43 protein-coding genes and 1 pseudogene are annotated in these 46,090 nt (G+C 64.7%); 20 read left to right on the forward strand and 24 right to left on the reverse strand.

All coding sequences use genetic code 11. The annotated features are described in order from the left end of the window. On the forward strand, nucleotides 1-575 hold a 575-nt coding region (locus PF66_RS25665; protein ID WP_241494441.1), incomplete at its 5' end, for an Lrp/AsnC family transcriptional regulator. A 16-nt stretch (nucleotides 576-591) separates the two neighbouring features. Here PF66_RS25665 and PF66_RS25670 read toward each other — a convergent pair. Both PF66_RS25670 and PF66_RS25675 read right to left on the reverse strand, forming a co-directional pair. Next, nucleotides 592-1,818, reverse strand: a complete 1,227-nt coding sequence (locus tag PF66_RS25670; RefSeq protein ID WP_054064180.1) for an aminotransferase class V-fold PLP-dependent enzyme — start codon at nucleotides 1,816-1,818, stop codon at nucleotides 592-594. Nucleotides 1,819-2,125: 307 nt separating this feature from the next. After that, nucleotides 2,126-3,535 (reverse strand): hypothetical protein, encoded by a 1,410-nt coding sequence (locus PF66_RS25675; protein ID WP_152973083.1) that lies wholly within the window; start codon nucleotides 3,533-3,535, stop codon nucleotides 2,126-2,128. Between the two features lie 340 nt (nucleotides 3,536-3,875). On the opposite strand from PF66_RS25675, the gene PF66_RS25680 reads away from it, so the two are divergent. The 5 genes from PF66_RS25680 to PF66_RS25700 all read left to right on the forward strand — a co-directional run bounded on the left by PF66_RS25680 (nucleotide 3,876) and on the right by PF66_RS25700 (nucleotide 10,027). Next, complete coding sequence (locus tag PF66_RS25680) at nucleotides 3,876-4,817, forward strand: AraC family transcriptional regulator (RefSeq protein WP_054064182.1); 942 nt, start codon at nucleotides 3,876-3,878, stop codon at nucleotides 4,815-4,817. A 105-nt stretch (nucleotides 4,818-4,922) separates the two neighbouring features. Beyond that, nucleotides 4,923-5,381: a (2Fe-2S)-binding protein gene (locus PF66_RS25685; RefSeq protein WP_054057671.1), complete on the forward strand. Its 459-nt coding sequence runs from the start codon at nucleotides 4,923-4,925 to the stop codon at nucleotides 5,379-5,381. Continuing rightward, complete coding sequence (locus tag PF66_RS25690; protein WP_054064183.1) at nucleotides 5,381-7,627, forward strand: xanthine dehydrogenase family protein molybdopterin-binding subunit; 2,247 nt, start codon at nucleotides 5,381-5,383, stop codon at nucleotides 7,625-7,627. Before PF66_RS25685 ends, PF66_RS25690 begins: the two co-directional genes overlap by 1 nt. Nucleotides 7,628-7,643: 16 nt before the next feature. Next, the gene (locus PF66_RS25695) at nucleotides 7,644-8,996 is read left to right on the forward strand and encodes a c-type cytochrome (RefSeq protein WP_054064184.1); all 1,353 of its coding nucleotides are present in this window, start codon (nucleotides 7,644-7,646) and stop codon (nucleotides 8,994-8,996) included. Between the two features lie 11 nt (nucleotides 8,997-9,007). Next, nucleotides 9,008-10,027: an XdhC family protein gene (locus PF66_RS25700; RefSeq protein WP_054064185.1), complete on the forward strand. Its 1,020-nt coding sequence runs from the start codon at nucleotides 9,008-9,010 to the stop codon at nucleotides 10,025-10,027. A 209-nt stretch (nucleotides 10,028-10,236) separates the two neighbouring features. Here the strand turns inward: PF66_RS25700 and PF66_RS25705 are convergent, their stop codons facing one another. The 4 genes from PF66_RS25705 to PF66_RS25720 form a co-directional block, all read right to left on the reverse strand. After that, nucleotides 10,237-11,244, reverse strand: coding sequence for a transketolase family protein (locus tag PF66_RS25705; RefSeq protein WP_054064186.1), 1,008 nt, complete (start codon nucleotides 11,242-11,244; stop codon nucleotides 10,237-10,239). Beyond that, a complete protein-coding gene (locus tag PF66_RS25710) occupies nucleotides 11,241-12,089 on the reverse strand; it encodes a transketolase (protein WP_054064187.1) in 849 nt (282 codons plus the stop codon). The genes PF66_RS25705 and PF66_RS25710 overlap by 4 nt, the downstream gene beginning before the upstream one ends. An 18-nt stretch (nucleotides 12,090-12,107) precedes the next feature. Then, nucleotides 12,108-13,406 (reverse strand): MFS transporter, encoded by a 1,299-nt coding sequence (locus PF66_RS25715; RefSeq protein ID WP_054060733.1) that lies wholly within the window; start codon nucleotides 13,404-13,406, stop codon nucleotides 12,108-12,110. 86 nt (nucleotides 13,407-13,492) lie between these two features. Continuing rightward, nucleotides 13,493-14,242 (reverse strand): SDR family NAD(P)-dependent oxidoreductase, encoded by a 750-nt coding sequence (locus PF66_RS25720; protein WP_054064188.1) that lies wholly within the window; start codon nucleotides 14,240-14,242, stop codon nucleotides 13,493-13,495. A 181-nt stretch (nucleotides 14,243-14,423) separates the two neighbouring features. On the opposite strand from PF66_RS25720, the gene PF66_RS25725 reads away from it, so the two are divergent. Beyond that, nucleotides 14,424-15,341 (forward strand): LysR substrate-binding domain-containing protein, encoded by a 918-nt coding sequence (locus PF66_RS25725; protein WP_054060731.1) that lies wholly within the window; start codon nucleotides 14,424-14,426, stop codon nucleotides 15,339-15,341. A 28-nt stretch (nucleotides 15,342-15,369) separates the two neighbouring features. Here PF66_RS25725 and PF66_RS25730 read toward each other — a convergent pair whose 3' ends face one another. Next, a complete protein-coding gene (locus tag PF66_RS25730; RefSeq protein ID WP_054060730.1) occupies nucleotides 15,370-16,305 on the reverse strand; it encodes a GlxA family transcriptional regulator in 936 nt (311 codons plus the stop codon). A 140-nt stretch (nucleotides 16,306-16,445) separates the two neighbouring features. On the opposite strand from PF66_RS25730, the gene PF66_RS25735 reads away from it, so the two are divergent. After that, nucleotides 16,446-17,459: a zinc-binding alcohol dehydrogenase family protein gene (locus PF66_RS25735; RefSeq protein WP_054064189.1), complete on the forward strand. Its 1,014-nt coding sequence runs from the start codon at nucleotides 16,446-16,448 to the stop codon at nucleotides 17,457-17,459. 97 nt (nucleotides 17,460-17,556) lie between these two features. Here the strand turns inward: PF66_RS25735 and PF66_RS25740 are convergent, their stop codons facing one another. After that, the gene (locus tag PF66_RS25740; RefSeq protein WP_193394232.1) at nucleotides 17,557-18,744 is read right to left on the reverse strand and encodes an MFS transporter; all 1,188 of its coding nucleotides are present in this window, start codon (nucleotides 18,742-18,744) and stop codon (nucleotides 17,557-17,559) included. A gap of 782 nt (nucleotides 18,745-19,526) precedes the next feature. Between PF66_RS25740 and PF66_RS25745 the strand changes: the two genes are divergently transcribed. Then, entirely contained in the window at nucleotides 19,527-19,799 is a 273-nt protein-coding gene (locus PF66_RS25745) for a DUF3077 domain-containing protein (protein ID WP_054064227.1), read from the forward strand. A gap of 247 nt (nucleotides 19,800-20,046) precedes the next feature. Here the strand turns inward: PF66_RS25745 and hxsC are convergent, their stop codons facing one another. From hxsC to hxsA2, 4 genes are read right to left on the reverse strand one after another with little or no spacing between them, the layout of a single operon-like run. Further along, nucleotides 20,047-21,237 carry a His-Xaa-Ser system radical SAM maturase HxsC gene (gene hxsC, locus PF66_RS25750; RefSeq protein ID WP_054064190.1) on the reverse strand — a complete coding sequence of 397 codons (1,191 nt, stop codon included), beginning with the start codon at nucleotides 21,235-21,237 and terminating at the stop codon, nucleotides 20,047-20,049. Further along, the gene (gene hxsB, locus PF66_RS25755) at nucleotides 21,231-22,688 is read right to left on the reverse strand and encodes a His-Xaa-Ser system radical SAM maturase HxsB (protein ID WP_054064191.1); all 1,458 of its coding nucleotides are present in this window, start codon (nucleotides 22,686-22,688) and stop codon (nucleotides 21,231-21,233) included. The genes hxsC and hxsB overlap by 7 nt, the downstream gene beginning before the upstream one ends. Nucleotide 22,689: 1 nt before the next feature. Further along, a complete protein-coding gene (gene hxsD / locus PF66_RS25760) occupies nucleotides 22,690-22,986 on the reverse strand; it encodes a His-Xaa-Ser system protein HxsD (RefSeq protein WP_054064192.1) in 297 nt (98 codons plus the stop codon). Beyond that, on the reverse strand, nucleotides 22,986-23,291 hold the full coding sequence (gene hxsA2 / locus PF66_RS33125; protein WP_054064193.1) for a His-Xaa-Ser repeat protein HxsA2: 306 nt from the start codon (nucleotides 23,289-23,291) through the stop codon (nucleotides 22,986-22,988). Before hxsA2 ends, hxsD begins: the two co-directional genes overlap by 1 nt. Before the next feature lie 226 nt (nucleotides 23,292-23,517). Here hxsA2 and PF66_RS25770 point away from each other — a divergent pair, with 226 nt between their 5' ends. Genes PF66_RS25770 through PF66_RS25780 form a run of 3 tightly spaced genes read left to right on the forward strand, consistent with a single transcriptional unit; the run spans nucleotide 23,518 to nucleotide 26,663 of the window. After that, nucleotides 23,518-24,375 carry a LysR family transcriptional regulator gene (locus PF66_RS25770; protein WP_054064194.1) on the forward strand — a complete coding sequence of 286 codons (858 nt, stop codon included), beginning with the start codon at nucleotides 23,518-23,520 and terminating at the stop codon, nucleotides 24,373-24,375. A 14-nt stretch (nucleotides 24,376-24,389) separates the two neighbouring features. Next, nucleotides 24,390-25,559 carry a YbfB/YjiJ family MFS transporter gene (locus PF66_RS25775; protein WP_054060947.1) on the forward strand — a complete coding sequence of 390 codons (1,170 nt, stop codon included), beginning with the start codon at nucleotides 24,390-24,392 and terminating at the stop codon, nucleotides 25,557-25,559. 45 nt (nucleotides 25,560-25,604) lie between these two features. Then, complete coding sequence (locus PF66_RS25780; protein ID WP_054064195.1) at nucleotides 25,605-26,663, forward strand: NAD(P)H-dependent flavin oxidoreductase; 1,059 nt, start codon at nucleotides 25,605-25,607, stop codon at nucleotides 26,661-26,663. Nucleotides 26,664-26,738: 75 nt separating this feature from the next. On the opposite strand, the gene PF66_RS25785 is transcribed toward PF66_RS25780, so the two are convergent. Beyond that, nucleotides 26,739-27,590: a LysR family transcriptional regulator gene (locus PF66_RS25785; protein WP_054064196.1), complete on the reverse strand. Its 852-nt coding sequence runs from the start codon at nucleotides 27,588-27,590 to the stop codon at nucleotides 26,739-26,741. A 105-nt stretch (nucleotides 27,591-27,695) separates the two neighbouring features. On the opposite strand from PF66_RS25785, the gene PF66_RS33310 reads away from it, so the two are divergent. The 3 genes from PF66_RS33310 to PF66_RS25805 are packed head-to-tail and all read left to right on the forward strand — an operon-like array spanning nucleotide 27,696 to nucleotide 32,139. Next, nucleotides 27,696-29,762 carry an alpha/beta fold hydrolase gene (locus PF66_RS33310; protein WP_206542434.1) on the forward strand — a complete coding sequence of 689 codons (2,067 nt, stop codon included), beginning with the start codon at nucleotides 27,696-27,698 and terminating at the stop codon, nucleotides 29,760-29,762. After that, a complete protein-coding gene (locus PF66_RS25800) occupies nucleotides 29,671-30,810 on the forward strand; it encodes a mandelate racemase/muconate lactonizing enzyme family protein (protein ID WP_054064197.1) in 1,140 nt (379 codons plus the stop codon). Before PF66_RS33310 ends, PF66_RS25800 begins: the two co-directional genes overlap by 92 nt. A 45-nt stretch (nucleotides 30,811-30,855) precedes the next feature. After that, nucleotides 30,856-32,139: an MFS transporter gene (locus PF66_RS25805; protein WP_054064198.1), complete on the forward strand. Its 1,284-nt coding sequence runs from the start codon at nucleotides 30,856-30,858 to the stop codon at nucleotides 32,137-32,139. 432 nt (nucleotides 32,140-32,571) lie between these two features. Here PF66_RS25805 and PF66_RS25810 read toward each other — a convergent pair whose 3' ends face one another. The 4 genes from PF66_RS25810 to PF66_RS25825 all read right to left on the reverse strand — a co-directional run bounded on the left by PF66_RS25810 (nucleotide 32,572) and on the right by PF66_RS25825 (nucleotide 36,176). Further along, on the reverse strand, nucleotides 32,572-33,978 hold the full coding sequence (locus tag PF66_RS25810; RefSeq protein WP_054064199.1) for an alginate export family protein: 1,407 nt from the start codon (nucleotides 33,976-33,978) through the stop codon (nucleotides 32,572-32,574). A gap of 17 nt (nucleotides 33,979-33,995) precedes the next feature. Further along, complete coding sequence (locus PF66_RS25815) at nucleotides 33,996-34,892, reverse strand: hypothetical protein (RefSeq protein ID WP_054060825.1); 897 nt, start codon at nucleotides 34,890-34,892, stop codon at nucleotides 33,996-33,998. Nucleotides 34,893-35,048: 156 nt separating this feature from the next. Next, complete coding sequence (locus tag PF66_RS25820) at nucleotides 35,049-35,615, reverse strand: antibiotic biosynthesis monooxygenase (RefSeq protein ID WP_054064200.1); 567 nt, start codon at nucleotides 35,613-35,615, stop codon at nucleotides 35,049-35,051. Between the two features lie 93 nt (nucleotides 35,616-35,708). Beyond that, the gene (locus PF66_RS25825; protein WP_054060823.1) at nucleotides 35,709-36,176 is read right to left on the reverse strand and encodes an Lrp/AsnC family transcriptional regulator; all 468 of its coding nucleotides are present in this window, start codon (nucleotides 36,174-36,176) and stop codon (nucleotides 35,709-35,711) included. Between the two features lie 167 nt (nucleotides 36,177-36,343). Between PF66_RS25825 and PF66_RS25830 the strand changes: the two genes are divergently transcribed. From PF66_RS25830 to PF66_RS25845, 4 genes are all read left to right on the forward strand, one after another. Further along, on the forward strand, nucleotides 36,344-37,594 hold the full coding sequence (locus tag PF66_RS25830) for a Zn-dependent hydrolase (RefSeq protein WP_054064201.1): 1,251 nt from the start codon (nucleotides 36,344-36,346) through the stop codon (nucleotides 37,592-37,594). Nucleotides 37,595-37,673: 79 nt separating this feature from the next. Further along, nucleotides 37,674-38,906: a diaminopropionate ammonia-lyase gene (locus PF66_RS25835; protein ID WP_054064202.1), complete on the forward strand. Its 1,233-nt coding sequence runs from the start codon at nucleotides 37,674-37,676 to the stop codon at nucleotides 38,904-38,906. A 127-nt stretch (nucleotides 38,907-39,033) separates the two neighbouring features. Then, entirely contained in the window at nucleotides 39,034-40,374 is a 1,341-nt protein-coding gene (locus PF66_RS25840; RefSeq protein ID WP_241494443.1) for an ArnT family glycosyltransferase, read from the forward strand. 129 nt (nucleotides 40,375-40,503) lie between these two features. Then, nucleotides 40,504-40,770 (forward strand): hypothetical protein, encoded by a 267-nt coding sequence (locus PF66_RS25845; RefSeq protein WP_054060819.1) that lies wholly within the window; start codon nucleotides 40,504-40,506, stop codon nucleotides 40,768-40,770. Nucleotides 40,771-40,888: 118 nt separating this feature from the next. Here the strand turns inward: PF66_RS25845 and PF66_RS25850 are convergent, their stop codons facing one another. The 5 genes from PF66_RS25850 to PF66_RS25870 all read right to left on the reverse strand — a co-directional run bounded on the left by PF66_RS25850 (nucleotide 40,889) and on the right by PF66_RS25870 (nucleotide 43,076). Next, on the reverse strand, nucleotides 40,889-41,098 hold the full coding sequence (locus tag PF66_RS25850) for a YXWGXW repeat-containing protein (RefSeq protein ID WP_054060818.1): 210 nt from the start codon (nucleotides 41,096-41,098) through the stop codon (nucleotides 40,889-40,891). Nucleotides 41,099-41,188: 90 nt separating this feature from the next. Further along, a complete protein-coding gene (locus PF66_RS25855; protein ID WP_054064204.1) occupies nucleotides 41,189-41,662 on the reverse strand; it encodes a periplasmic heavy metal sensor in 474 nt (157 codons plus the stop codon). Then, complete coding sequence (locus PF66_RS25860) at nucleotides 41,659-42,096, reverse strand: hypothetical protein (RefSeq protein WP_054064205.1); 438 nt, start codon at nucleotides 42,094-42,096, stop codon at nucleotides 41,659-41,661. Before PF66_RS25860 ends, PF66_RS25855 begins: the two co-directional genes overlap by 4 nt. Then, the gene (locus PF66_RS25865; protein WP_054064206.1) at nucleotides 42,093-42,674 is read right to left on the reverse strand and encodes an RNA polymerase sigma factor; all 582 of its coding nucleotides are present in this window, start codon (nucleotides 42,672-42,674) and stop codon (nucleotides 42,093-42,095) included. The genes PF66_RS25860 and PF66_RS25865 overlap by 4 nt, the downstream gene beginning before the upstream one ends. A gap of 81 nt (nucleotides 42,675-42,755) precedes the next feature. Continuing rightward, nucleotides 42,756-43,076, reverse strand: coding sequence for a YXWGXW repeat-containing protein (locus tag PF66_RS25870; protein ID WP_054064207.1), 321 nt, complete (start codon nucleotides 43,074-43,076; stop codon nucleotides 42,756-42,758). A gap of 633 nt (nucleotides 43,077-43,709) precedes the next feature. On the opposite strand from PF66_RS25870, the gene PF66_RS25875 reads away from it, so the two are divergent. Continuing rightward, nucleotides 43,710-44,582: an undecaprenyl-diphosphate phosphatase gene (locus PF66_RS25875; RefSeq protein ID WP_054059101.1), complete on the forward strand. Its 873-nt coding sequence runs from the start codon at nucleotides 43,710-43,712 to the stop codon at nucleotides 44,580-44,582. A gap of 378 nt (nucleotides 44,583-44,960) precedes the next feature. Here PF66_RS25875 and PF66_RS25880 read toward each other — a convergent pair whose 3' ends face one another. Continuing rightward, a complete protein-coding gene (locus PF66_RS25880; protein ID WP_054059102.1) occupies nucleotides 44,961-45,296 on the reverse strand; it encodes a lysozyme inhibitor LprI family protein in 336 nt (111 codons plus the stop codon). 65 nt (nucleotides 45,297-45,361) lie between these two features. Continuing rightward, a pseudogene (locus PF66_RS25885) lies at nucleotides 45,362-45,940 on the reverse strand (GNAT family N-acetyltransferase). Between the last annotated feature and the right edge of the window lie 150 nt (nucleotides 45,941-46,090).

Below are 46,090 nucleotides of genomic sequence, written 5' to 3' on the forward strand. Positions count from 1 at the left end.
TTTTAACGCCGCATAACCAAGTTTCAAACTATTTCGTACATAGCCTAGTGCCGGAATCTTATGCGGGCGCCAACATGAATGACCTGAAGCTGGATCGAATGGACACGAAGATTCTGGGCGTCTTGCGCAAGAACGGCCGGATTTCCCATCAGGAGCTGTCGCTGAAAGTGGGCCTTTCGCCTTCCCAATGCCTGCGCCGGGTGAAACGGCTGGAAGCGGAGGGCGTGATCCTGGGCTATTCGGCGGTCATCGATGAAAACAGGCTCGGCAACGACATCAATGCCTGGGTGATCGTCAAACTGCAGCGCAACAGTCCTGGCGCCCGGGAGCGGGTGGCCCTGCTGCTGAAAAACCGCCCTTGGGTGCGGCTGGCCACCGGCGTCACCGGCGATGTGGATTTCATGATCCGCGTCGTCGCCCCGCGGATGGCCGACTTCTCGAAAATCCTCATCGACGAGCTGAACAACCACCCGGACATCAGCAGCACGCAGTCGTTCATCTGCCTGGATGACCTGGTGGGCGGGCTGACCAGCATGGCTGGCCCGGGCGCCGTGGTGGACAGCACCCAGGCCTGACGGCGAGGGTCGCTGGTCAGAGCGACGCGTCCAGGGCCTGGATCAACTGCTGCATCTCTTCGGCGGCGGTGTAGTGCACGAAGGACAGGCGCAGCACGCCTTCCTGCGGGTCGACATCCAGCGCCTGCAACAGGCGCACCGCGTAGAAGTGGCCCGCGCCGGCAATGATGCCTCGCGTTGCCAGCCGGGCGGCGATCTCGCGCGGGCTGGCGTTCAGGGTTTGCAGGGAGACGGTGGCGGCCTTGTTCCGTACGTCGCTTGGGCCGAGCAGGCGCACGCGGCAATCCCCGGCGCAGAACTCCAGCAAGGGCGGCAGCAGCGCCGCCTCGGCGCAGCGCAACAGCTGGCGCACGTTGGCGGCGCGCTCGCGGCGGTCGGCGCCGGGGAAGTGATGGGCATGCACCTGGTCGAAGTAGGTGGTGACGCCGCTGGCGGCAGCGACCTGGGCATGGTCGGGGCCGGCGGGGACGAACCACTTTGCCAGGTAGGCCTCGTTGAAGTAGTGCGCCTGGTTGCCGAGCCAGTCCATCAACGGGCGGCGAATGACCATGGCCCCCAGGTGCGGGCCGAAGGTCTTGTACAGCGAAAAGAGATAGATGTCGGCGCCGAGCGCGTCCACGTCCGGGAAACCATGGCCGGCGTAGGAAACCCCATCGACCACCGCCTGGGCACCTGCGGCATGGACGATCTCGCAGATTTCCCGCACCGGGTTGATCTCACCCAGGATATTAGAGCAGTGGGTGAAGGCGACCACCCGGGTGCGCGGGCTCAGCAGCTTCTGCAGTTCGCTCGGGTCGAGGGAGCCGGTGGTGGCGTCGACCTGCCATTCCCGAATGACCATTCCGCGTTTGGCCAGCCGCCGCCAGACGCCGTTGTTGGCTTCGTGGTCCTGGTTGGTGACGATGATTTCGTCTCCCGCCTCGAGCCGATTGGCAAAGGCCTCGGCCAGCACATAGGTGTTCTGCGAGGAGGAGGGGCCCAGGTGCACCTCTTCCGGCGACACGCCGAGATAGGCGGCGATTTCGGCGTGCGAGCGATCCATCTGCTCGCCACCCAGGCGCGAGGCCGGGTGGGCGCCGTAGGGCTGCATCTTGTGCCGACGATAGAAGCGGTCGAGGTGGTCGATCACGGGTTGGCAGGCGTAGGAGCCGCCAGCGTTGTCGAAGAACGCCTGGCCTTGCAGGGAGGGTTCGGAAAAGGCCGGGAACTGGCGGCGGATGAACGAAAGATCCAGGGCGGGCATTGGCAAGACTCCTGTTGTGCGCGGGGATTCGATAGGGCATAGCCTAAGGCTTGAGCCGCGCACGAAGTCGGCAAAAGCGGGCGAAAGAACTGGCTCCATGCAGGAATCCTGCATATTCAGCGGTTTGAATGCTGCATTTGATTCGTCCGGCTCAACGGATGTGCTGCTATCCGTCTGGCCCAGGCCGCCGAGGCTGATATCTCGGCATCTGACGGGCTCATGGCGTGAGGCGCCCCGGTGGGTCTGGGCAAGCCGGTTCCAATCGGGGCGCCGGGATGGCCTCGTGCCTTTTGGCGGCTGAAAGGTCTCAAGCCCTGAGGGGCATTGCCGTCAGCGCGCTGACCCCGGGCTGGCGTGGCGCCGGAGGATGGGAAACGAAGCGGGGCGGTTCGAACGACCGGCGAAAATCCCGTGCCGAATGACCGACGATCCCGTCGAACTCGTCCAGGCTCACCCCGCGTTTGCCCGCCTGTTCCAGCCGATAGCGGGTGTCGCGCTCCAGCTTGTCGAGCTGCTGGCGGACACTGTGCGCGAAGATACGGGTGTCGGAAGGGATCGGTTCGAGCGCGTTGAATTCATGGCGTGTGCCATCCGGCAAGCGTGCCTGCACCTCCTCGGGCAGGAATTTCGACAGTGCCGGTGAGGCGGCGACAGACGCCATCAGTTCCTGTCGGGATCCGAACTCCTTGAGTCCCCATCCCGGCAGGCACAGCACGAAGAGACTGCCCTCGTCGCCACTCCCTGGCTGCTCCATCACGAACGGCCCCGGCAACGTCAGGGGAGGGAAGACGTGGTTGCCGCTGCTGGCGCGGACTGAAAGGCCGTGGACCCTGGGCCGCGAGTGCTCGTCGGGGTAGGCCCGTGCAAGGTCGGCCGCGGACGGGTGGTTCGCGATCGCTGCGACCAGCGCCTTGCTCGCCTTGCCGAGGATGCTGTCGTTGTCCTGCTGCCGCGCCTCCAGTGTTATCTGCTGCTTGCGGATGTCTCCCAGGACCTCGTGTGGCGTCCTGCCGTTTTTGTCGGGAGTGATGAAGGCCTGGGTCTGCTGCCTGGCCAGGTCCGTGGCCTGGTTCGATGGCAGTTGCCGGATGAAATGAAGGATATCCTGTGTGCTGGTGAAGCCGGGCAGCAGTGGCTTCCCGTCACTCGCGGCCGTTGCCTCGCCGCGTCGGTAGCTGTTTCCAGGGTTGTAGTACAAGGTGCCGGGAGCGAACGGGTACCGGCCATGCAGGTCGTCGATATCCCGGCCGCTGTAGTGCGCGACGATCAGCTCGGCAACGCTGGGCGAGGCGACCAGCTTGTCTTCCGCTTGCGCGGTATCGGCCAACTGATGAACCTTCAGGTGGATATGGTTGAGGTCCACCGGCCGTGGTGCGTGCGGGAAGTGCTTTTCGAATGCCTGCCGTGCGTCCTGCAGCGGGCTGGGACGTGATATCTGCGCGAACACCGCATTGGCCTGCTTCAGCGGTTCGATCAGGACGTCGATCTTCTCCTGCTGTATCAGCGCCGAGGCGGCTGCGGGTGTCGACAGCAGGGCACGGAACGCCGACTGCCCGGCTTGCCCTGGGGGCGACGCCCTCTCGGCGGATCCGGCCCCACCCGGGCCATCGTCCGCCTGCGTCCGATCCGGCTCGCGCACCGAGGGTATGTGCCCTGCCCGTGATTCACTGTTCTGCACCAGCCGGGGGGCCGATGAAATGATGCTACCTACGCTCACATGTCACGCCTGTACGGATTGATCTGAAGAGCATGTCCGTTCGCCGCCGGGGCGGCGTCGTCATGCCGGTCGCTACAGTAGTGGTAGATAGATAGCACCCGCTATCGGACGGGGCCGACGCGGGAAGGAGGACCAGGGGGCCAGGTCGTGTGGGGCAGAACAGGGCCTGTGGCCATCAGTGCCCGGGTGGAACCCTTGCATCAGGCCCTATTTCTTGGCCGACACCCCGCCGTCGTCGCTCAATCCAATCGAATCCTTGCCTAATCCTCTGGAGTTGCAGGGTGATGCATAGGAAAGCCCCTGCCTGCGGTCTAGAGTTTGACCGAAGGAGTCCGTTGCCATGAACCAGCCCCAACACTGCCCGGTATCGCCGTTGGCACCGAGTATCGATCGACACATCAGCCAACAAGGGGATTGCCCGACCGCGATCCCCGGCCTCGTGCTGTTTCGACGTGACCAGCCGATACCCCCCTCGGTGTGCATGGTCGAGCCGAGCCTGATCCTGGTCGCACGCGGACAGAAGAGCCTGTGGATCGGCGGCGAGGGCTACGCTTATGACCCATCGCGGTTTCTGGTCACCTCACTGGACCTGCCGGCCAACTCCGAGGTGGTCATGGCCAGCCCGGCACAGCCCTGCGTCGGCGTGCTGCTGAAACTGGACGTGTCCATCCTCGCCGAACTGATCGCCAAGGGCGGCCTGCCGCCGCCGACCCGTGATCGTGGCGCGGGCAAGGGCGTGGGCATCGCGAACATGACCCCGACCCTGGAAATGGCCGTGGGGCGCCTGCTGGCGCTGCTCGATGAGCCGGAGGCGATCCCGGTGCTGGCGCCGCTGGTGCTGCGCGAAATTCACTATCGCCTGCTGCACGGCGAGCAGTCGGCGCGGTTACGACAGATCACCGCCGTCGACGGCCAGGGCTATCGGATCGCCAAGGCCATCGACTGGCTCAAGTTGAACTTCGCCATGCCCCTGCGTATCGATGAACTGGCGGCCCGGGTGCAGATGAGCGCGCCGACCTTTCATCACCATTTCCGCCAGCTCACCAGCATGAGCCCGCTGCAGTTCCAGAAGTGGCTGCGCCTCAACGAAGCGCGGCGGCTGATGCTCAATGAACGCCTGGACGTGTCGCGGGCGGCGTTCGCGGTGGGCTACGAGAGTCCTTCGCAATTCAGTCGTGAATACGCTCGGCTCTTCGGTGCCGCGCCCAGTCACGACATTGCGGCATTGCGAGGCCAGGCCTCCGAAATCTCGCCCACCGGCGAGGCGGTCCCGGCCTATTGAACGCTTCAGGGTACGCGGCCGTTGGGCGTACCGATCGGTGGGGCGCCGGCCGGCGCCTCACCGCCTATAACGAAGAAACATCAACCGATGATGAGCGGGTGAGCCATGGAACTACGAATCAACCAGAAGACCTATCAGGTCGATGCCGACGCCGACACGCCGCTGCTGTGGGTGATCCGCGATGACCTGGGCATGACCGGCACCAAGTACGGCTGTGGCCTGGCCCAGTGCGGCGCCTGCTCTGTGCTGGTGGACGGCAATGTGGTGCGGGCCTGCGTCACCCCGGTGGCCGGCGTGGTCGGCCGGGAGGTGACCACCATTGAGGCGATCGAGGCCGATGAGGTGGGCAAGCGCGTGGTGGCCGCCTGGGTCGAGCACCAGGTCGCCCAGTGTGGCTACTGCCAGTCCGGACAGGTCATGGCCGCCACCGCGTTGCTCAAGCAGAACCCCAAGCCCAGCGATGCGCAGATCGAGGCCGCGATGGTCAACCTGTGCCGTTGCGGCACCTACAACGCCATCCATAGCGCCGTGCACGAGTTGGCTACGCAGAAGGGAGAAGCCTGATGAACAGTCGTATCGAGGGGGCCGAAGAGGTCCTCAGCCAACTGTCGGCCGACCCGGTCAACCTGTCCCGGCGCCGCTTCCTGATTGGCACGGCGGTGGGCTCCCTGGTCCTCGGTTTCGGCCTGCCACTGGGCTCGGCGCGGGTGCAGGCCGCTACGGCGGCGGTCGAGCGCGGCACCCAGGTGCCGGCGTTCCTGGAGATTCGTCCGGACAACAGCGTGCGCCTGCTGTGCCCCTTCATGGAAGGCGGGCAGGGCACCTACACCGCCATGGCGCAGATCGTCGGCGAGGAACTGGACGCCGATCCGGCGACCTTCGTGGTCGACAGCGCGCCGCCCGGCGAAGCCTATGTGGTCATGGACAACGGCATGCGTATCACCGGCGGCAGCATGTCGGTGCGCATGAGCTACCCGACCATGCGCCGTCTCGGCGCCCTGGCCCGGGCGATGTTGCTGCAGGCCGCTGCGCAGCAGCTCGGCGTGCCGGTGACGGAACTGTCGACCGAGCCGGGCAAGGTGCTGCATGCAGCCTCCGGGCGTTCGCTCGCCTATGGCGAACTGGCGGAACGCGCCATGGACCTGCCGGTACCGGACCCGGGCAGCGTCAAGCTGCGTGATCCCAGCCAGTTCCGCTGGATCGGCAAGCCGGTCAAGCGCGTCGATGCCTACGACAAGTCCACCGGCCGTGCGCTCTACAGCATCGATCTTAAGGTCGACGGCATGCTCCACGCCGCGGTGCAGCACGCGCCGCGCCTGGGCATGAGCGTCGGCAGCCTGCGCAACGAAGAACAGGTCAAGGCCATGAAGGGCGTGCATTCGGTGCATCAGTTGCCGGGCGCGGTGGCGGTGGTCGCCGAGCGCTGGTGGCACGCCAAGCGTGCGGTGGAAGCCCTCCAGGTCGACTGGAAGGAGGCGGCCGCCGATTCACCGCTGCGGGTGATGCCGGCGGACTTTTCCAGCGAAGCCTACGTGCAGCGCCTGGCCAACGAACAGGGGCCAGCCCGTGATGCCGAGAACGAAGGCGATGTCGCCAAGGTATTGGCTGGCGCCAAGCATGTCGTCGAGGCCAGCTACCACAACCAGTACCTCAACCATGCCCAGCTGGAGCCGCCTTCGGCCCTGGCGCGGTTCAATGCCGACGGTTCGCTGGAGGTCTGGTTGCCCAACCAGGCCCCGGACATGTTCCGCAACGACATCGCCAAGCTCACCGGGCTCGAAGCTTCGCGCATCACCCTGCATTCGCCACTGCTGGGCGGTTTCTTCGGCCGGCATTTCCTCTATGGCTCGGCCAACCCCTATCCCCAGGCGATTGCCCTGGCGAAGGCGGTCGGGCGGCCGATCAAGCTGATCTGGAGCCGCGAGGAGGAGTTCCTGCGCGATGTGCTGCGGCCTATCGCGGCGGTGCGGTTCCGCGGTGCGCTGGATGACAACGGCTTCCCCGTCGCTATCGAGGCGATCAGCGCGACTGAAGGGCCGACCGAGGCCCTGGCCGGCAAGCAGGGCGACAAGATCGACCCCACCGCCGTCGAAGGGCTGGCGGGCAAGTCCTATGCGATCGCCAACAAGCGCATTGCGCAGATCTACGTCAAGGGCCCGGCCATGCTCGGCTACTGGCGCTCGGTGGGCAACTCGCTCAACGACTTCTTCTACGAGGCGTTCCTCGACGAGCTGGCGGACAAGGGCGGCAAGGACCCCTTCGAACTGCGTCTGCACCTGCTGCGCGACAACCCGCGGCTGACCACGCTGCTCAACGCGGTGGGCGAGTTGTCCGGCGGCTGGAAGCGTGGCCCGTTCACCGCCGAGGATGGCAGCAGGCGCGCCCGCGGAGTCGCCATGGCCTCGCCGTTCGGCACCCAGACGGCGGTGATCGCCGAGGTCTCGATCGACAACGGGCAGGTCAAGGTGCATGACATCTGGCAGGCCATCGACCCGGGCAACATCGTCAACCCGGCCATCGTCGAGGCGCAGGTCAACGGCGCCGTGGCGCTGGGGCTGTCTCAGACGCTGGTCGAGGAAGCGGTGTGGCTCGACGGCAAGCCCAAGGCACGCAACTACGACCTGTACCCGATCCTGCCGCCTTCGCGCATGGCCCGGGTGCACGTCCGGGTGGTCGAGAGCGGGGAGAAGATGGGCGGCATTGGCGAGCCGCCATTGCCGGCGGTGGCGCCCGCCGTGGCCAACGCGGTGGCCAGGTTGACGGGGCAGCGCATCCGTAGCCTGCCGTTGAGCCGCTACACCTTCACCTGACCTGCGCGGAGCCTTCATGAACAACAGTCGATTCGCAAGAACCGCTGCCTGGCTGGCTGTGCCGTGCCTGGTCGCGGCAGGCCTGCTGGCCTGGTACGTCACCCGCGAGCCCGCCTCGCCCCTGGAACACCAGCCACTGGCTGTGGCCGACATCGACCCGGCGCTGGTCAGCCGCGGCGAGTATGTCGCCCGCCTTGGCGACTGCGTGGCCTGCCACAGCGTGCCGGGTGGTGCGCCGTTCGCCGGCGGCCTGGAAATGGCCACGCCGCTGGGGGCGATCCATGCCACCAACGTCACCCCGGACCGGGACACCGGCATCGGCAACTACAGCCTGGCGGACTTCGACCGCGCCGTACGCCACGGTGTCGCGCCCGGCGGCCGGCGCCTGTACCCGGCGATGCCCTATCCGTCCTACGCCAAGCTCAGCGATGACGATGTCCGTGCGCTGTACGCGTTCTTCATGAAGGGCGTGGCGCCGGTGCAGCAGGCCAATGCCGAGAGCTCGATTCCCTGGCCTTTGAACCTGCGCTGGCCGATCGCCCTGTGGAACGCGGTGTTTACCGACTCAGTCCCCTACAGCGACAAACCGGCCCAGGACCCGCTGTGGAACCGCGGTGCCTACATTGTCCAGGGGGCCGGCCACTGCGGCAGTTGCCACACGCCACGGGGCCTGGCCTTCAACGAGAAGGCCCTGGACGAGTCCGGCGCGCCGTTCCTCGCCGGCGCCTTGCTCGATGGCTGGTACGCGCCGAGCCTGCGTGCCGATCGCAACACCGGCCTGGGCCGCTGGAGCGAACCGGAGATCGTGCAGTTCCTCAAGACCGGTCGCAACCGGCACGCGGTGGTGTTCGGCTCGATGACCGAGGCGTTCAACAACTCCACGCAGTTCATGAGCGATGACGACCTGGCGGCGATCGCCCGTTACCTCCACTCGCTGCCCGGCGACCGCCAGCGCGATGGCGAGCCCTGGCAGTACCAGGCGACCTCGGCGGCGGCGTCCCCACAGAAACCGGGGGCCCAGACCTACGTGACCCGCTGCGCGTCCTGCCACGGCCTGGACGGCAAGGGCCAGCCCGAGTCGATGCCGCCGCTGGCCGGCGCGACATCCGTGTTGGCCGCCGAGAGTGCCTCGGCGATCAACATCACCCTCAACGGTTCGCAACGGGTGGTCGCCGCCGGGGTGCCGGACGCCTACCGCATGCCGGCGTTCCGCGAGCAACTGTCGGACCAGCAGATCGCCGAGGTGCTGAGCTTCGTGCGCAGCACCTGGGGCAACCAGGCCGGGGCGGTGGATGCGCAGGCGGTGGGCAAGCTGCGCGGGCACACCGATCCGGCCAGCAGCAGCCCGATCATTCTGCACATGCGCTGAAGGAGGCCCGGATGGAAAGCATCGACCTGCTGGTCCTGCGCACGGCGCGGGACTGGCTTGCCGCCGGCGAGCGCGTGTTGCTCGCCACCGTGGCGCGCACCTGGGGTTCGTCGCCACGGCCGGTGGGCTCGATGATGGCGCTGCGCAACGATGGGCGGGTGGTGGGCAGCGTGTCCGGTGGCTGTATCGAGGACGACCTGATCCACCGCTACACCACGGCCCATGGCGGCAGTGGTATGGGCGAGGGGCCGGTCGAGGTGGTGCGCTATGGCGTCACGGCCGATGAGGCCCATCGCTTCGGCCTGCCCTGTGGCGGTACGCTGGAGCTGGTCCTGGAATTCAGGCCGGACCTGCAGTCGCTGGACGAGTTGTTGACGCAGCTCGACGCCGGTCGCCTGGTGCGCCGCTGCCTGGCGGTGGCCTCCAACGCGGTGACCCTTGCCGCCACCGCGACGCCGGAGCAGTTCAGCTTCGATGGTCAACGGATGCTCAATACCCTTGGCCCCGGTTATCGGCTGCTGATGATCGGGGCCGGTGCGCTGGCCGAGTACCTGGCGACCATGGCGCTGTTCAACGGCTTCAAGGTCGCGGTCTGCGACCCGCGCCCGGAATACATCGAGACCTGGGCCGTGCCGGGTGTGGAACACCTCGTCGGCATGCCGGACGATGTCGTTCGCGATTTTGCCGTGGACCTGCGCACCGGCATCGTCGCCCTCAGCCATGACCCCAAGCTCGATGACCTGGCCTTGCTCGAAGCCTTGCACAGCCCGGCGTTCTACATCGGCGCCATCGGTTCGCGGCGCAACAGCCAGTTGCGCCGCGAGCGCCTGATCGAGCATTTCGGCGAGACCGAGGCCAGCCTCCAACGCCTGCACGGGCCTATCGGCCTGTACATCGGCAGCAAGACGCCGGCGGAGATCGCGGTGAGCGTGATGGCTGAGATTCTAGCGGCCAAGAATGGCATCGAGCTGCCCGACACCGTCACCGTCGCCCGGGCCAAGCAGGTGCACGAGCGCCTGTCCTCGGCGTAGCGCCGCAGCGCGCATCAGCGCATGCGCAACCGCTCCAGCACCACAACTGACCCAGGTGTTGGCCGAGTGCGTCGGCGTCGAGGCCGGTGCGAGAGCAAGGGACGCGCTGGCGCAGGTGAGTCGGCGCTGAACAGGCCGTGACGCTGGCGGGGAGGATGGTTTGCCGCCCAAGGCCGCCGGTTCAGGCAGCCTTGGGCAAGCCTTCACGACTACAGCCAGGCCTTGATCTGGGCACTCACCGCGTCAGTGGAAATACCATAGCGATCATGCAGCGTCGGCAACGCCCCGGCATCGAGGAAGGCATCCGGCAGGGCGATCTGCCGGAAGGTCGGGGTGACGCCATTGCGCAGTAGCAGGCCGGCCACGGCCTCGCCCAGCCCGCCGATGATCGAATGGTTCTCCGCCGTCACCACCAGCCGCCCCGGCTTGCGCGCTTCGGCGAGAATGGTCTGCTCGTCGAGAGGCTTGATGGTCGGCACGTGCAGTACGGCCACGTCGACACCGTCGGCCTGCAGTTTCTGCGCCGCTTCCAGCGAGCGCATGGTCATCAGCCCGGTGGAAATGATCAGCACATCGTTGCCGGTGCGCAGGGTCTTGGCCTTGCCGATCTCGAACCGGTAGCCGTACTCGTCCAGCACCAGCGGTACGTTGCCGCGCAACAGACGCATGTACACCGGGCCCTGGTGGGCGGCGATGGCCGGTACCGCCTGTTCGATTTCCAGGGCGTCGCAGGGGTCGATGATCATCAGGTTCGGCATGGCCCGGAAAATCGCCAGATCGTCCGTAGCCTGGTGGCTTGGCCCGTAGCCGGTGGTCAGCCCCGGCAGGCCGCAGACGATCTTGACGTTGAGGTTTTCCTCGGCGATCGCCATGCAGATGAAGTCATAGGCCCGGCGCGAGGCGAACACCGCATAGGTGGTCGCGAACGGTATGCAGCCTTCGCGGGCCATGCCGGCGGCGGCGCTCATCAGCAGCTGTTCGGCCATGCCCATCTGGTAGAAACGCTCCGGGTGGGCCTTGGCGAAAATGTGCAGGTCGGTGTACTTGGACAGGTCCGCCGACAGGCCGACGATCTCCGGGCGCTGCTCGGCCAGGGCCGCCAGCGCGTGACCGAACGGCGCCGAGCGGGTGGCCTGGCCTTCGGCGGCGATGGACGCGATCATCGCCGAGGTGGTCAGGCGCTTCTTGGCGGTTTGAGGGGTGTTTGCGGTGCTCATGCGGTTCTCCCGACCTGAAGGTTTTGCAGTGCCAGATCCCATTCGTTTTCGTCGACGCGGATGAAGTGGGTTTTCTCCCGGGATTCGAGGAAGTCCACGCCCTTGCCCATGCGCGTATCGCAGATGATCACCCGTGGCTGTGGCCCGGCGTGCTGGCGGGCGGCATCGAAGGCGGCGACCAGCGCCGGGATATCGTTGCCGTCGACCCGCTGGGTGAACCAGCCGAAGGCCTGCCAGCGATCGACGATGGGTTCGAAGGCCAGCACTTCGCTGGAGTGCCCATCGGCCTGCTGGTTGTTGACGTCGATGATCGCGATCAGGTTGTCCAGCTTCCAGTGCGAGGCCGACATGGCCGCTTCCCAGGTCGAACCTTCGTTCAGCTCGCCGTCGGACAGCAGGTTGTAGACGAACGCGTCGGACCCTTTGCGCTTGAGGCCCAGGCAGGCACCGACCGCGATGCCCAGGCCGTGACCGAGGGAACCGCCGGTGATTTCCATACCCGGCGTGTAGGCCGCCATGCCCGACATCGGCAGGCGGCTGTCGTCCGAACCGTAGGTTTCCAGCTCGTCCAGGGGAATCACCTCGGCCTCGATCAGCGCCGCGTAGAGGGCGATGGCGTAATGGCCGATCGACAGGTAGAAACGGTCGCGCTGCTCCCACTCGGGGTCGTGCGGCTGATAGCGCAGGGCATGGAAGTAGGACACGGCCAGCAGGTCGGCAGCGCCCAGGGCCTGGCCGACATAACCCTGGCCCTGGACCTGGCCCATGCGCAGGGCATGGCGACGGATGTTGTAGGCGCGTTCGGCAAGCGAGGGCGCCGTGGTAGAGGATGAATGCACACTCATGGTGATGACTCCGGGAACTTAACGGTTGACCTGGGCGGCCGGGATGCGCAGGACCAGCGTGGCGCCGAACAGCAGCACACCGGTGATCAGGTACATGCCAAGGGCGCTGGACCCGGTCGAGGTGGTGATCCAGCCGATCAGATAGGGTGAGCAGAAGCCCGCGAGGTTGGCGAAGCTATTGATGCCGGCGATACCGGCGGCGGCCGAGACCCCGCCCAGCAGCGTGGTGGGCAGCATCCAGAACAGCGAGGACGCCGACAGCACGCCCGCGGCGGCCAGGCACAGGCTGAGCATCGAGAGCGGCAGGTTGCCGCCCAGCAGGGCCGCGAGGGTCAGCCCGAGGGCGCCGGCAATCATCGGCAGCACCAGGTGCCAGCGACGTTCCTGGTGACGGTCGCCGCTACGCCCCATCAGCAGCATCGCGACAATGGCGCAGAGGTACGGCAGGCTGGTCAGCAGGCCGATGTGCAGGGGATCGGAAACCCCGGCGTTGCGCACCAGCGTCGGCAGCCAGAAGGTAATCGCGTACTGGCCCATGACCACGCAGAAGTAGATGCCCGCGAGCAGCCACAGGCGGCGGTCGCGAACGAACTCCCGGGCCGAGGCGTGGGTGACCTTGCGGCTGTTGTCCTCGGCCAGTTCGCGGTTGACCAGGGCCTTTTCCTCGTCGGTGAGCCAGGTCGCCTGGTGCACGCCGTCCTTGAGATAGCTCAGCACCAGCAGGCCGACGATCACGGTCGGCAGCGCCTCGATGACGAACATCCATTGCCATCCGGCCCAGCCGTGCACGCCGGCGAAGTGGTTCATGATCCAGCCCGACAGCGGGCCACCGATCATGCCCGACAGGGGGATGGCGACGAACCACAGCACGGTCATTCTGGCCCGGCGGTAGGAGGGGAACCAATAGGTCAGGTACAGCAGCAGACCGGGGGCAAGGCCGGCTTCGGCGACACCCAGGAGAAAGCGCAGGGCGTAGAACTGCCAGGCGGTTTCGACGAAGGCGAACAGGGCGGAAATGAGGCCCCAGGAGATCATGATCCGGGCGATCCAGCGGCGGGCGCCGACACGGTGCAGGATCAGGTTGCTGGGCACTTCGCAGAGAAAATAACCGAGGAAGAAGATGCCGGCACCGAGGCCGTAGACCGTTTCGCTCAGGGCCAGGTCGTTCATCATCTGCAGCTTGGCGAAACCGACGTTGACGCGGTCGAGGTAGGCGCACAGGTAGCACAGCATGAGAAACGGCATGAGCCGCCAGGCGGTCTTGCGATAGGCAGTGGAGCGGACGGACACGGCCGCCTCCAGGGAGAGGGTACTCATGAGGGTCTGATCTCTTGTTGTTATGGGCCGCGCGGGGCTGCCCTGGATTCAGAACAACGCCAGCCGCCGGGCCGGCGTGAGGCTCATCAGTGAATCAACATGCCGCCGTTCACATCCAGCGTAATACCGGTCAGGTAGGACGACAGGTCGCTGACCAGGAAGAGGGCGGCATTGGCCACGTCCCCGGCTTCGCCGAGGCGGCCCAGCGGAATGCCTTCGATGATCGCGTGGCGGCGCTCGTCCTGCATCAGGCCGCCGGTGATGTCGGTGTGAATCAGCCCGGGGGCGATCGAATTGACGCGCACGTTGTGCGGCCCCAGTTCGCGGGCCATGGCCTTGGCCAGGCCGAGCACGCCGGCTTTCGCGGCACTGTAGTGCGGGCCGCCGAAGATGCCGCCGCCACGCTGCGCCGACACCGACGACATGCAGACGATGCTGCCGAACCTCTGTTCGCGCATCAGCGGAATGACCGCCTGGGACATCAGCAGGGTGCCGCGCAGGCTGACGTCGAGCACCTTGTCGTAGTCGCTGTGGCGGATGTCCATGATTTTCAGCGGCTGGGTGATGCCGGCGTTGTTGACCAGGCCATCGATGCGGCCGTAGTGCTCGATGACCCGGCCCACGGCCTTGTTCACCTGGGCTTCGTCGGCCACGTTGGCGGCCAGGCCGAGATGGCCTTCGCCCAGCTCCGCGGCGGCTTGGCGGGCGGCGGCTTCGTCCAGGTCGAGGATGACGACACGGGCGCCGTGGGCGGCGAAGGTGCTGGCGGTGGCCCGGCCGATACCGCGGGCAGAGGCGGCACCGGTGATGAGGATGACTTTGTCTTGCAGCAGCATGAGGAGAACCCCTGATTGTTTTTATGGAGTCGATCCGGCAGATCGATGGGCGCAGCTTGGTCCTCGGCCGAAACGTGAGCAATAACGCAAAAATCATTGAGTGCTGAAGAAAATTCAGCACTCGTCAGCCGATCGGCTTGGTGGTTGAATGGAAAGCCACAAAACATGCGGACCCCTTGCCATGCGCTCTCTCGACGATACGGCGCCGCCCCTTCCACCGCTGAGGGCTATTCAGGCCTTCGAGCAGGCTGCGCGCTTCGGCAACGTCGCCCGCGCGGCCGAGGTGCTGGACCTCACGCCCTCGGCGGTCAGCCATCAACTGGCCAAACTGGAAGCCATGATCGGCCGCCAGCTGTTCGTGCGCGGGGCACGCGGCGTGACCCTGACGCCGGTGGGCGAACAGTACCTGAAGGAGGTGTCCGGCCTGCTGCACAGCCTGGCCGTGGCGACCGAACGGGCCAGCAGCGATGTCAGCCTGGACTGCCTGCGCCTGCATTCCGCGCCGAGCTTCGGCCTGCTCTGGTTGATGCCGCGTCTGGAGGCGTTCCGGGATGAACACCCGGACATCCAGATCAACCTGTCGTGCTCCTACGAGTCCCTGCATTTCAGCCGCGACAAGATCGACGTGGACATCCGCCATGGCGAGCCCAACTGGCCCAGCTACGAAGTGCGCACCGTGCGCAACGAAACCTTCGAGGTGCTGGCGGCGCCGAAACTGCTGGCGCGACACCCGGTGAGCAGCGCCATGGACCTGCTGGACCGCGAGCTGATTCTCTCCGAGGCCACCTTGCTCAGATGGCCGGCCTGGTTTGCCCAGCACGGCCTGGCCCGTCCGGAGAAACCCTACACGTTGAGTTTCGACCGTTCCTACATGACCCTGGAAGCGGCCAGCCATGGTCTGGGTTTTGCGTTGGAGAGCGCTTTGCTGGCGCGCAAGTACCTCGACTCCGGCGAACTGGTGAAGGTGTCACCCGAATCGCTGAGCGCCCCGGTGGCGGCTCATCATCTGGTGTTCCCCAAAGCCCATTCGAACTTCTCCCGGGTGCGGCGTTTCCTGCAGTGGATGGAGAAGGAGCTGGGACACGGCTTCGATTTCTGACGCGGGGCCGCGGTCGCCGCAACCCTGTTCAGGCCTTCTCGCGCCGCAGCGACAGGGGTGAAACGCCCAGCGTGCGCACGAACACCTCGCGCAGGTGTCGGCGGTCACGGAAACCATTCTCCCGGGCAATGACCTCCAGTGAATGCCGGCCCCGCTCGATCATGTGGCGGGCCGACTCCACCCGCAGTTGTTCCACCGCCTTGGCCGGGGACAGCCCGGTTTCGGCGAGGAACACCCGGCTGAACTGGCGCGGGCTCAGGTGCACGGTAGCGGCCAGGGTTTCGAGGGTCAGGTCGCCGGCCAGGTTGGCGCGGGCGTGCTCCAGGGCCGCCTGCACGCGGTCGGACTTGGGCGCCAGCGCCAGCATGCGCGAATGCTGCGACTGGCCGCCGCTGCGCCGGTGATACATCACCAGCACCCGCGCCACCTGGGTGGCCAGCTCCGGGCCCAGGTCGTTTTCGACGATGCCCAGCGCCAGGTCCATGGCCGCGGTGAGGCCGGCCGAGGTCCAGACACCCTTGTCCTCGATGAAGATCCGGTCGACTTCCACCCGTGCCGCCGGGTAGCGCTGGCGCAGCGCATCGGCATACGCCCAGTGGGTGGTGACCCGCCGACCATCGAGCAGCCCGGCTTCGGCCAGCACGAACGAACCCGTGCAGAGCCCCACGGTGCGTCGGCAGTGTTCGGCGGACTCGCGCACGAATTGCAGCTGGGCCTGGCTGACCTCATGCGCCAGCGGGTCGACCACCCCGGAGACCATCCACGTATCGGCGGCCTGGCCGTCAGCGCGTTCGGTGTCGACGACGGCGCCGATCGAGGAGCGGACCTGGCCGCCCTCCATCGAGTAATTGGTCAGTTGGTAGATGGGCTCCTGGGCCACCACGTTGGCGAACTCGAACACCGTCTGGGTGCCCAGCGCCATCACCTGAAAACCCTCGCTCAGCAGGTAGCCTATTCGATGCATGTCCGTAATCGCCTGATGTCTAGAATCATGACCCTATATGTCATTTGTTTTCGGGTCAACGGACGGCACGATGATGGCCAGGAATCAGCCAACAGCCGCCTGCGGCTCATGAGCCGCGAGCCCAACGCAGGAGTACGTCAATGAAAGCCTTTGTCTACGATCAGGCCGGGTTGCCCCTGGCCGATCCCCGGGCGCTGTACGAAATCGAACTGGAAAAGCCCGTGCCCGGGCCGCGGGACCTGCTGGTGAAAATCCAGGCGATTGCCGTCAACCCGGTGGACAGCAAGTTGCGTCTGGGCGTGCAGCCCGCTGCGCCGCGCATCCTCGGCTGGGACGCCGTCGGCGTGGTGGAGGGCGTGGGTGCCGAGGTCAGCGGTTTCGTGGTCGGTGACCCGGTCTGGTATGCGGGCGACATCACCCGGCCGGGCTGCTATGCCGACTACGGGCTGGTCGACGAGCGCATCGCTGCCCGGCGTCCGTTATCCATCAGCGCGACCGAGGCCGCGGCACTGCCGTTGACCGCGATCACCGCCTGGGAACTGCTCTTCGATCGCCTGCGGGTGGCGGAAGGGGGCGGGCTGGGCCAGTCGCTGCTGGTGATCGGCGCAGGCGGTGGCGTCGGCTCGATTCTCGTGCAGTTGGCGCGCCGGCTGACCCGGCTCACCGTCATCGGCACGGCCTCGCGCCCGCAGACCCGCGACTGGGTGAGCGAGCTGGGGGCCCATCATGTGATCGATCATGGTCAGCCCTTGCAGGCCCAACTGAAGGAGTTGGGCGTGGCCCAGGTCGACTACGTGATCAGCCTGACCCATACCGAGCACTACTACCCGCAGTTGGTCGAAGTGCTGAAGCCCCAGGGCAAGCTGGCGCTGATCGATGACCCGGCGTCGCTGGATGCCATGCCGCTCAAGCGCAAGTCGATCTCGCTGCACTGGGAGTTCATGTTCACCCGCTCGATGTACCGCACCGAGGACCAGGCCCTGCAACAGGCGCTGCTGACACGGGTGGCCCTGCTGGTGGATGACGGCATCCTGCGCACCACGGTGGGCGAGCACTTCGGCCCGCTGAACGCCGACAACCTGCGTCGGGCTCACGCCCTCATCGAGAGTGGCCGAGCCCAGGGCAAGCTCGTACTGGAAGTGAACCCGGACTGAGCGGCGCGCCTGGAGGCGCCGCGAGACCCCGACGGGCCGCACCGTGGCGGCTCGTCGGTGGTTGTCGGCAGCGCCCGGAGGAGGGCGCCGTCCGGGCTCAGTGCCCGCCCTTCATCCGCCGGGCCACCCCGTAGAGGCCCAGGCCGATCAGCGCCGTGGCGGCGCCGATGTAGCCGGTGCTGGTCCAGCCCAGGCCGGCGGTGATCGCCATCCCGCCCAGCCATGGGCCCAGGGCGTTGGCCAGGTTGAACGCGGCATGGTTCGAGGCGGCGGCCAGGCTCGGCGCTTCGTGGGCGATGTCCATCAGGCGGATCTGCAACGGCGCGGCCAGGGCGACCATGGTGCCGACCAGGCCGATGCCCAGCAGAAGCGACCACAGCGAGCTGGCGGCGAAGGGGAAGAACAGCAGCACCCCGATCGACCAAAGCAGCACCAGCCCGACAGCGCGGAACTGCAGGCGGTCGAACAGCTTGCCGCCGGCGATGTTGCCGATGATGCCGCCCACCCCGAAGGCCGCCAGGCCGAACGGAATCCACTGCGGCGAGACTTGGGTCACCTCCAGCATGGTCGGCGCCAGGTAACTGAACACGCAGAACATCCCGGCAAAGCCGATGGACGCGATGCCCAGGGCCATCCACACCTGTGGCAGGCGAAAGGCCTGGAGTTCCTTGCGCGGATCGCTACGGGGCTCGTCGTGCGGCTGCGGCACGAAGCGCCAGACCAGCGCGATGGTGCACAGCGCAATCGCCCCTACCAGCACGAACGCCGAGCGCCAGCCGAAGAACTGTCCGAGGAAGGTGGCAATCGGGTTGCCCAGCAGCATCGCCAGGGTGAGGCCCATCATCACCCGGGCCACGGCTCCGGCGCGCTGATTGCTCGCCACCATGCTCGACGCGATGACCGCGGCGATACCGAAGTAGGCGCCATGGGGCAGGCCACTGATGAACCGGAAGGCCACCAGGCTGCTGAACGACGGCGCGAACGCGGTCGCCAGGTTGCCCAGCGCATACAGCGCCATCAGCAGGAGCAGCATGTGCTTGCGCAGCAGCTTGGCGCCGAGGATCGCCAGGGTCGGCGCGCCGACCATCACGCCCAGGGCATAGGCGCTGATCGCATGGCCGACCTGGGGTTCGGTCAATTGGAGGTTGTGGGCGATGTCCGGCATCAGCCCCATGATGGCGAATTCGCCGGTACCAATGGCAAAGCTTCCCAGCGCCATGGCCGCCTCCATCTTGGCGACGGTGCTTTTCGAGTAGGTGGCGGGTGGCGCCTCATGAACAGACATCGGGATCCTTGTTGAAATACGCTGAAACGTTAAAGGTCCGATCTTAGACAATGGGGGGTGGGGGCGTCGAGGATTGATGTGGGTCAATGGAAGGTGGTTTGCGGAAGGCATTCGGGGCAGGGGGCAATTCGGCTTGTTGCAGACCCCACGCCCTCCGATCGTTCCCACGCTCCGCGTGGGAATGCCTCTCAGGACGCTCGGCGTCTGCTTTTGTGACGCAGATCGGCAATAGCCGCGTACCCCGCACTGGCCGGAACGCTCAGCGATGTGAAGATCTTGCGACCATTTAGTTGTCGGTGGGCATTGAGCCTTCATGAACGGCTAGGTAGGGCAGGCTGGTTAAGAAAAAATTGAGGAAACCAGTGATTCTGAAGATTTTCTTGGTGTGCTTAAGAAAAAGTGGGCGATTTCCTCAGAAATCAGGATTTATCGAGCGAACTACCAAGAACCGTGCAGAAACGGTAGCTCTCTCCTTGACGATACTTACTTGCAGGTTTCCCTGGTTTATCAATTACGTCCCTACGATGGTTGAAATCTCTCGACTCAAATACGTCGGGCCAGTTGCATTGCAGCGACTGATGGTGCGCGTTACCTTTTCCCCGTCGCTGCCAATTCAGCGACCGGGCTTGGAAACTCGATTGGGTACAGGAGAAATCAGACCTCATTTGATAGGGACGTTTATCCATGCACGCTTTCAGTACACGCAACAATCCCGCTTTTCTCTCGATCTCCAATACCTCTCAGCCCTACAGCTTTCTCATGACTGGCATGGGAGGTGTGCAATGAGCGAACACTTGAAAACCCTCGGTGTCACCACTTTTTCCCAGTGCGGCTCACAGGGCCGTGAGTTATTTCGGGTGAACCCGGATGTGCCTATGCTGGAAGCCATGGAACATGCCTCTGTCCTGCTCCATTGCGCCAAAGCGCTCGCTCTTGATGCCGCTCTGGAAAACGATGGGGATCGCTATGCCTGGGCTGCGCATTACTTGAGTGAGATGGGGAAGGCGATCATCGATGATTTGACGCAGGGTATGCTGGTCAGGGTTGCAGGGTAGAGAAAGGAGACGGATTCATTTTCTCCCGATGCTCAGTGTAGAAAATAAATTCGTCCCCTTTTCGCTCATCATGGTGCGGATCGCTAACAATGGCCGCCATCCCGATCAACAATGTTATCAATGTGCTTAAACCGCTCAATCAGAAAGTCAATCAAGCTTCGTCAAAATAGATCCGTCCCGGTTTTCGTCCGGTTTTCAGGTTTTCACGCGTCCCGGTTTTCACGGTTTTCGTTTTTTCGCTTTTTCATTAAAGGATTAGTCTGTCGCCAAGTGACGTTACTGCAAAAGGGGTGATCGCCTTGCTGTACCCATTCCTCACCCCTGAGGAAAAGAAACCGCCACACTGATGCTTTCGTATACAGCCTTTGCACTCTGGCACGTACTCGTTCTTCCAATCGCTAATTGACTTGCGGTAGTAGGGGAACACGTCTTCATTCACAAGACATAACTGGTGGTTGTAAACGGAAACATTCATGCGATACGCTGCCAGAATACCTACAGCTTCACTTAGAGTGTCCCGATAGTCCGCAGGGTCAATCCACAGGGCAGCCAGATTGGCACGCGTGAAACCTGTCATTTCCAGTCCCATCAACGTTACGTGATCGACAAACAGGAGATTCCGCGCAATGTATTCGCACAGTTGAGGCAGTCGACTGATCGATTGCTTGTGCAACACGATCCGAATCTCAACCTTTTGACCAAGGCGCTTAAGGTTCAGAATCCCCTGGACAGTCTCCTGAAAAGCTCCCGGAGCTTGGACAATATAGTCGTGTAAGCTGGGATCATCGGAGTAAAGGGGAATCCCGACCATGATATCGGGATGCTCGATCTTAGCGTACTGACGGGCAAAACCCTCATCAGCAAAACCCCGCCCGTTTGAAAGCACGTGAACGACAGTTCTCGGCAGATACGACTTCATCATCCGGATGAGATTGATGAATCGCTCCCCGGCAAGCGTAGGTTCTCCACCCGAGAAACCCACCTCAGGGGTGTCCCTAGGGATCAGGGGGATCAGCGCTTCGAGTTCATTGAGGATCCAACTGTCATCAATGTTCTTGGGGGGTTGAGAGCACATCAGGCAGTAGTGGTTGCATTGCTCGGTTACCAGCAGTGAGTTGTGACCAGAGTTAGCCCTGAACAGCACTCGTATTGCCTGGCCGTCCAAGCGAATGATGTCGTCGTGCCCCAGATAGTGGTAATCCTTGGGCAGCAAGGTGAATGACCTTATTCCTTCCAGCTCTTTCGCACGCGACTCAAGGGACTCTGGGATCAGATAATGCTGGTAGCCTTCGGGTATCTCATTGTTAGAAACCAAGAAGGCCCGAGTCGTCCGCAGTACATTTGGCAGCGCCGGATTCGTACTGACCTGAAGTAGCAACGGACGGTTCTGAACCTCGATCAGTTGAACACGTCCGACCTTTCCGGATAGTTTCAGCATGCGTTAGCCCACTGCATGAACAGACGGCGAATAGATACGTCCGACTGCATCAGGCCGATCAGGTGTTTGAAGATCGACATGTTTCTCTTGCAGAATGAGGATTCGGCCTTTCTGCCCAAGACATCATTGAACATGGCGTGATGGAACACGGGTTCGGCGCCGCAGTAGGGTTCAAAAGCGCAGTCGGAGCACATTGGCGCACTTAACGTGAATGATTGCTCCAAAGCATCGAGTAGGGCATCGGAGAGCATGATGTCTTCGTAGCTATCGGTCAGGATGTTGCCCAACCGGAAAGACTGGTCTCCCATCTCTGCAAGCATTCGGCTTTCGTCCGAGGCGTATACAGAACCGTCATAGTTAAAGACGATCGCCGCAATACCGGCGCCAGCGGGATTCATCAGGTCGACATAGCCTGGATCATTACTAGTTAGCATCTTCTTGAGAATCAAGGATGCATAGTGCTCAACGAAAGGGATCCCGGCCTTGTTAAGCTCAAGTATGTAGGCAAGTCCTTCCTTGTAAAACTCTAGCCAACGCTCCGTATCGTAGGTCATGAATTTGCGTGTCTTTATCGCAAAGCCATACGGAGAAAGTGCCCTCAAGAAAATGCCATTGAAGCCCAGTCGGACATATTCATCGATGATCTCACGGGCGCGGGGCAGGCTCTTGTCCGTGGTTGTCATCAGTGCGCTGACGCCGTCCACACCTAGGATATTGCGGGCTTTGGCTAGGCCTGCTTCCAAGCGTTCGAAGCTGTCGCGGCCGACGCGTGGGCGATTCGCGTTGTGCAGATCGGCAGGACCATCGAGTGACGTCGAAAGGATTATGTCGTTCTCGTGACAGAACTCGAGGACTTCGTCGGTGAGTAACGACAATGTGGTGGCGATGACGAACTCTAAATCCCGCTTCTCTTCTATATTCCTCCGCTTCGCGGCCTCCACTACGAAACGCACCATCTCAAAGTTCAATAGTGGCTCACCGCCCTGGAATTCGATCTTGATCGCAGGGTTGGGAGAACGGAAGACGAAATCCAGAGCCTTTTCCGCCATGTCTTGTGTCATGTCGAAGGATGTCTCGCCGTCCATCTGTCGCGAAACCTGACAATAGGGGCAGCTGTGGTCGCAGCGCAGTGTCACGACGAAGATGTGCAGGCTAGTGAACCCGCTCAGTCGTGAGAGCTTTGTACGCAGTTTCAGCGCGAGTAAATCTAGTGGCGCCTGCTCATCGGCATGACGGATGAAATGCTTGGAGCGGAGGGATGCGTAAAGCGGGTGATCCGCTACAAGATCTTTTTTGAGGACCGCAAGTAGATCCACCATCGGCATGACCAAGTGTTCGCCGACCATGTTGGTGATGACGTAATCATCACCCGCAAGCCGGTCGAACTTGAAAGGCAGTAGCTCATATCCATCTTGTCGTGTGTAGCTATCCAGTCCTTGGAATTTACTCACTTCAGTTCAACCTAGCGTTGGAAAATGCCAATCCCATGATGAGGTTGCGGATGGGGGCAGTTTCAGCCTGAAGCTGCGCACGCAACTGATAGTCGAGCACGTCCTTGCGAAACTCCTCAACAGCACGCTCGAAGGCTTCTTGTTCGGTGGTGATGTTGCCCACCAACCTGCAGAGAATGCTCTCGCCATCGACCGTCAAATCGAGAGTAAAGGCGTGCATAGCGCGGTATGCCGCCTTTTGGACTGCTTCTGCTCCGTACAGCTTGCTGTCGAAGGTCAGTTCAGCGAGGCCAGCCATTAGCGGCCCGAGTAGTGCGAGCTGTGGGAGCTATGGGACGCATGTGAACTGTGCGAGTGGTGGGCTGCGACCATCTGGCCGTTTTCACCACGTTTGAGGACAAAGCTGAAGAGATTGTCACCTTGACGTCCGGTGACCATTTGCTCACCCACTTGAATGATAGGTAGAGCCGCACCTTTAGCCTCGATGGCGTGATTTTCATCTGCCTTTCCGGCGTCGAGCGTCGCAACAGTGGCCGATGCTTGGGTGGCGGTTACGGCGGCTGTCAGAGTGGCAAGGGGTAGCAGGAACTCACGCTTTTTCATCTCAACATCCCTGTGTTTGGTGTGGTTATGTGGAAACTATATAGAGGTTTCCGAGTAAGTCAAAGTGCCAGTAGTCGGCCTGTTAAGGAAGAGGGGGGGTTATTTTTACTTAGGTATTTTGCGCTCGAGAGATCAAAGCAGGAGCAGGGCTGGTAGACGATTGGCACTTCATTTAATCTTTATTTGAGAATATATTATTTTTAATAATCTCTTTTAGAGAATTGAAATGGACCTGAGCTCCCTCGAAATCTTCCAGACCGTAGCCGCCGAACTGAGCGTGACCAAGGCCGCCGTCGTCCTGGGCCGTGCGCAATCGAACGTCACCACCCGTATCCAGGCACTGGAGCAGCAACTGGGCGTCGACCTGTTCGTTCGCGAAGGCCGGCGCTTGTCGTTGACCGACCAGGGCAAGCTGTTCCTGGACTACAGCCAGCGCCTGCTGGCCTTGGCGGAGGAGGCGGTGCAGGTGTTGCATCCCGCGCAGCCGCAAGGCACGTTGCGCATCGGCAGCATGGAGAGCACGGCGGCCGCCCGCTTGCCCGGGGTGCTGACAGCCTTCCAGCAACGCTGGCCGAATGTGCGTCTGGCGGTGAGGACCGGTACCAGCCAGGCGCTGTTGGACTTGCTCGGTGATGGCCTGGTCGATTGCGCCCTGGTGGCGCTGACGGGCGAGGAGGGCACCCCCATCGAGGAGGATCTGGCCCATCGCGGTTTGGCCGGTGTGCCGGTCTTCGAGGAACAGTTGGTGGCCGTCATGCCGGTGGGGCAGGGCAAGGCGCCGTTGACGCTGGCGGCCTTCGCCGCAGGTTGCACCTATCGTCGTGTCGGTCAGCAGTGGCTGGCCGAGCAGGGCGAACTGGCCGTATCCATGACCCATGAAGTGGCCTCCTATCACGCCATGTTCGCCTGCGTGGTGGCCGGGCAGAGCCTGTGCATCGCGCCGACCAGCCTGCTGGCCCTGCAGCCGCCGTCGCCGGCGGTCACCACCCGGCCGATCGCCAACGTGGCGACCTGGCTGGTGTACCGCAAGGGCAGCCGGACGGCCGCTATCGGCGCCTTCACGGATCTCGCCCTGGCCTCGTAGATAAAGGGGGCGCCATGCTCGCTTCGCCGCTCGACACGTCTGCTTCGCTGAATCGCCCTTTCACCTCCGCCCTGGCTGCCGCCGCGGTGATCGCGGTGGGCATGGGCTTCGGTCGTTTTGCCTTTACCGGCGTGTATCCGGTCATGGTCGGGGAGGGCGTGCTTTCGGTCAGTGATGGCACGCTCGCCGCCTCGGCCAATTACCTGGGCTACCTGATCGGCGCCTTGCTGGCGGCCCGGCTGCAGGCGCCGAGTGCCCGTCACTGGGGACTGGTGTCGGTGGTGGCGACGGTGATATCGCTAGGGTTGCTGGGTGGGGTTTCCAGTCCCTGGGCAATCATCCTGATCCGAGGCGCGGCGGGGGTGTTCAGTGCCTTGTCGATGATTGCCGCCTCGCTCTGGCTGTTGCAGCACCGGGCTCATCCGGAGGGCGCGCCGATTCTGTATGCGGGGGTGGGCGTCGGGATTGCCTTGTCCGCCGAGCTGCTGGCGGTCGGCGAGCGGTTTGCCCTCGATGCCTACCAGTTGTGGGGCGTGCTAGCGGTCGCGTCGCTGATCCTGGGCGGCGGCGGGGCGCTCCTGCTCGACGGGCGACCGCTGGCGTCGCGACCGACGCAGGCAGCGACGTTGCGACTCGATCACCTGCCCCTGGCCGCCTGGCGCCTGATCGGCCTCTATGGCCTGTCGGGGCTCGGCTACATCATCACCGCGACCTACCTGCCGTTGCTGGTCAAGGATGCATTGGGTTCGGTCAACCCGGTGCACCTGTGGGCGGTGTTCGGGCTCGGCGCGGCGCCGTCCTGTTACCTCTGGCATCGGGCTCACGGGCGTTTCGGGACGCGCGCGGCGTTGCGCGGCAACCTGTCGTTGCAGGGCATCGGTGTGCTGCTTCCGGCCATCAGCCAGACGCCCGCGGCCTATATCGCCAGTGCCCTGGTGGTGGGGGCGACGTTCATGGGCACGGTGACCATCGCGATGCCGGCGGCCAAGCGGGTCTCGGCCGACTTCCGGATGAACATCATGGCGGTGATGACCGCCGCGCACGGCATCGGCCAGATCCTCGGACCGCTGATCGCTGGCGCCCTCTATGCGCGGACCCATTCCTTCAACCCCTCCCTGTGGACCGCGACCCTGGCGCTCTGGCTGGCGGCGGCCTTGACCGTCGGCCCGGTCACGCGCGAGTGAGGCGCGTCATGCAGGTTCTTTTCATCCAGTCATTCAGGTGATGCCATGTCGAATACGCTGCTGTCCTTGCTGAATGTGCACCTTCCCCTCATCCAGGCGCCCATGGCCGGTGTTTCGACGCCGCAGTTGGCGGCGGCGGTGTCCAATGCCGGAGGGCTGGGCTCCCTGGGAATCGGCGCCTCCAGTGTCGAGCAGGCGCGCCAGGCGATCCGCGAGACGGCGGCGCTCACGGACAAGCCGTTCAACGTCAATGTGTTCTGTCACCAGCCCGCGTTGCCCGACCCGGCCAGGGACACGGGCTGGTTGCAGGTCATGGGCCCGCTGTTTCGTGAGTTTGGCGCCGAGCCACCCACGGCGCTGCGCGAGATCTATCGCTCGTTCCTGGACGATGCGCCGATGTTGCAGATGCTGCTGGAGGAGAAGCCGGCCGTGGTCAGCTTTCATTTCGGGCTGCCGCCCCAGGCCACTATCGCGGCATTGAAGGGCATCGGCGCGACGCTGCTCTGCTCGGTGACCAGCCTGGCCGAAGCGAGGCTGGCCGAGCAGGCGGGCGTCGATGCGCTGGTGGCACAAGGTTACGAGGCCGGCGGTCATCGCGGCCTCTTCGACCCCGGCGAGGATACGAAGATGGGCACCCTGGCGCTGACGAGGCTGCTGGTGGCCCGTTGCACATTGCCGGTGATCGCCGCTGGCGGGATCATGGACGGGGCCGGTATCCGTGCCGCATTGACCTTGGGCGCGTCGGCCGTCCAATTGGGCACGGCCTTCATTCTTTGCCCGGAGTCGTCGGCCAATGCGGCCTACCGTGCTGCCTTGAAGGGCAGCGCGGCCGAGCGTACCGAAGTCACCCACGTGATTTCCGGGCGGCCGGCCAGGGGACTGGTCAACCGCAATTTCACCCTGTTGGAAGGACGGGAGGTGGCGGTGGCCGCCTATCCCTATGCCTATGATGCGAACAAGCAACTGAACGCCGCCGCCACCGCGAAAGGCTGTCACGACTTCGCGGCGCAATGGGCGGGGCAGGCGGCACCGCTGGCCCGGGAGCTGCCCGCTGCCGCGCTGGTCCAGGTGCTCATGGCCGAACTGGCGGCGCTCCAGCCCTGAAGCACGGCTGGGGGCTTTTGCAACGGCGCCGCGAACACCGGCGGTGTGGTACGCGATGGCCTATCAGCGGCCGTGTCAGTCGTCGCCGAGCCGCTCCACGGCCAGGTCGGCGAGAGCACGCAGTCGGTCCATCTGGCGCATGTCCCGGTGGTAGCCCATCCAGATATCGCGGGTGGGCGGCTCTTCGTCGATATCCAGGCGCCTGAGCAACGGCGACTGGTCGCCGAGCGCCCGCGGCAGCACCGCCAGGCCCAGCCCCATGGCGCACATCCGTGCCTGCACGGTGCGGCTGCTGCTGGTGAAGACGGTTTTCGCCCTGGGATAGCGGCTCTGTAGCCAGAGCACGTCGGGGTAATGCGCCTGCGCGGTGTTCATCAGGATCAGGCCGGGCTGCTCGCCCTGCGCGGCAGTGGGAGCGGGCAGGTGGGCGCTGTAGAGCCCGTAGCGCAGGGTCGTCAGGCGCCGTTGCACGATGTCGGGTTCGGTGAATGGCACGATCCGAAAGGCCAGGTCGGCGTCCCGCCGGGCCAGGTCGAACAGGCGGTGGCCGGCGATCACTTCGGCGACGATCAGCGGGTAGCGCTGTTGCAGCTCGGCCAGGACCGGCGCCAGGACATAGCCGGCGAACCAGTCCGCGCAGGAGATCCGCAGCAGGCCTTCGGGCTGGTCGCTGTCGCCGGCGATGCGTCGCTCGATGGCCAGGGCGCTGCGCTCCATCTCTTCGGCCAGGTGCAGGATGCTCTCACCGGCGGCGGTCAGCACCAGCCCCTGGCCGGTACGGCGGAAGAACACCTGGCCGTTGGCCTGCTCCAGCACCTGCAGGCGCCGGCCGACGGTCGGGTGGCTGACGCCCAGTTGCCGGGCGGCCGCGCCCAGCGAGCCGCTGCGGGCAATCGCCAGAAAAACGCGCAAGTCGTTCCAGTCCACGGCGCACCTCGTACAAAAATGAACGGCGAAGATGCAGCAATGGCAGTCCCGTCGCAACCCCGCGCTTCGCACAATAGGCCCAGGCACCTAATCGAGAGCACTGCGATGAACATTGGCTTTATTGGCGTGGGCAGCATGGGGCGGGCGATCATCCCGCGGCTGGTTCGGGCGGGGCATCGGGTGGCGGCCTGGAACCGCAGCCCCCAGACCCTGGAGGGGCTGGAAGGGGTGGTGGAATTGGCTTCGCCAGCGGCGGCGTTCCAGGTGGACGTGGTGATCAGCCTGCTGGCAGATGACCGGGCGGTGGAGGACGTGCTGCTGGCCGCCGGGGTATTGGAGGCGGCCGATGGACGCTGCACGCATGTGCTGATGTCGACCCTGTCGCCTCGGCTCGTGGAGCGCTTGCAGGCCCGCCATGCCGAGTTGGGCCTGGCGCTGGTGGCCGCGCCGGTGTTCGGCGTGCCGGCCGTGGCGGCCAGGGGGGAGTTGAACATCCTGGCGGCAGGGGCCGAGGCGGCGATCGCACGGGTACAGCCGCTGTTCGATGTGCTCGGGAAGAAAACCTGGAGGCTCGGCGAACAGCCGGTGCAGGCCTGTATCGCGAAAATCGCCGGCAACCTGATGATCACCCAGGCCATCGAGTCCCTGGCCGAAGCCAGCGCGTTGGCCCGTTGCCATGGGCTGGAGGCCGCTGCCTTCATCGAACTCATGACCCAGACGCTGTTTGCCTGCCCCAGCTATCAACGCTACGGGCAGAACATCGTCCACGAGCAGTACGAGCCGGGTTTCAAGCTGGCCCTGGGCCTCAAGGATGTCAATCTGGCGTTGGCGGCCGCTGCCGACCAGGGCCTGTCGTTACCGGCGGCGAGCGTCGTGCGTTCGAGGATGTCGGCGGCCATGGCCGGGGGGCTGGGCGATCGGGACTGGTCAGCCTTCGCCAGTGTGCCCCTGCAACCCGGCGCCGCCGATCCGCGCCGGGCCCCCTGGTACAGCGCCGCGCCCACCACTTCACGGCGTGGGCATTTCTGGGTCACCGGGCCGCGGGTGGCTCAGGCGGGCAGGCACTTCCAGAAGGGCCCGATGTTCGTTGCCTGGGAAGCACCCGAGCACATCACCCAGCCATACCCGGTGGTGCTGGTGCACGGCGGTACATTGCAGGGCACCGAATGGCTCGATACCCCTGATGGGCGCCCGGGTTGGGCCCAGCGTTTCGTCGAGGCCGGCCATGTGGTGTTCTGCGTCGACCGGCCGGGCCATGGGCGCTCGCCCTATCATTCGCAGATCATGGGGCCGATGGGCCCGGCGTTTTCCTACGAGCGGGCCCGGGAGGTGTACTTTCCCGAGGGCGGGCAGGAAACCCAGTGGCCGTTCGCGGCCGATGACGAAGCCGCCTTCGATGCCTTCATCGCCGCCTACGGCCCCATGCCGGCGGACCTGGCGGCGTCACAGACCCTCGACGCGGATCGCCTGGCGCAACTGCTGGACCGCATCGGCAAGGCCATTATCGTCACCCATTCCGCCTCGGGCCCTGATGGCTGGTTGCTGGCGGATCGACGGCCGGAACGGGTGGCGGCCATCGTCACGGTCGAGCCGATGGGCCCGGTGTTTGGCGAAACGCCAGGTATCGGCGCCCTGGACTGGGGGCTGACCGCGGCGCCGATCACCTTCGACCCGCCCCGGGCGACGGCTGACGAGGTGCGTGCAGCCGACCCGGCGACGTTGCGGGTCCCGGCATTCGAGGGGCTGCCGGTGGCGCTGCTGACTGGCGAAACGTCGGTGTTCGCCTCTTTCGCCAGCAGCATCGTGCCGTTCCTGCGTACCGCCGGCGCGCGGGTCGATCATCTGGATCTGCCCGCACTGGGCATCCATGGCAACGGCCACGGCCTGATCTACGAGCGCAATTGCGACGACATTTTCAAGGTAGTGTCGCGATGGCTCGATGAGGTTCTGGTGGGCGGGAGAATGGGGCAGGTGCGTTGGAATGCCGCATTCGGGACTGGCTCTTGCTTGGGTTGTACGATAACGTACCTCAAAGCCGAGCCAATAAATCCCCCAATAAGTGCTACCGGAGCGTGTGTTTGTGAAAGTCCGCCGTATCGAGATCATCCGCCTGAGCATTCCCTTCAGCGCCGGGACGGTCGAACGCCAGTCCCAGGGCCAGGCCAAGGATGACGATGCCTTCAATGCCGCCTCGCCCCGCCATCGGCGCATGGAATGCCTGGCGATCAAGGTCACCACCGACGATGGCCGGGTAGGCTGGGGCGAAGCCTTCGGCCACGGCTCGAACCCTGCCACTTTCAAGGCGCTGACCGATGTGGTCGCCCCGCAGTTCATCGGCAGTGCGGTGGCCGACCACCGGGCGCAGATGGAGAAGGCCCGCCGTGCCCTGCATGGTTTCGGCAGCACCGGCCCGATCTTCTACGCCCTCTCGGGTATCGATATCGCCCTCTGGGACCTGGCCGCCCAGGCCGCCGGAAAGCCGCTCTACGACTACCTGGGCGGCACGCCCCGCGAGCTGGAGCTGTACGCCAGCCTGGTCAGCTACGGGGGCGACCCTGAGGAAGTCTTTCGCCAGGTCCGTCGCGCCCGCGACCTGGGCTTTCGCAAGATCAAGCTGCACGAGACCACCTACGCCTCCATCGCGGCCGCCCGTGAGGCGCTGCCGGCTGCGGAGGGCGAGCTGATGGTCGACGTCAATTGCCCGTGGACGGTGGAGGAGGCCGGGGCCATGGCTGACCGCCTGCGCGAGCTGGATCTGACCTGGCTGGAAGAGCCGGTGTGGCCGCCCGATGATGCCCGTGGCCTGGCGACCGTGCGCGCCAGGGGCGTGCCGCTGTCGGCGGGCGAGAACGCCGCCGGCGTCAACGGCGTGCGCGCCTTGCTCGACCAGGATGCGATCGATGTGGTGCAGCCGAGTGTCGCCAAGATCGGTGGCATCGGCGCCATGCTCGAGGTCTTCGAGCTGGCCCAGCAATACGGCGTGAAAGCCGTGCCGCATTGTTTCTACTACGGGCCCGGACTGCTGGCGGTGGCCCACCTGTGCACGCTGCTGCCGGAAGAGGTGGCGGTGGAAGTGCCCTTCATCGAGTTCGAACGCCTGTTGTTCCCTGCCTTGGCGTTCCAACCGCGTCTGCGCCTGGGCACCACCCCGGGCTTGGGCTTCAAACCTGACCTCGAGGTACTGGAAACCTACTGCATCGATAGGGCCGTCATCGACTGAGCCACCGCATCACCTGTCCGAATAACTATAAAAGGCACTACAACCATGATGGGCAATTACCGCTGGAAGATCGCCGGGCTGCTGTTTTTCGCCGGCATCCTCAACTACCTGGACCGAGCCGCGCTGTCGGTGGTCGCGCCGCTGCTCAAGACCGAGTTGCACATTGACGACGCCCAGATGGGCTTCATCTTCAGCAGTTTCTTCATCGGCTACTGTGCCTTCTGCTTCATCGGCGGCTGGGCGGCTGACCGGTTCGGGCCCAAGCGGGTTTTTGCGCTGGCGGCCGGCACCTGGTCGGCGTTCTGTGGCGCCACTGCGCTGATCACCGGCTACTTCCAGTTGCTGGTGTTCCGGGTGCTGTTCGGCATGGGCGAGGGGCCGATGGGCACCACGACCAACAAGGCGATTTCCAACTGGTTCCCACGGGAAGAGGCGGGACGCGCGCTGGGCCTGACCAACTGCGGCCAGCCGCTGGGGGCGGCGCTGGCTGGTCCGATTGTCGGGATCGTGGCGCTGAACTTCGGCTGGCGCATTTCGTTCGTGGTGATTGCCCTGCTGGGCATGGTCTGGCTGGCGGCCTGGCTGATGTTCTTCAAGGACACGCCGGACCAGCATCCGAAGGTGTCAGCAGCCGAGCGCGAGCTGATTCGCAGCAGCCGCGCCACTTCCGCCGTCGAAGGTGTGCAGGAGCAGCGCAGCCTGGTCTCGTGCATCTTCTCGGCACCGGTACTGGCGGTGGCCACCGCGTTCTTCTGCTTCAACTATGTGCTGTATTTCTTCCTGACCTGGTTGCCCAGCTATCTGATGGACTATCAGCACCTGGACATCAAGAGCATGAGTATCGTCAGCGTCATTCCCTGGCTGGGGGCGGCGGTGGGTTTCCTCGGCGGTGGCGTGTTGACTGACGTCTTGAGCAAGAAGCTCGGCAGCGTCATTCGTGCCCGCAAGATCATGCTGGTGGTGGGGCTGGGGGTGGCGGCGGCTTGCGTGCTGCTGACCACCCGTGTGACTTCGCTGCACATGGCGGTGGCCTGCATCACCGTGTCCAGTGTGTTCCTGTTCGTCACCCCGCAGATCTGCTGGGCGCTGATCCAGGACATCGTGCCGAGCAATCGCGTCGGTGGTACCGGTGGCTTCGTGCACCTGCTGGCGAATATCGCGGGGATCATCGCGCCTTCGCTGACCGGGCTGCTGGTGCAGTATGGCGGGGGGTACAGCGGGGCGTTCGGTGTCGCGGCGGTGGTCTGTGCGGTCGGTGGGCTGGTGGTTGTGGTTGCCGTGAAGGGGCGTGACGCCGGAGGCGGTGTGTATATCCGTTTGCGCGTTTAGCTGATGTTACGGTTTCGCCCCTTACGGGCGAGTCACTTTTGCCAGTCGCGGCAAAAGTAACCAAAAACGCTTGCCCCTCCATTGGCCCTCGCTGCGCGAGGGTTCCTTCGCTCCGGTCCTGTTTCGAGAGCACGCCGTGACGGGCCATCCATGGCCCAACACGGCTCGCCCGGCATCCCTGCCGGGCGACTCTCGAAACAGAACCTCCACTCAGCCCGCTGGGAACGGGGCGGGTAGATCAAAAGCAAGAGCAAAAGCAAAAGCAAGAGCTTCGCGGTGGTGTGGCGGTGCGGCGTTCCGACAAGCCCTGCTCCTGGGGACGTGTGTCGTATGCAGCTTCTGTGTGCGACGCAGACCTGTAGGAGCAGGGCTTGCCCGCGAAGAGGCCCCCGGCTTCACCAGAAGACTTGCGGATACCCGAGCATGCCCGGCCTACCACATGAACTTCAGCTCGACCCCCAGGTAGTTGCTGTCATCCCCACCGGCATCGCGCAGTGCCTGGCCGACTTCGTAATGCACTGCCTCGATGGCCCCACTCAGATTGCGGTTGAACGCGTAGTCCAGCCGTAGCTGGTCGTAGTAACCGGTCCAGCGTCCACCCTGTCCGGCGGTGCCGGCCACCGGCAGGTTGGGCTGGGTGTAGACGGCATCCTCGGTGGTCTGGCGCCACAGCAGGCCGACCGCCGCCTGGACCGACAGGTCGGTGACCGGCTTGACGGTGATCGACGGCTTGACGTGGATCAGGTTGCTGTAGCCGGTGTAGCCCGCCAGGGAGAAGTAGTAGCCGTTGGGGAACAGCGGGTTGAAGGTGTTCAGCGTGCCGTCGCCGGGGTGCCGGTCACCCGAGGCCGCATCCAGTTGCAGGCCCAGGCGCGGCTTCCACGGGGTCGATTGCCAGGTGTAGCCCAGGCGGCTGCCGCCACCCCAGGCACGGATGTCCTTGGAACCGACCGAGCCGCTCTGGACCATCGCTTCCACGTCCCAGTCGTAAGGGCCCGAAGCGCCACCCAGGCGCACGTCGAAAATGTTGCGGTGCTCGTCGCCCTGGGCATCAAGGTAGCGCGCGTCGCGTTCTTCATAGAGGCCGTAGTAGGCGGACAGCTCGTTCTTGCCGCCGATCAGCCGCTCGACCCGCAGCATGTGGAAGGCCACGTCCGCGTTGGACTTGTCGTCGAAGTGGCGGCCGTCCAGGTACTGCACCGGGTGGCTGGCCAGGCCGATGAAACGCCAGTTCTCGGTCTCCCAGTCGCCCCATACCGCATCGAACGACTGGCGCACGTTCGGGCCGTCGCGCGAGGAAATGAAACGCTGCAGGTCGAAGGCGAAATCCTGGCGGCCGACCCGCGCCTTGAAGGTGTGGTCGGCCGTCTGGTCGACGTACTCGGCAAACGCCAGGCGCAGGTCGAGGTGGTTCTGGTCGGCGCCGCCGATGGCGTCCTTGCCGAAGGCACGAGCGTCTTCCAGTTGGGTGAACACGCGCCAGTGTTCGTTTAGGTGCAGATCCGCATGCGCCTGCAGGCGCTGGATCAGCCAGGAGTCGCGCGAGCGCCCGCCAATGCCGAAACCGGCGGCATCGTTGAGTTCGAAACGCTCGCGCAGGGTGGCGCCGAACGACAGGTAACTGTCCGGATTGTCCGCGGACAAGGGGATGTACTTGAGATCGTCCAGCGGCGCGGTCTTGAGGGCCGGGTTCTGCAGCACCGACCAGTCTTCCTGCCAGCGGTTGGTTTTCAGCACGGGGCGTTCGGCGGGTTCGGCGGCATGGCCGCTGGAAACTCCCAGCGGCCACAGCACGGCCAGAGCCCAGGCATAACGACTATGCGAAGGGCGTCGGCTCATGGTTCACCTCTCTTCAATCACTTGGCCGCGACGGGCTGGTGGATCTCGGCGACGTAGCCGCCCGGGAACTCGATGATGGCCGACTGGCGGCCCGGCTCGGCCTTGGGTTCGACCACCAGATGGGCGCCCGAGCTTTCGGCCTTGGCCAGGGTCGCGGCCAGGTCGCTCACCTCGTAACCGGTGGTTTCCCGACCGTACGGGTAGGGCAGGTGGCCGTCGGTGACGAATACCACCATCTTGCCGAAGTCGGACTCCAGCCTGACCCGGCGGATCGGCTTGCCCGGCTCGCCGACCACGGCGCCGTCCAGGCGTTTTTCATCGGCCACGACCTTGCCGTGGGAGAAACCGACGAAGCCCTTGATGAAGGCGTCGGCGCGCTGCTCGGAGAGGTACACGCGGTTCTCCGGCACGGTCTGGAACGGCGCGTAGTCCGGGGTCTTGGTGTGCCAGTAGAGCTGCATGTTCACGCCGCCCGGCCATTGCACCACGGCATCGCGGCCGATCGGATCGGGGAAGTCGTGGACGATGACGTCGGCGCCATGCTTCTTGGCTTCGGCCAGGGCGACGTCGAGGTCCTTGACCAGGTAGCCGTTACGCTCGGCGCCGAACGGGTACGGCACCGGCGTGGTGAAACCGAACAGCGACACGGTGCCGACCGGCGTCTGCAGCAACTGCGAGGTGGTGCTGCTCGGCACCGGCAGCACGTTGACCACCACCTGCGGGGTGCTCTTGCCGCCGAAGGTGGCGAGGAAGCTCTTGACGAAGGCATCGACGTCGCCCGGGGCGACATACACGTGGCTGGTGTCGTATTGCGGCGCGACGGCCACGCTGGCGGAGGTGGCGGCGTGGGCCGGGAGCGAGGCGGTGAGGCCCAGCGCCAGGGCCAGGGAGAGCGGCTTGAATGAATGTTTCATTGAATACCCTTTCAATTGGAGGTGAACAGTAAGGGCGCCCTCATCGGGTAGCGGGCGCCACGACGTTTCGGATGGCTTGAGAGTCAGGGCTATCGGGTTGCGGTAGTTCGGGACGGGGACGGAGCGCGCAGCGCTCCGTCCGTCGAGGGGGATCGCTTATTTGGCGGCCAGCCACGGCGCCAGCCAGCGGGTCACCTTGGGCATGATCAGGTAGGTGACCAGGCCGACGATGCAGGCGGTGATGATCAGGTTGCTGGGCACGATCCCGCCCAGCACGGGATTGGCCTGGAACACCGGGCCCCACAGCTGCGGAATGACCATGGACAGCGGTGCGATCACCCCGTAGCTGAGCAGCGCCTGTTTCCACTTGGGCGGCTGTTTGGAATCGGCGTGGTTGGGGGTGAACCAGAACTCGGCCTGGGTCTCGATTTCCGGGCGGTCTTCCTCTTCCAGCAGCGGCGCGACTTCGCGGATCAGTTGCTCGCGCAGTTGCGAGTTGATCCAGGCCTGCAGGCGGGCAGCGTCGATGAAGCGGACGATGGTGGTGAAGGTGTTGTCGGCTTCGCCGGGGCGGATGACGTTGACGCCCAGGTGGCCGTCCTGGGACATGGCCGCGCGGACCGAGGTCTTGAGCCAGGCCTCGTACTCGGTGAGGTACTGCGCACGCACGCGGTGCCGGACCACGAGTGTCACGATGTCATGGGGGGCGGTCTGGGTCGGCATCAGGCAATCTCGCACAGGGAAAACATGAGCGCAGGATAGAGAGTGAGAACTATCCGTGATTGGACTCCTGTGCTGTTTTCCCCGATCCGGCGGTCACTCGCTCAGCGTCGGCACGAACAGCCCGGTCTTGACGTTGCTCATCGCCACCAGCGTCTTGAAGCGCTTGACGTTGTTGCTCTCGAAGAACAGCTGCCGGGTCAGTTGGGTGTACTGCTCCATGTCCCGCACCAGCATGATCAGCACGAAGTCGCACTCGCCGGCGACGTAGTAGCACTGCTGCACCTGCGGGCAGGCGAGGAAGGTCTTCTTCATGTCGTCGAGCAGGTCCAGACGCTCGTTCTCCACCTCCACCTCGGTAATGACCGTGAGTGGGTAACCCAGCGCCCGTGCATCGACCTGGGCCACCGTGCCCTGGATCACCCCCTGTGCGCAGAGTTTCTTCAGGCGCCGGTTGACGGCGGCGCTGGACAGGTTCACCTGGGCGCCGAGGTCCAGTTGCGAGGTGCCTGCATCGCGTTGCACCGCATCGAGCAGGGCCAGGTCGAAGTGATCGAGGTCCATGGGGAGCGCTCCGTAGGCAAACGGCGAGTGGTGCCGTGGTGGCGCAATAAAATTGCATTCATCACCTGAAAATCAAGCTTTTCGTACGCCGGCAACGAATAAGATTCTCCCATGATCGATAACAGGGGGCGGCGCACCGACGCGCGCGGCCCCGGAGGATATGGCGGATGAAGGCGAGTACACCCCTGCAACTCGATGGCCGGCGGCTGCTGCGGCAGATCCGGGAACTGGGCCAGGTCGGCGTCGATGCCGAGCAGGGCGGGCGCACCCGGATCGCCCTGACCGACGCGGAAAAGGCCGGCCGCGATCTGTTGGTCGGCTGGATGCGTGAGCTCGACCTGGAGGTTCAGGTCGATCGCATCGGCAATATCTTCGGCACCCTGCGTTCGGCCCAGGACAGCGGCGATCAGCGCCCGCTGATGATGGGCTCGCATATCGACACCGTGACCAACGCCGGGGCCCTGGATGGCTGCTATGGCGTGCTGGCCGGCCTGGCGGTGATCCGCGCCTTTCGCGAGGCCGGCGTGCTGCCGCCGCGCTCGATCAGCGTCGGCGCCTTCACCAATGAAGAGGGCGTGCGCTACCAGCCGGACATGCTGGGCTCGCTGGTGCATGCCGGCGGCCTGTCGGTGGAAGAAGCACTGGACAGCATCGGCACCGACGGCACGCGCCTGGGCGACGAGTTGCAGCGCATCGGTTATGCCGGTTCGCTGGAGCCGGGTGCCATCGTGCCCCATGAATACCTCGAGTTGCACATCGAGCAGGGGCCGATCCTCGAAACCGAGAACACCCTGATCGGCGTGGTCGAGAACCTGCAGGGCATTTCCTGGCAGCAGGTCGAGGTCCGGGGCAACGCCAACCATGCCGGCACCACGCCAACCCGTCTGCGCCATGATGCCGGGTTCGTCGCCTGCTCTATCGTCGCCGAGCTGCGCAACATCGCCGTGGAGGCCGGCTCGACCCTGGCCACGGTCGGCTGCATGAAATTCGAGCCCGATGTGATCAACGTCATCCCGCGCCGGGCGACCTTCACCGTCGACCTGCGCGACCCCGACGAAGCCCGTCTGGTCCGTGCCGAACAGCGCCTGAGCCGCTGCCTCGAACAGATTGCCGAACGCGAAGGGGTCAGCATCACCACCGAGCGCCTGGTGCGGTTCGAGCCGGTGGTCTTCAACGCCGAGCTGGCCGACGAGATCGAGGCCAGCGCCAAACGCTTCGGCTTCAGCCATCGGCGCATGACTTCCGGTGCCGGCCACGATGCGCAGATGATCGCGCGCATCGCGCCGGCGGCGATGATCTTCGTCCCCAGCCGTGGCGGCATCAGCCACAACCCGCGCGAGCACACCGACGACGAACAACTGATCCAGGGCGCCCAGGTGCTGCTCGACGTCGTCCGTCGCCGCCTTGGCGCTGCCTGATTTCACCCGGTCACGCCGAGCCGCTGAACATCGCGTCCAGCGGTATCGGTCCCCCTTTGCCTCTCAACAGGAGCTCCTGATGTTGATCGCCAACCCCAAGGCCACCCGCCAGCCGTACCCCGATTCGCTCCAGTCGCTGATGAGCATCGCCAAGGCCCAGGAGAGTCGCCAGTGGCTGGCGCCCTGGAAGCGCCTGAATGCCGGCGCCACGCCGTTGTATTCGCTGCCCGACCTGGCCCGGGAACTGGGCATTGCGCACCTGTCGGTCAAGGACGAGTCGGTGCGGTCGCCGCTGGGCAGCTTCAAGGCGCTGGGGGCGCCGGTCGCCTTGCTGCGGCTGATCCTGGGCACCTTTCCCGAACGGCGCCTGGAACCGCACAAACTGCTCGACGGCCGGTACGCCGAGGCACTGGCGGACTTCACCGTGATCAGCGCCACCGACGGCAACCATGGCAAGGGCCTGGCGGCCGCGGCGCAGAGCATCGGTTGCCGCTGTGTGATCGTCCTGCATGCCCATGTCAGCATCGAGCGCGAACAGGCGATTGCCGCCTATGGCGCGACCATCGTGCGCATCGCCGGCAACTACGACGAGTCGGTGCAGGAGGCCGCGGCACTGGCGCGGGCCCATGGCTGGACCGTGGTCTCCGACACCTCCTACGAAGGTTATGAAGTGATCCCCCGCGATGTGATGCAGGGCTACGGCACCATCGCTGCGGAAATCGTCGAGGCCACCGCCGATGCGCAGGTTCCGGCGTTTACCCATGTGTTCCTGCAGGGCGGTGTCGGTGGCCTGGCCGCCGGTATCGCCAGCTACCTGTGGCAGCAGCAGGGGGCGCAGCGCCCGAGCTTCGTCATGGTCGAGCCGGAGCAGGCCGACTGCCTGTACCAGAGCGCGTTGCAGGGCAAGCCGGCGAAAGCCACCGGCTCGGTGGACTCGGTGATGGCGGGCCTGGCCTGCGGGGAAACCTCGCCGCTGGCCTGGCGGTTCCTTGAGCCTTGTGTCGATTTCTTCATGACCATCGAGGACGACGAGGCGGTGGCGGCCATGGGGCGGCTGGCGGCTGGCAGTGCCGGCGACATCCCGCTGGTGGCGGGCGAGTCCGGTGTCGCCGGGTTGGCCGGGCTCGTACGCCTGGTCAAGGAGGGCGGTGCGGCGGCGGTCGGCCTCGATGCGAACTCACGGGTGCTGATCATCAACACCGAAGGCGCCACCGCTCCCGGGGTGTACGCCGAGTTGCTGGGTGAAACCGCCGACGCCGTGCTGGAGCGCCAGCACGCCTGGACGCCGCATTGCCCAGGCGCCGCCACTTGAGCAGGCTGTCGAATGATGGCGACAGCGCCAGGCGCTGCGGATGTTCATGGTGTTCCATCCAGGGCCGCTGTAACATCCGCCTTTTTTTGGAAGCCCTGACGCTATGGACGCCTTGACCGGACGGGTCATGAAGAAGCCCTGTCTGAGTATTTTCCTGCTCTCGCTCATGGTGTTCATGGGCCTGCAGTACAAGCCCGCCATTCTCAATTACACCACCCGCTTCGTCGATTTCGCCGAATACATGCTGTATCACGGCGTGACGCTGTTTCCCATTGCCGACGACTTGAAGCCTTATCCCGACTACACGATTGCCAATACGCTGCTGATGTATCTGGTGTCCCTGCCTTTCGGTCGGGTCTCGGTGTTGTCGATGGGCCTGCCTTATTGCATCACGGCCGCCCTGATACTGGTGTTCATCTACAAGCTGGGTGCATTGCACGACCGCAAGTGGGGACTGTACGGGGCACTTTTTTCATTATTCACCTGGTCGTTCCTCGACAGCGTCAACTCGCTGGCACTGGATGTCTATCCGGCGCTGTTTACGCTGATCTGCTTTTACCTGGTGTATCGCGGTGATGTGAAACAGGACCCTTCACGGCTGCCCCTGGTGTTTCTCGGGCTGGCGCTGGGCTTTGCGTTTCGCGGGCCTATCGGCCTGATCGGGCCGTCGATCGTGGTCGGCTGCTACTACCTGCTGAGCCGGCAGTGGCGTGCGCTGGGGCTGTTTTCGCTGCTGTCCGGGCTGATTTTGGTCGCCGCAGTCGCCTTGCTGTCGTGGGCCGCCTATGTGCAGGGGGGAATGGATTTCCTGCACGACGTGCTGATGATGCAGGGGCTGGATCGCCTCGCCGGCGGCCATGCGCCGCGCTACTACTTCTACTTCAGCAGCGGCCTGGTGACTTATGGCGTGACGGTGTTTTTCACGCTGTATGTCGTCGCGCGCAAGTACAAGACGTTCTTTCGCGCGCCTGGCAAGAGCGATACCGCCTTGCTGTTTTACCTGGCGGCGTGGTTCATGGCGCTGATCCTGTTTTTCACCATTCCGAACGCGAAGAAGGCCCGCTATATCCTGTCGATCACGCCAGCGATTTCCCTGTTGGCGGCGTATATCTTCGTCGACAGGAGCGGTCTGTTCGAGGGGGCGAAGAACGGCTTGCTGCGTTTTTGCCTGAGGCTGCCGTGGATTGGCCTGGGACTGGTTGCGTTTGTCTTTGCCTATAACTTCTTCGCGGTGCATCCACTCCTGCCCAACTATCCCGCCGTGCTCGGCAGTCTGGCCGTGCTGCTGGTCGCCCGTCATCTGCTTGGCAAACACTGCGCCGAACATCGGCATCGTGAACTGATCATCCTGGCGTTCGGTGTCGCCACGTTCCTGGCGCTGGATGCCTTCTTCTTCAACTCCATCACCTATCACCTGGAGTTGGCGAACGAGCCGACGCCGAAGTTTCTGCCGTACTGGTTCTGGTAAGACATTGTCAGTGCGGTCGATCGCCTGGCGGTGACGGCGGTGGGGCGCAAATAGGGAGGCAATAATCCTGATCCGCACTACATTGATTGCAGACAGACAACAGTTGAGCGCCCCCGGCAGGAGCCACCCATGACGATGATCGACTCGGAACGCTTGAAGCCCTATCTGGCGGCCAGGGACAGTGCCCGCGCAGCCTGGCGGTTGACGGTGGCCTCCCTGAGCAAGACGCAACCGCAAGCGCTGGAGGAGGGCTTCAAGGCGGTCAAGATTGCCGAGCGTGCCTACTTCCGTTGTTGCGAGGACCTGTGCGATGTGGTGCGCAGCGAGATGGACCGGGTGGAGGAGGTCGCCGCCCTGGAAGCGGGGCACAGGGATGGGGGCCAGGACGACCTCTAGCCGGCAGCCACGCGGCCCGGTGCCGGCTGGCGTTCTCCCCTGTTCGATGATTGCTCGCAGTGCCTTGCGCTCATCGGTCGTCAGGTCTTGCTGTTCGTTTTTAAATCACCAGCTCCTATCAGTACCGCCAATACCCCGGCACCCAGACCCACTGGCCGCGACCCCAGCGGTAGTGCCCGGCGACCCAGTGGTAGCCCGGCGCCGGGGCCACCGGGACGACCTCGACAATCGGTGGCGGGCGGCGTGGATGAACCGGCTCGACGACGCAACCGGACAGGGTGGCCGCCACCAGGGCGGCGGCAAGGGTGCTCTTGAGTATTCGGGACATGGCGTGATTCCTGGGTGACGATAGGGCCGACGCCCGGTTGGCGGGCTTCTGTCGGTTAAACGCATGGGCCTGCGCAATCCGTCGCGGTCATCACTCCTTTCGGGCGATTTTCGCCTTGGCCTGCCCGTGCTGGTACAAGGCCTTGCCCAGTTCCTGGCGTTCATCCAGCGGCAGGCTGTCGGCGAAGTCCGCCAGGGTGTTGTCGATCAGCACCCGCAGCGAGTTGTCCGCTTCCCGGGCCCGGGCCAGGTCGGCCAGCAGCGCGTTGCGGTCCAGGGTCGGGGCCTCCAGCTGGCGGATCACGTCCTGGCGCGCTTCACGCCCGGCCAGGACCAGCGGCTGGCTGTTCGCCTGGTTCTGCCTGAGCAGTTGGCGCAGTTGCTTGCGCCGCGGCTCGGGCAACTGCATCAGCGCCTGACGCAAGCCATGCTGGTTGACCGCGACCTCGGCCGGCCGGGCGTTGACCAGCCAGTGATACAGGCCGCCGCCGACGCCGCCGATCAGGAACACATTGAGCAGCAATGACACGGCCAGCAGCGGCTTCAGGTACTTGGGTGGGGTCATTGTTCGGTTTCCTCGGCGTTGACGGTAAAGACGATGTCGGCATCGCCGTGGTCGAAGACACTGGGCAGCACTTCGGCGGAATGCAGGGGCAACGGCAGGCTCAGGGAGGCCACCAGGATGCCGGCGGCGATCCCGGCCACGCCGACGCCGACGACGCCGGCCGGAGACAGCCAGCCGGCATAGCGCTGCCAGAAGGAGGGCGCGCGGTTCTGGCCGGCCGAGAGACGGATCCGGCGGATCAGGGCCGGGTCCGGTGCCGGCAGTTGGTGGCTGTCCAGCAGGTTGTCGAGCAGGCGCGCCTGATCGAGGGCGGCGAGGGCGCTGCTGTCGCGCTGTTCGAGCAATACCTCGGCGCCGGCCCGCTCGGTAGCCGGCCAGCGCCGCAGGTCTGCGCCGTAGGCCTCGGCCAGTTGGGCGAATCGTTCGGGCGTCATCGTCTTTCCCTCCCCAGTCCGGCATCGCCGAGCGTCTCGGCAAGGTGGCCGCGCAGGTTGCGCCGGGCCCGCGACAGCAGGCTCTCCAGTGCCTCGACGCTGATGTTCATCAGGGCCGCGGCTTCGATGTTCGACAGCTCCTGGTAATACTGCAGCACAATGGCTTCGCGCTGCCGTTCGGGCAACGCCGCCAACGCCGCGGCCATCTGTTCGCTGCGGGCGGCCGCTTCCAGTTGTTCGTCGGGCGCCGGCGTGCTGTCGGGCACCTCGATCGGCTCCTCGTCGTCGGCCAGCGGGCGTTCCCGGCGCCGGCGCAGGCGGTCGTGACAGAGGTTCAGCGCGACCCGGTGCAGCCAGGTGTCGAAGCGCGCCTCGCCGCTGCGCCAGTTCGCCGCCTGCCTCCAGATGCGCAGGAAGCTCTCCTGGGCCACATCCCGCGCCTCTTCGGCATCGCCGAGGATCCGCGCGGCGAGCGCCAGCAGACGGGGCAGCTTGCGCGACACCATCTCGTTGACGGCCGCCGGTTCGTTGTTGCCGATGCGGGCCAGCAATTCAACGTCCGGATCAGTTTCTTTCAATATGGCAAATCCCGGTCCGGTGGCTCAGCTTCGGATTGAGCGGATGGCCCGGCTGCGGGGCGCGCAGCCGGGGGCCTGCATTCAGCGGATCCAGTGGCCTTCGACCCACACCCAGTTCGGCCCGCGCGGCGCCCAGTGGCCCGGTTCCCAGCGGGCGTTGTAGCGCACGCGCTGCCAGTGGCCCGGCTCCCAGACGTAGCCGCGGCCTTCCCAGCGCCAGTGCCCGCGATCCCAGGCGTAGCCGGGGCGTTCGACAGGAATGGCTTCCACGCGCATGGGCGGCGGTGCCTCGCGAATGATGATCTCGGGCTGGGCGAAGGTCGGGGTGCTGGTCAGGGCCGCGAATGCCAGGGGAATGAGCAGGGCAAGGCGAAATGTGGCCAGAGGTCGTGCAGGTCTCATGACAACTCCTTCATGCGGCGGACGAAAGTGAACGCTGCTGATGGGTTGAACGCAGGACGCCGAAAAAATCCGTCGCGGCAAAACCGAAAATTTTTCGCGGGCTTTTCCGCCGTGTCGGGAAGAAGTATTACCCAGGGTGGCCACGGCGTTGATGAAATCGTACGAGGGGTGCGACGGATTTCTCCAGGTGCCCGCGTTCAACCGGTAACCGTTGACCATCGACAGGCGCTGTGGCGTCGTCCGTGCAGCGGCTCTATCCACCGCACCCTGAGGAATACCACCCTGTCTCGTCGTCTCTCGCTGCTCGTTGCCGCGGTCCTGCTGCTGAGCCTCAGCGGCTGTGTGATTCTGCCGGGGCACCGGGACCATTGCTGCTGGCGCTACTACGGCGCTGTCGCCCATTCGACGCAGGAGGCGGCGGTCTGACCGGACGTCCCGGCCCCAGGGTGCGGAGCGCCTGGGGTCGGCTTTGACATAAATAGAATTAGTTTACTGCTTGCCTTTTTGCTTTTGTTTTAACTGGAAATTCGGCGGGAACCGGCCCATCATTCGCCGCACTGTGTCTGCGCTTCAAGGCGCTGCTGCGCGCCTGTGCGAAGACCGTGAACCCCTCGCCCTTTTCAGGAACTCATCTTGTCTAACGTCTGCTCCGCCGGCCTCGATATCGGCTTCGCTTCCCTGAACTACCTACAGATCGGCATTCTCGGCATCATCCAGGGCATCACCGAACTGCTGCCGATTTCCTCCACTGCCCACATGCGTGTCGTTCCGGCGGTGCTCGGCTGGCAGGACCCGGGCTCGGCGTTCTCGGCGGCCATGCAACTGGCGGCGCTGGCGGCGGTGGTCAGCTATTTCTGGCGCGATGTGCGCGACGTGGTCGGCGGCAGTGTCACGGCGGTTCGCCAGGGCGACTTCGACAGCCAGTGGTTCAAGCTGGCGGTGGCGATCATCCTGGCGACCCTTCCGATCGGTATCGCCGGCCTGGCCCTGTCTTCCACGCTCAACGCCTGCGATTCGCCCCTGCGTGGTCTGACCGTGATCGGCGTGTCCTGCCTGGTGATGGCGCTGCTGCTGGCGGTGTCGGAGTTCACCTGTCGGCACCAGCGGGTGGTCGGTGAAATGCGCCTCCGTGATGCGCTGATCGTCGGCATCGCCCAGATCGGCGCGCTGATCCCGGGCGTTTCGCGCTCCGGCTCGACCCTGACGGCGGCGCTGTTTCTCAACTTCAAGCGCGAAGAGGCGGCGCGCTTCTCGTTCCTGCTCGGCTTGCCGGCAATCGCCCTGGCCGGCTTGAAGGAGCTGTGGGTGCTGCACCATGCGCAGATTCCGACTGAGGCCTGGGGCCACCTGCTGTTCGGCATCGTGGTCGCCAGCGTCTCGGCCTTCGTGGCGATCTGGGGCCTGATGCGTTTCCTCGAGCGTTTCTCCACCTGGCCGTTCGTGATCTACCGTGCGGCCCTCGGGATCTTCCTGATCGTCGCCGTCCAGCAGGGTTTCCTCTCCTGATTCAATGCCCCGGCGCCGCCCTGACGGGACGCCGGGTCATTTGTCCGTTCCCAGCGCATAGCGCCGGCAATGCTCCAGATACCCCTGTTCGTGACTGCCCACCCGTTGCACCACGCGGGTCCATGACCAGGACAGGGCGTCGCGGGGTGCTTTCAAGGGGGGCGCTCTCTGGCTGGGAGTTGAGCGTTTGAGCGTTGCGCTGGCGGATTGGTTTCGCCTTGGCGGTACGTTGCCGGAAGTGGCAGCACCGCTGAAAAAAAAGCCCGCATGCGGGCGGGCTCAATGGGAGGTTCATCAAAGGAGCGGGTTCACTATAAACAGGCAGGCTGTCTGGCACAGTGAAAGATGTTTTACCTCAAAGCCACGTCCGGCAAGGCTTCAGAGCGGTTTTTCGATGCGGTCATAACGCGCTTTCAACTGCGTCAGGCGTTTCTCGTACTGGCGCTGGAGACACGCGTTGTCGCTGCCGCAGGCGTTGCGTTCCTGCAGCCAGGCCACCTGTTCATCCTGCATCGCGCCACGGTTTCCCATGGCGAACAGGCCACGCAGCAGGCGGTAGGTGGTGGCCATCTCGACGTCGAGGTCGTTCAGTTGGCGGTCGCTGCAGATGGCGATTTCAGTGGGCTGCTTGGCCCGCCCGCAGTCGAAGCTGGCGGCCTGGGCCGTGGCGATAAACAGGGGGAGGGCGGCCAATGCCCCTAAAGATTTTTTCATGCGGGTGCCTGCTGTTCGGGTGTGCCTCGGTGTTCATCAGACCGGGCCGGAGGTGATTGGCTCCCTTAGTCGCGCAGCAGGCGTGCCTGCAACCGATCGCGCACCTGCGGCCATTCCTCGTCGATGATGCTGAAACGCACGGAGTTGCGCTTGCGCCCGTCCGGCATGATCCGCTCGTTGCGCACGATGCCTTCCTGCTGGGCGCCCAGGCGCAGGATCGCCGCGCGCGAGCGGGCGTTGATTTCGTCGGTGGTGAACTGCACCCGCACGCACGCCAGGTCCTCGAAGGCATGGCGCAGCATCAGGTACTTGGCCTCGGTGTTGACGAAGCTCTTCTGCCAGCGCGTCGAGATCCAGGTGCTGCCGATTTCCAGCTTGCGGTAGTGGCGGTCGATCTTCCAGAACCGGGTGGAGCCGATGACTTCACCGGTGTCCTTGAGCACGATGGCGAAGGGCATCACCGTGCCGGCTTCGCGGCCGGCGAGGGCCGTGCCGATGTACGCCGCGACGGTGGCCTGCGACGGCACCACGGTGAAGGGCAGGTTCCACAACTCGCCGTCTTACGCGGCCCGTACCAGGGCGTCGGCGTCATCGGCTTGCAACGGGCGCAGCAGCAGGCGCTGGCCTTCCAGGCTACGGGTCAGCAGGAGGTTTTTCACGGCGAGGGCTCAGGCGGTGGTTCCCTGCGCATTACAGTCAGCCCGCCACGCCTTGGCAAGGGCCATTTGCAGGGAAAACACCCGTACCAATCGCCCGGCCCTAGGCTATGTACGAAATCGCTTGAAACTTGGTTA

It is taken from the genome of Pseudomonas asplenii (assembly GCF_001293465.1).
Taxonomy (GTDB): Bacteria; Pseudomonadota; Gammaproteobacteria; order Pseudomonadales; family Pseudomonadaceae; genus Aquipseudomonas; species Aquipseudomonas fuscovaginae_B.

Coding starts and splice junctions, on each gene's coding strand:
- PF66_RS25805 (WP_054064198.1), top strand. CDS start 30,856: ATGATGGGCAATTACCGCTGGAAGATCGCCGGGCTGCTGTTTTTCGCC.
- PF66_RS25860 (WP_054064205.1), bottom strand. CDS start 42,096: ATGACGCCCGAACGATTCGCCCAACTGGCCGAGGCCTACGGCGCAGAC.
- hxsD (WP_054064192.1), bottom strand. CDS start 22,986: ATGGCTGGCCTCGCTGAACTGACCTTCGACAGCAAGCTGTACGGAGCA.
- PF66_RS25730 (WP_054060730.1), bottom strand. CDS start 16,305: ATGCATCGAATAGGCTACCTGCTGAGCGAGGGTTTTCAGGTGATGGCG.
- PF66_RS25720 (WP_054064188.1), bottom strand. CDS start 14,242: ATGCTGCTGCAAGACAAAGTCATCCTCATCACCGGTGCCGCCTCTGCC.
- PF66_RS25845 (WP_054060819.1), top strand. CDS start 40,504: ATGACGATGATCGACTCGGAACGCTTGAAGCCCTATCTGGCGGCCAGG.
- PF66_RS25735 (WP_054064189.1), top strand. CDS start 16,446: ATGAAAGCCTTTGTCTACGATCAGGCCGGGTTGCCCCTGGCCGATCCC.
- PF66_RS25725 (WP_054060731.1), top strand. CDS start 14,424: ATGCGCTCTCTCGACGATACGGCGCCGCCCCTTCCACCGCTGAGGGCT.
- PF66_RS25815 (WP_054060825.1), bottom strand. CDS start 34,892: ATGAAACATTCATTCAAGCCGCTCTCCCTGGCCCTGGCGCTGGGCCTC.
- PF66_RS25690 (WP_054064183.1), top strand. CDS start 5,381: ATGAACAGTCGTATCGAGGGGGCCGAAGAGGTCCTCAGCCAACTGTCG.
- hxsA2 (WP_054064193.1), bottom strand. CDS start 23,291: ATGAAAAAGCGTGAGTTCCTGCTACCCCTTGCCACTCTGACAGCCGCC.
- PF66_RS25830 (WP_054064201.1), top strand. CDS start 36,344: ATGAAGGCGAGTACACCCCTGCAACTCGATGGCCGGCGGCTGCTGCGG.
- PF66_RS25745 (WP_054064227.1), top strand. CDS start 19,527: ATGAGCGAACACTTGAAAACCCTCGGTGTCACCACTTTTTCCCAGTGC.
- PF66_RS25825 (WP_054060823.1), bottom strand. CDS start 36,176: ATGGACCTCGATCACTTCGACCTGGCCCTGCTCGATGCGGTGCAACGC.
- PF66_RS25670 (WP_054064180.1), bottom strand. CDS start 1,818: ATGCCCGCCCTGGATCTTTCGTTCATCCGCCGCCAGTTCCCGGCCTTT.
- PF66_RS25770 (WP_054064194.1), top strand. CDS start 23,518: ATGGACCTGAGCTCCCTCGAAATCTTCCAGACCGTAGCCGCCGAACTG.
- PF66_RS25835 (WP_054064202.1), top strand. CDS start 37,674: ATGTTGATCGCCAACCCCAAGGCCACCCGCCAGCCGTACCCCGATTCG.
- PF66_RS33310 (WP_206542434.1), top strand. CDS start 27,696: ATGAACATTGGCTTTATTGGCGTGGGCAGCATGGGGCGGGCGATCATC.
- PF66_RS25870 (WP_054064207.1), bottom strand. CDS start 43,076: ATGAGACCTGCACGACCTCTGGCCACATTTCGCCTTGCCCTGCTCATT.
- hxsC (WP_054064190.1), bottom strand. CDS start 21,237: ATGCTGAAACTATCCGGAAAGGTCGGACGTGTTCAACTGATCGAGGTT.
- PF66_RS25850 (WP_054060818.1), bottom strand. CDS start 41,098: ATGTCCCGAATACTCAAGAGCACCCTTGCCGCCGCCCTGGTGGCGGCC.
- PF66_RS25855 (WP_054064204.1), bottom strand. CDS start 41,662: ATGACCCCACCCAAGTACCTGAAGCCGCTGCTGGCCGTGTCATTGCTG.
- PF66_RS25695 (WP_054064184.1), top strand. CDS start 7,644: ATGAACAACAGTCGATTCGCAAGAACCGCTGCCTGGCTGGCTGTGCCG.
- PF66_RS25715 (WP_054060733.1), bottom strand. CDS start 13,406: ATGAGTACCCTCTCCCTGGAGGCGGCCGTGTCCGTCCGCTCCACTGCC.
- PF66_RS25780 (WP_054064195.1), top strand. CDS start 25,605: ATGTCGAATACGCTGCTGTCCTTGCTGAATGTGCACCTTCCCCTCATC.
- PF66_RS25820 (WP_054064200.1), bottom strand. CDS start 35,615: ATGCCGACCCAGACCGCCCCCCATGACATCGTGACACTCGTGGTCCGG.
- PF66_RS25880 (WP_054059102.1), bottom strand. CDS start 45,296: ATGAAAAAATCTTTAGGGGCATTGGCCGCCCTCCCCCTGTTTATCGCC.
- PF66_RS25810 (WP_054064199.1), bottom strand. CDS start 33,978: ATGAGCCGACGCCCTTCGCATAGTCGTTATGCCTGGGCTCTGGCCGTG.
- PF66_RS25700 (WP_054064185.1), top strand. CDS start 9,008: ATGGAAAGCATCGACCTGCTGGTCCTGCGCACGGCGCGGGACTGGCTT.
- PF66_RS25840 (WP_241494443.1), top strand. CDS start 39,034: ATGAAGAAGCCCTGTCTGAGTATTTTCCTGCTCTCGCTCATGGTGTTC.
- PF66_RS25775 (WP_054060947.1), top strand. CDS start 24,390: ATGCTCGCTTCGCCGCTCGACACGTCTGCTTCGCTGAATCGCCCTTTC.
- PF66_RS25685 (WP_054057671.1), top strand. CDS start 4,923: ATGGAACTACGAATCAACCAGAAGACCTATCAGGTCGATGCCGACGCC.
- PF66_RS25740 (WP_193394232.1), bottom strand. CDS start 18,744: ATGTCTGTTCATGAGGCGCCACCCGCCACCTACTCGAAAAGCACCGTC.
- PF66_RS25705 (WP_054064186.1), bottom strand. CDS start 11,244: ATGAGCACCGCAAACACCCCTCAAACCGCCAAGAAGCGCCTGACCACC.
- PF66_RS25680 (WP_054064182.1), top strand. CDS start 3,876: ATGAACCAGCCCCAACACTGCCCGGTATCGCCGTTGGCACCGAGTATC.
- PF66_RS25710 (WP_054064187.1), bottom strand. CDS start 12,089: ATGAGTGTGCATTCATCCTCTACCACGGCGCCCTCGCTTGCCGAACGC.